At 61.3% G+C, this 56,240-nt stretch carries 51 protein-coding genes and 1 pseudogene (2 of these 52 cut by a window edge); 22 read left to right on the top strand and 30 right to left on the bottom strand.

Translation table 11 applies throughout. The annotated features are described in order from the left end of the window. The 3 genes in view from HJB82_RS28065 to HJB82_RS28055 are tightly spaced (at most 48 nt apart) and all read right to left on the bottom strand, a layout consistent with a single transcriptional unit that may run on beyond the window. Nucleotides 1-316: the 5' portion of an ABC transporter permease subunit gene (locus HJB82_RS28065; protein ID WP_207581349.1), read on the bottom strand. Its footprint begins 602 nt before the window's first position; 316 of the gene's 918 nt are visible here — the first part of the coding sequence; the start codon lies at nucleotides 314-316; its stop codon lies beyond the left edge, outside the window. Beyond that, nucleotides 313-1,236, bottom strand: coding sequence for an ABC transporter permease subunit (locus tag HJB82_RS28060; protein ID WP_207581348.1), 924 nt, complete (start codon nucleotides 1,234-1,236; stop codon nucleotides 313-315). Before HJB82_RS28060 ends, HJB82_RS28065 begins: the two co-directional genes overlap by 4 nt. A gap of 48 nt (nucleotides 1,237-1,284) precedes the next feature. Beyond that, the gene (locus tag HJB82_RS28055) at nucleotides 1,285-2,865 is read right to left on the bottom strand and encodes a peptide ABC transporter substrate-binding protein (protein WP_221142120.1); all 1,581 of its coding nucleotides are present in this window, start codon (nucleotides 2,863-2,865) and stop codon (nucleotides 1,285-1,287) included. Nucleotides 2,866-3,151: 286 nt separating this feature from the next. On the opposite strand from HJB82_RS28055, the gene HJB82_RS28050 reads away from it, so the two are divergent. Beyond that, nucleotides 3,152-4,798 carry an alpha-glucosidase family protein gene (locus tag HJB82_RS28050; RefSeq protein ID WP_221142118.1) on the top strand — a complete coding sequence of 549 codons (1,647 nt, stop codon included), beginning with the start codon at nucleotides 3,152-3,154 and terminating at the stop codon, nucleotides 4,796-4,798. 112 nt (nucleotides 4,799-4,910) lie between these two features. Here the strand turns inward: HJB82_RS28050 and ade are convergent, their stop codons facing one another. Together ade and HJB82_RS28040 are read right to left on the bottom strand one after the other, a co-directional pair. After that, nucleotides 4,911-6,608 carry an adenine deaminase gene (ade, locus tag HJB82_RS28045; RefSeq protein ID WP_221142116.1) on the bottom strand — a complete coding sequence of 566 codons (1,698 nt, stop codon included), beginning with the start codon at nucleotides 6,606-6,608 and terminating at the stop codon, nucleotides 4,911-4,913. A 117-nt stretch (nucleotides 6,609-6,725) separates the two neighbouring features. Then, nucleotides 6,726-7,829, bottom strand: a complete 1,104-nt coding sequence (locus HJB82_RS28040; RefSeq protein ID WP_207581344.1) for a branched-chain amino acid ABC transporter substrate-binding protein — start codon at nucleotides 7,827-7,829, stop codon at nucleotides 6,726-6,728. Nucleotides 7,830-8,286: 457 nt separating this feature from the next. On the opposite strand from HJB82_RS28040, the gene HJB82_RS28035 reads away from it, so the two are divergent. Beyond that, nucleotides 8,287-9,201 carry an HD-GYP domain-containing protein gene (locus HJB82_RS28035; protein WP_221142114.1) on the top strand — a complete coding sequence of 305 codons (915 nt, stop codon included), beginning with the start codon at nucleotides 8,287-8,289 and terminating at the stop codon, nucleotides 9,199-9,201. A gap of 75 nt (nucleotides 9,202-9,276) precedes the next feature. On the opposite strand, the gene HJB82_RS28030 is transcribed toward HJB82_RS28035, so the two are convergent. The 6 genes from HJB82_RS28030 to HJB82_RS28005 all read right to left on the bottom strand — a co-directional run bounded on the left by HJB82_RS28030 (nucleotide 9,277) and on the right by HJB82_RS28005 (nucleotide 15,055). Next, complete coding sequence (locus HJB82_RS28030; RefSeq protein ID WP_221142112.1) at nucleotides 9,277-10,602, bottom strand: aspartate aminotransferase family protein; 1,326 nt, start codon at nucleotides 10,600-10,602, stop codon at nucleotides 9,277-9,279. Nucleotides 10,603-10,915: 313 nt separating this feature from the next. Further along, complete coding sequence (locus tag HJB82_RS28025; RefSeq protein WP_164013673.1) at nucleotides 10,916-11,233, bottom strand: helix-turn-helix transcriptional regulator; 318 nt, start codon at nucleotides 11,231-11,233, stop codon at nucleotides 10,916-10,918. 116 nt (nucleotides 11,234-11,349) lie between these two features. Beyond that, the gene (locus tag HJB82_RS28020; protein WP_207581342.1) at nucleotides 11,350-12,099 is read right to left on the bottom strand and encodes a HugZ family protein; all 750 of its coding nucleotides are present in this window, start codon (nucleotides 12,097-12,099) and stop codon (nucleotides 11,350-11,352) included. A 31-nt stretch (nucleotides 12,100-12,130) separates the two neighbouring features. Beyond that, entirely contained in the window at nucleotides 12,131-13,183 is a 1,053-nt protein-coding gene (choV, locus tag HJB82_RS28015; protein ID WP_207581341.1) for a choline ABC transporter ATP-binding protein, read from the bottom strand. Further along, the gene (gene choW, locus HJB82_RS28010) at nucleotides 13,180-14,025 is read right to left on the bottom strand and encodes a choline ABC transporter permease subunit (protein WP_207581340.1); all 846 of its coding nucleotides are present in this window, start codon (nucleotides 14,023-14,025) and stop codon (nucleotides 13,180-13,182) included. The genes choV and choW overlap by 4 nt, the downstream gene beginning before the upstream one ends. Nucleotides 14,026-14,098: 73 nt before the next feature. Continuing rightward, nucleotides 14,099-15,055, bottom strand: coding sequence for a choline ABC transporter substrate-binding protein (locus tag HJB82_RS28005; protein WP_207581339.1), 957 nt, complete (start codon nucleotides 15,053-15,055; stop codon nucleotides 14,099-14,101). 236 nt (nucleotides 15,056-15,291) lie between these two features. Here HJB82_RS28005 and HJB82_RS28000 point away from each other — a divergent pair, with 236 nt between their 5' ends. From HJB82_RS28000 to HJB82_RS27990, 3 genes are all read left to right on the top strand, one after another. Next, entirely contained in the window at nucleotides 15,292-15,894 is a 603-nt protein-coding gene (locus tag HJB82_RS28000) for a thymidine kinase (protein WP_207581338.1), read from the top strand. A 137-nt stretch (nucleotides 15,895-16,031) separates the two neighbouring features. Next, a complete protein-coding gene (locus tag HJB82_RS27995; RefSeq protein ID WP_221142109.1) occupies nucleotides 16,032-17,105 on the top strand; it encodes a hypothetical protein in 1,074 nt (357 codons plus the stop codon). Nucleotides 17,106-17,253: 148 nt separating this feature from the next. Then, entirely contained in the window at nucleotides 17,254-18,384 is a 1,131-nt protein-coding gene (locus tag HJB82_RS27990; RefSeq protein WP_207581336.1) for a DUF2333 family protein, read from the top strand. Nucleotides 18,385-18,395: 11 nt separating this feature from the next. Here the strand turns inward: HJB82_RS27990 and HJB82_RS27985 are convergent, their stop codons facing one another. After that, nucleotides 18,396-18,857 carry a PAS domain-containing protein gene (locus tag HJB82_RS27985; protein WP_221142107.1) on the bottom strand — a complete coding sequence of 154 codons (462 nt, stop codon included), beginning with the start codon at nucleotides 18,855-18,857 and terminating at the stop codon, nucleotides 18,396-18,398. Between the two features lie 46 nt (nucleotides 18,858-18,903). Next, nucleotides 18,904-19,629 (bottom strand): LuxR family transcriptional regulator, encoded by a 726-nt coding sequence (locus HJB82_RS27980; RefSeq protein ID WP_207581334.1) that lies wholly within the window; start codon nucleotides 19,627-19,629, stop codon nucleotides 18,904-18,906. Nucleotides 19,630-19,986: 357 nt separating this feature from the next. On the opposite strand from HJB82_RS27980, the gene HJB82_RS27975 reads away from it, so the two are divergent. Further along, a complete protein-coding gene (locus HJB82_RS27975; RefSeq protein ID WP_259671351.1) occupies nucleotides 19,987-21,618 on the top strand; it encodes a hypothetical protein in 1,632 nt (543 codons plus the stop codon). Nucleotides 21,619-21,876: 258 nt separating this feature from the next. After that, the gene (locus tag HJB82_RS27970; RefSeq protein WP_221115874.1) at nucleotides 21,877-23,556 is read left to right on the top strand and encodes a formate--tetrahydrofolate ligase; all 1,680 of its coding nucleotides are present in this window, start codon (nucleotides 21,877-21,879) and stop codon (nucleotides 23,554-23,556) included. Here HJB82_RS27970 and HJB82_RS31835 read toward each other — a convergent pair. Together HJB82_RS31835 and HJB82_RS27965 are read right to left on the bottom strand one after the other, a co-directional pair. Beyond that, nucleotides 23,535-23,755, bottom strand: a pseudogene (locus HJB82_RS31835) (hypothetical protein). The gene HJB82_RS27970 and the pseudogene HJB82_RS31835 overlap by 22 nt on opposite strands. A gap of 86 nt (nucleotides 23,756-23,841) precedes the next feature. After that, nucleotides 23,842-24,825, bottom strand: coding sequence for an extensin family protein (locus HJB82_RS27965; RefSeq protein ID WP_221142105.1), 984 nt, complete (start codon nucleotides 24,823-24,825; stop codon nucleotides 23,842-23,844). 253 nt (nucleotides 24,826-25,078) lie between these two features. On the opposite strand from HJB82_RS27965, the gene HJB82_RS27960 reads away from it, so the two are divergent. The 6 genes from HJB82_RS27960 to queF all read left to right on the top strand — a co-directional run bounded on the left by HJB82_RS27960 (nucleotide 25,079) and on the right by queF (nucleotide 32,394). Continuing rightward, on the top strand, nucleotides 25,079-27,319 hold the full coding sequence (locus tag HJB82_RS27960) for a TonB-dependent hemoglobin/transferrin/lactoferrin family receptor (protein WP_207581330.1): 2,241 nt from the start codon (nucleotides 25,079-25,081) through the stop codon (nucleotides 27,317-27,319). A 262-nt stretch (nucleotides 27,320-27,581) separates the two neighbouring features. Beyond that, the gene (locus HJB82_RS27955) at nucleotides 27,582-29,771 is read left to right on the top strand and encodes an anthranilate synthase (protein WP_207581329.1); all 2,190 of its coding nucleotides are present in this window, start codon (nucleotides 27,582-27,584) and stop codon (nucleotides 29,769-29,771) included. 117 nt (nucleotides 29,772-29,888) lie between these two features. Continuing rightward, complete coding sequence (locus HJB82_RS27950) at nucleotides 29,889-30,125, top strand: hypothetical protein (RefSeq protein ID WP_037078786.1); 237 nt, start codon at nucleotides 29,889-29,891, stop codon at nucleotides 30,123-30,125. Between the two features lie 14 nt (nucleotides 30,126-30,139). After that, a complete protein-coding gene (locus HJB82_RS27945; protein WP_207581328.1) occupies nucleotides 30,140-30,811 on the top strand; it encodes a DUF2161 domain-containing phosphodiesterase in 672 nt (223 codons plus the stop codon). 204 nt (nucleotides 30,812-31,015) lie between these two features. Continuing rightward, nucleotides 31,016-31,930, top strand: a complete 915-nt coding sequence (gene emfA / locus HJB82_RS27940) for a cation diffusion facilitator family transporter (protein ID WP_207581327.1) — start codon at nucleotides 31,016-31,018, stop codon at nucleotides 31,928-31,930. After that, nucleotides 31,930-32,394: a preQ(1) synthase gene (queF, locus tag HJB82_RS27935; RefSeq protein WP_207581326.1), complete on the top strand. Its 465-nt coding sequence runs from the start codon at nucleotides 31,930-31,932 to the stop codon at nucleotides 32,392-32,394. The genes emfA and queF overlap by 1 nt, the downstream gene beginning before the upstream one ends. Before the next feature lie 136 nt (nucleotides 32,395-32,530). Here the strand turns inward: queF and HJB82_RS27930 are convergent, their stop codons facing one another. Beyond that, entirely contained in the window at nucleotides 32,531-33,313 is a 783-nt protein-coding gene (locus tag HJB82_RS27930) for a DUF2076 domain-containing protein (protein WP_207581325.1), read from the bottom strand. Nucleotides 33,314-33,595: 282 nt separating this feature from the next. On the opposite strand from HJB82_RS27930, the gene HJB82_RS27925 reads away from it, so the two are divergent. From HJB82_RS27925 to leuA, 3 genes are all read left to right on the top strand, one after another. After that, nucleotides 33,596-34,180, top strand: a complete 585-nt coding sequence (locus tag HJB82_RS27925) for an ATP-dependent Clp protease proteolytic subunit (RefSeq protein WP_207581324.1) — start codon at nucleotides 33,596-33,598, stop codon at nucleotides 34,178-34,180. Between the two features lie 194 nt (nucleotides 34,181-34,374). Beyond that, the gene (locus HJB82_RS27920; protein ID WP_405049114.1) at nucleotides 34,375-35,574 is read left to right on the top strand and encodes a benzoate/H(+) symporter BenE family transporter; all 1,200 of its coding nucleotides are present in this window, start codon (nucleotides 34,375-34,377) and stop codon (nucleotides 35,572-35,574) included. Between the two features lie 361 nt (nucleotides 35,575-35,935). Beyond that, nucleotides 35,936-37,687, top strand: coding sequence for a 2-isopropylmalate synthase (leuA, locus tag HJB82_RS27915; protein WP_221142103.1), 1,752 nt, complete (start codon nucleotides 35,936-35,938; stop codon nucleotides 37,685-37,687). A 154-nt stretch (nucleotides 37,688-37,841) separates the two neighbouring features. Here leuA and HJB82_RS27910 read toward each other — a convergent pair whose 3' ends face one another. The 4 genes from HJB82_RS27910 to HJB82_RS27895 form a co-directional block, all read right to left on the bottom strand. Then, nucleotides 37,842-38,684: an anti-sigma factor gene (locus tag HJB82_RS27910; protein WP_207581321.1), complete on the bottom strand. Its 843-nt coding sequence runs from the start codon at nucleotides 38,682-38,684 to the stop codon at nucleotides 37,842-37,844. Nucleotides 38,685-38,686: 2 nt separating this feature from the next. Continuing rightward, a complete protein-coding gene (locus HJB82_RS27905; RefSeq protein ID WP_207581320.1) occupies nucleotides 38,687-39,196 on the bottom strand; it encodes an RNA polymerase sigma factor in 510 nt (169 codons plus the stop codon). Between the two features lie 187 nt (nucleotides 39,197-39,383). After that, nucleotides 39,384-39,944 carry a M48 family metallopeptidase gene (locus HJB82_RS27900; protein ID WP_207581319.1) on the bottom strand — a complete coding sequence of 187 codons (561 nt, stop codon included), beginning with the start codon at nucleotides 39,942-39,944 and terminating at the stop codon, nucleotides 39,384-39,386. 159 nt (nucleotides 39,945-40,103) lie between these two features. Further along, complete coding sequence (locus HJB82_RS27895; RefSeq protein WP_221115866.1) at nucleotides 40,104-41,012, bottom strand: metallophosphoesterase; 909 nt, start codon at nucleotides 41,010-41,012, stop codon at nucleotides 40,104-40,106. Between the two features lie 70 nt (nucleotides 41,013-41,082). On the opposite strand from HJB82_RS27895, the gene HJB82_RS27890 reads away from it, so the two are divergent. Continuing rightward, nucleotides 41,083-41,562 carry an NUDIX domain-containing protein gene (locus tag HJB82_RS27890; RefSeq protein ID WP_207581317.1) on the top strand — a complete coding sequence of 160 codons (480 nt, stop codon included), beginning with the start codon at nucleotides 41,083-41,085 and terminating at the stop codon, nucleotides 41,560-41,562. Nucleotides 41,563-41,599: 37 nt separating this feature from the next. Here HJB82_RS27890 and HJB82_RS27885 read toward each other — a convergent pair whose 3' ends face one another. After that, nucleotides 41,600-42,610: a glutathione S-transferase family protein gene (locus HJB82_RS27885; protein ID WP_207581316.1), complete on the bottom strand. Its 1,011-nt coding sequence runs from the start codon at nucleotides 42,608-42,610 to the stop codon at nucleotides 41,600-41,602. A gap of 228 nt (nucleotides 42,611-42,838) precedes the next feature. Between HJB82_RS27885 and HJB82_RS27880 the strand changes: the two genes are divergently transcribed. Continuing rightward, a complete protein-coding gene (locus HJB82_RS27880; protein ID WP_207581315.1) occupies nucleotides 42,839-43,402 on the top strand; it encodes a GNAT family N-acetyltransferase in 564 nt (187 codons plus the stop codon). On the opposite strand, the gene HJB82_RS27875 is transcribed toward HJB82_RS27880, so the two are convergent. From HJB82_RS27875 to HJB82_RS27855, 5 genes are read right to left on the bottom strand one after another with little or no spacing between them, the layout of a single operon-like run. Beyond that, nucleotides 43,403-43,819, bottom strand: a complete 417-nt coding sequence (locus HJB82_RS27875) for a GNAT family N-acetyltransferase (protein WP_207581314.1) — start codon at nucleotides 43,817-43,819, stop codon at nucleotides 43,403-43,405. A 4-nt stretch (nucleotides 43,820-43,823) separates the two neighbouring features. After that, nucleotides 43,824-45,893, bottom strand: a complete 2,070-nt coding sequence (locus HJB82_RS27870) for a hypothetical protein (RefSeq protein ID WP_207581313.1) — start codon at nucleotides 45,891-45,893, stop codon at nucleotides 43,824-43,826. Between the two features lies 1 nt (nucleotide 45,894). Then, the gene (locus HJB82_RS27865; protein ID WP_207581312.1) at nucleotides 45,895-48,708 is read right to left on the bottom strand and encodes a DUF4159 domain-containing protein; all 2,814 of its coding nucleotides are present in this window, start codon (nucleotides 48,706-48,708) and stop codon (nucleotides 45,895-45,897) included. After that, complete coding sequence (locus HJB82_RS27860; RefSeq protein ID WP_221115861.1) at nucleotides 48,705-49,625, bottom strand: DUF58 domain-containing protein; 921 nt, start codon at nucleotides 49,623-49,625, stop codon at nucleotides 48,705-48,707. The genes HJB82_RS27865 and HJB82_RS27860 overlap by 4 nt, the downstream gene beginning before the upstream one ends. Before the next feature lie 13 nt (nucleotides 49,626-49,638). Next, nucleotides 49,639-50,649 (bottom strand): MoxR family ATPase, encoded by a 1,011-nt coding sequence (locus HJB82_RS27855; protein WP_207581310.1) that lies wholly within the window; start codon nucleotides 50,647-50,649, stop codon nucleotides 49,639-49,641. 158 nt (nucleotides 50,650-50,807) lie between these two features. Between HJB82_RS27855 and HJB82_RS27850 the strand changes: the two genes are divergently transcribed. Genes HJB82_RS27850 through HJB82_RS27840 form a run of 3 tightly spaced genes read left to right on the top strand, consistent with a single transcriptional unit; the run spans nucleotide 50,808 to nucleotide 53,352 of the window. Continuing rightward, on the top strand, nucleotides 50,808-51,431 hold the full coding sequence (locus tag HJB82_RS27850; RefSeq protein WP_207581309.1) for a DUF1285 domain-containing protein: 624 nt from the start codon (nucleotides 50,808-50,810) through the stop codon (nucleotides 51,429-51,431). After that, nucleotides 51,428-52,078, top strand: coding sequence for a CoA pyrophosphatase (locus HJB82_RS27845; RefSeq protein ID WP_207581308.1), 651 nt, complete (start codon nucleotides 51,428-51,430; stop codon nucleotides 52,076-52,078). The genes HJB82_RS27850 and HJB82_RS27845 overlap by 4 nt, the downstream gene beginning before the upstream one ends. After that, on the top strand, nucleotides 52,075-53,352 hold the full coding sequence (locus HJB82_RS27840; RefSeq protein ID WP_207581307.1) for a CCA tRNA nucleotidyltransferase: 1,278 nt from the start codon (nucleotides 52,075-52,077) through the stop codon (nucleotides 53,350-53,352). Before HJB82_RS27845 ends, HJB82_RS27840 begins: the two co-directional genes overlap by 4 nt. Here the strand turns inward: HJB82_RS27840 and HJB82_RS27835 are convergent, their stop codons facing one another. The 3 genes from HJB82_RS27835 to hemF all read right to left on the bottom strand — a co-directional run bounded on the left by HJB82_RS27835 (nucleotide 53,353) and on the right by hemF (nucleotide 54,930). Then, the gene (locus HJB82_RS27835) at nucleotides 53,353-53,538 is read right to left on the bottom strand and encodes a DUF1059 domain-containing protein (RefSeq protein ID WP_207581306.1); all 186 of its coding nucleotides are present in this window, start codon (nucleotides 53,536-53,538) and stop codon (nucleotides 53,353-53,355) included. A gap of 114 nt (nucleotides 53,539-53,652) precedes the next feature. Next, nucleotides 53,653-53,922, bottom strand: coding sequence for a hypothetical protein (locus HJB82_RS27830; protein ID WP_207581305.1), 270 nt, complete (start codon nucleotides 53,920-53,922; stop codon nucleotides 53,653-53,655). Between the two features lie 102 nt (nucleotides 53,923-54,024). Next, complete coding sequence (gene hemF, locus HJB82_RS27825; protein ID WP_221142101.1) at nucleotides 54,025-54,930, bottom strand: oxygen-dependent coproporphyrinogen oxidase; 906 nt, start codon at nucleotides 54,928-54,930, stop codon at nucleotides 54,025-54,027. A gap of 177 nt (nucleotides 54,931-55,107) precedes the next feature. Here hemF and HJB82_RS27820 point away from each other — a divergent pair, with 177 nt between their 5' ends. Beyond that, nucleotides 55,108-55,368, top strand: coding sequence for a hypothetical protein (locus tag HJB82_RS27820; RefSeq protein WP_207581303.1), 261 nt, complete (start codon nucleotides 55,108-55,110; stop codon nucleotides 55,366-55,368). Nucleotides 55,369-55,371: 3 nt separating this feature from the next. On the opposite strand, the gene HJB82_RS27815 is transcribed toward HJB82_RS27820, so the two are convergent. Then, nucleotides 55,372-56,240, bottom strand: partial view of a Na/Pi cotransporter family protein gene (locus tag HJB82_RS27815; RefSeq protein WP_207581302.1) — the 3' portion only. It continues 778 nt past the right edge of the window; 869 of the gene's 1,647 nt are visible here — the last part of the coding sequence; the start codon falls outside the window, past its right edge; it ends in the stop codon at nucleotides 55,372-55,374.

Here is a 56,240-nt window from a genome sequence, read left to right as displayed (position 1 = left end):
TGCGGGTGCCGTAAAGCACGCGAGCGAGAAGGTCGCGGCCGTTCGGGTCGGTGCCGAAATAATGGCCGGTCTCAATCGAGGGCGGGATGCGGAAGGCGGCCCAATCAGGATCCTCGTAGTTGAAAGGAATGAACCAGGGGCCGAGGAAGGCGGCGAGGATCAACAGCGCCAGGACCACGATCGATAGGACGGCCGCCTTGTTGCGCCCGAGACGGCGCAGTGCATCCTTAGTGAGCGAACGGCCTTCGGGTGCCAGGCCCTCCGCTTCCAGAAGCTCCTGGGCGAGCAGCTCGCGTTTTGCGGGGTTGAGGATCATCGGTTTCTCACTTTCGGGTCGAGCCAGGCATAGGCGATATCGACCAGAAGGTTCAGGAATACGATCAGCACCATGTAGAAAATGACCGTGCCGAGAACCATGCCGTAATCGCGGTTCAGCGCTGCGTTGACGAAGTAGCGGCCGATGCCGGGCAATCCGAAGATGCTTTCGACAACGAGCGAACCAGTGAGAAGATAGCTTGCCGCCGGCCCGAGATAGGAAACGACAGGCATCAACGCCGGTTTCAGCGCATGACGCATTACCGTCAGCCGCGGGCCGATGCCCTTGGCCTTGGCTGTTCGGATGAAGTTCTGGTTCATCACCTCGATCATCGAGCCACGGGTGATGCGCGAGATGCGGCCTGCATGCGGCAGAGCCAGAACGACGATCGGCAGGACCAGGTATTTGATCGAGCCGTCACCCCAGCCGCCGACCGGAAACCAGGCGAGATGGATGCCGAAGATAAGCTGCAGGATCGGCGCGATCAGGAAGTTCGGCAGCACGACGCCGACCAGGATGAGAGCACCGAGAATGTAATCCGGCGTCTTGTTCTGGTAGAGCGCCCCAAGACAGCCAACGGCGACGCCGATGATGATGGCGAGCACGAAGGCGGCCGTGCCGATGGTGAAGGTGTAGGGCAGACCGATCATGATCTGCTGTGCGACGGTAAAATCCTCGCTGGCGAAGGAGGGGCCGAGATCGCCCCGGAGCAGGTCACCGACATAGATCAGGTACTGCTGAATCAACGGCTTGTCGAGATTGTAGTGGATCGCGAGGTTCTTCAGGATCACCGGCGGCAATGGCCTTTCGCCATCGAACGGGCCGCCGGGGGCAAGGCGCAAAACGAAAAAGCAGGCTGTGACGGCGATCCACAGAACGGGGATCGTCGAAAGCAATCGACGGAGGGCGTATTTGATCATGGTCGTGGGCCGGTCCTTCCAGCAGTGCGCGAGAAGGACCGTTTTCCCTTACTCTTTCATCGACAGCCAACGGGTGCGGTGGATGTCCTGGATGTTGTCGACGAAGCCTTCGATCTTCGGAGAAACGACGTTCTTCGAAACGTAGTAGTAGATCGGCAGGGCGGCGGAATCATCCAGCGCCAGCTGCTCGGCCTTCTTGAAGATTTCGGCGCGCTTTTTCAGATTCGTCTCGGCGTTGCCGTCCTTGATCAACTTGTCGTACTCGGGATTGGACCAGCGGCCGTAGTTCATCTGGACGCCTGTGACCAGGAGATTCAGGAAATTGTCCGGATCGTTGTAATCGGCGAGCCAGCCAGCGCGGCCGATCTGCACCTCGCCGCGCTGCAACTGGTCATAGTGCACCTTGGTCTCGGCATTGACGAGTTCGACATTGACGCCGAGCGGCTTCCACATCGAGGCGATCGCAACGGCGATGCGTTTGTGGTTGTCGTTGGTGTTGTATTTGAGCTCGGCAGTCAGCGGATGATCCGGACCGAAACCGGCTTCCTTCAGCAGCTTCTTGGCTTCTTCGACCTTGTCCTTATAAGGAAGGTCCTTCCAGGAGACGTAGGCCGGTTCGCCGTAGTTTGCGGTACCCGGCGGAACCCAGGAATAGGCCGGCAGTTCGCCGGTGCCGAGAATCTGCGGGCCGATGACTTCGCGGTTGATCGCCATGGAGAGAGCCTGGCGCACGCGCTTGTCGGCGAAGGGCGGCTTGGTCGAATTGATTACGTAGTAGTAGAGGCCGGAGAAGGGCGCCACATGCGCCTGGCCAGGCAGGTTCTTTTTCATCCACTCGTACTGGTCGGTCGGGAAGTCGGTGAGGATATCGAATTCGCCGGCGCGGTAGCGTTTCAGCGCGGCTTCCTGGTCTTCGAGCACGAAGAACTTCGCGCCGTCGATCTTCAGGTCCTTGGCGCCGTACCACTGGTCGTTCTTGACCGTGGTGACATGCGAGCCCGGAACCCATTCGACCGGCTTATACGGACCGTTAGTAACGATGTTGCCGATCTTGACCCAATCCTGCCCCTTCGCCTCGACGACGTGCTTGGGCAGCGGATAGGCGGTGTAATGCATCAGGGCATTGAGGAAATAGGGGGTCGGATTTTCAAGGGTGATTTCGAGTGTCTTGTCATCGATCGCCTTGACGCCGAGCTCGTTGAGATCGGTGATCTCACCCTTGTTGATCTTTTCGGCATTCTTGATGGTGAACTGCAGATAGGCATAATCGGCGGCGTTCTTCGGGTCGACGAGGCGCTGGAAGGCGAAGACGAAGTCTCCCGCCGTTACCGGCTGGCCATCGGACCACTTGATGCCGTCGCGAAGTTTGAAGGTGTAAACCTTGCCATCAGGCGAAATCGTCCAGCTTTCTGCCTGGCCGGGGACCGGATTATCCTTGGCGTCCTCGGTGACCAGACCTTCGAAGATGTCGCCGGCGATACGATTTTCCCAGTCTCCGGAAAGCTTCTGCGGATCGAGCGACTGCGGGTCGCCACCATTGTGAATATTCAGTGTGGCGGCATGCGCCGAAAACGCCAGCAATGTGCCAAGCATTGCAGAGGCGAGAAATTTTTTCGTGAACTGGTTCATGGTGGGTCCACCTTTCTAGGCTTTGCGCCTTTATTAGACATCTGTTCCCGACGTTTGACCTCTTACGTGCAGGTCAGCGCGCACCTTATCGCAAAGGAATCGCGTTGCAACCCCAAATCCGGACGCTGGAAACGGGTTGTGGATAAGCCTATATGCGTCTCCTCCTTGTCGGATCGCGACGACGCGTCGCTGCCCTCCTAACCGCCTCCATTAAGGCCCCACCCTGGTTGTCTTTTGCCCCGTCCGCTTTAGTGTGGCGGCGCAGACGAGGCAGGAGATTTAGTCGATGGCATTGCAAGCAGGCGGGAATGCGGACTGGTGGCGCGGCGCGGTGATCTATCAGGTATACCCGCGCTCGTTTCAGGACACCAACAGCGACGGGCTCGGCGACCTCAAGGGGATCACCCGCCGGCTGCCGCATATTGCCAGCCTCGGCGTCGACGCGATCTGGCTTTCGCCCTTCTTCAAGTCGCCGATGGCCGACATGGGTTATGACGTTTCCGATTATTGCGATGTCGACCCGATCTTTGGGACGCTCGCCGATTTCGACGAGATGATGGCCGAGGCGCACGGGCTCGGCATCAAGGTCGTCATCGATCAGGTAATCTCGCACACGTCCGACCGGCATCCGTGGTTCGTCGAGAGCCGGACAAGCCGGACCAATCCCAGGGCGGACTGGTATGTCTGGGCCGACCCGAAGCCGGATGGCACGGCGCCGAATAACTGGCTGTCGATCTTCGGCGGGCCGGGCTGGGAGTGGGACGGCGTGCGCCGGCAATATTACCAGCACAATTTTCTGACCTCGCAGCCGGACCTGAATTTCCACAGCAAGTCCGTGCAGGATGCGGTGCTGGAGACGGTGAAGTTCTGGCTCGACCGCGGCGTCGACGGCTTCCGGCTGGATACCGTCAACTATTATTTCTGCGACAAGCAGCTCAGAAGCAATCCGCCGCATGAGCCTGATGAGGATGATGCCGGCCTCGATGCGCCCGACAGCAATCCCTATGGCATGCAAAACCACCTCTACGACAAGACGCAACCGGAAAACGTCGATTTCCTCAAACGCTTCCGGTTGCTGCTTGACCAATACGAGGATCGTACGACCGTCGGTGAAGTCGGCGACGGCGGGCGTTCGCTGAAGACGGTGGCCGCCTATACCAGCGGCGGCGATAAGCTGCATATGTGCTACACATTCGACCTCTTGGGACCGGATTTCACCGCCGAGCATATTCGCGGCTGCGTCGAGGCTTTCCAGAAGTCAGTGACCGACGGCTGGGTCTGCTGGGCTTTTTCAAACCACGACGTCATGCGCCATGTCAGCCGCTTTGCGCTGACGGCCGATGAGCGGCCCGTCATCGCCAAGCTGGCGATCTCGGTGCTTGCGGCGTTGCGCGGCTCGATCTGCCTCTACCAGGGCGAGGAGCTCGGTCTGCCGGAGGCGGAGCTCGCCTTCGAGGATCTGCGTGATCCCTACGGCATCCGCTTCTGGCCGGCCTTCAAAGGCCGCGACGGATGCCGCACACCGATGCCCTGGGAGGCCGGCAAGGCGCATGCGGGCTTCACGTCTGCAGAAAAGAGCTGGTTGCCGGTGCCTTACGAGCAGGCGGCACTTTCCGTGGATACGCAGGAGGGGAACGACAGCTCGGTGCTGCATCACTACCGCAAGACGCTCGCATTCCGAAAAAAACACCCGGCGCTGATCGACGGCGAGATGACCTTCATCGGCACCAACCAGGATCTGCTCGTCTTCACCCGCGAAAAGGACGGGGAAAAACTGCTCTTCGTTTTCAACCTGACGCGCAAGCCGGCGGAATTCCGCCTGCCTGAGGGCTTGGTGCTGGGCGAACCGCTTGAGATGCCGGGCTTTGAACCGGTGTCGGCTTCGGGGCTGGCGAAGCTTGCGGCGCTGGACGGGTTCTGTGCGCGGGTCTGATGTCCACGCTATCGCCGCGCAGGAGATCGGGCTTGAACTGACGACGAGGCATCACGCGGTTTGAGATTTGGATATCCGCTCTCACGAAATCTCGTATGCCATATCAGTTGTATCACCCGATCAGTGCGAACTTGTCCACATCAACCATGCCGCGGTCGGATATTTTCAGGTGCGGGATGACCGGCAGCGGCAGGAAGGCGAGTTGGAGGAAGGGTTCCTCCAACGTGGCGCCGAGAGCGAAGGCGGCCTTGCGCAGATGGTGCAGCGTATCGCGGACCGTTTCATAGGGCTCGAGGCTCATCAGGCCGGCGATGGGCAGGGCGATTTCGCCGGTAACCTTGCCATCTTCGACAACGACGAAGCCGCCCTTGATCTCGCCGAGGCGGTTTGCGGCATGCGCCATGTCTTCCTCGCTGACGCCGACGACGCAGATATTGTGGCTGTCATGGCCGACGGTGGAGGCGATCGCGCCTTTCTTCAGGCCAAAGCCCTGGACGAAGCCGTTGGCGTGGTTGCCGTTCTTGCCATGGCGCTCGATGACGGCGACCTTGATGATGTCGTTGGCAAGGTCGACCGCCGTCTCGTTGCCCCTGACGGGCAGGCGGTAGCGGCGATGCTCGGTGATGATCTTGCCCGGCATGACGCCGATAACTGGCGTTTCGCCCTCGGCGACCGACACGCCGAAATGGGCGGCGTTGACGGGCCGGGCCTTGACGCTGTCGAGGCCGATCGGTGCAACCGGTCTGCGTGAGGAAAAGAGCGCATCGGTGACGCGGCGGCCGGCGGAAAAGACCATGTCGGCACGACAATCTTCCAGGCTCTCGAGTATCACCAGGTCGGCGCGCCAGCCCGGCGCGACCAAGCCCCGGTCCCTGAGGCCGAAGGCGCGGGCGGCCGAGATCGAGGCGGCGCGGTAGATCGCCAAGGGCTCGACGCCGCTTGCGATCGCCGTGCGGATCATGTGATCGAGATGGCCCTGTTCGGCGATATCGAGCGGATTGCGATCGTCGGTGCAGAGCGCCAGGAAGGGTGAAAGCCGCTCGGTGATAATGGGCATCAGCGCGGCAAGATCCTTGGATACCGAGCCCTCGCGCACGAGGATATGCATGCCTTTGCGGATCTTTTCCAGCGCCTCGGTGGCGGTCGTGCATTCATGCTCGGTGCGGATGCCAGCCGAGAGGTAACCGTTGAGGTCGTTGCCGGTCAGCAGCGGCGCGTGACCGTCGATGTGGCCGCCCTGGAAGGCGTCGAGCTTGGCCATGCAGACGGGATCCTTGTGGATCACGCCGGGGAAATTCATGAATTCGGCAAGGCCGATGACCTTCGGATGGTGGCGGAAGGGCAGGAGGCGCTCGATCGGCAGATCGGCGCCGGAGGTTTCGAGATGGGTTGCCGGAACGCAGGAGGAGAGCTGGACGCGGATGTCCATTATCGTCTCGAGCGCGGATTGGAGAAAGAACTCGATGCCGGCTGCGCCGAGCACATTGGCGATTTCGTGCGGATCGCAGATCGCGGTGGTGACGCCGTAGGGCAGAACGCAGCGGTCGAATTCATGCGGTGTGACGAGCGAAGATTCGATGTGCAGATGCGTGTCGATGAAGCCGGGAACGACTGTTTTTCCCGATATGTCGATCTCGGTTTCACCCTGATAATTGCCCGAAGTGCCGACGATGCGATCGCCGCCGATGGCGATGTCCGACTCGACGAGTTCGCCGGTGACGAGATCGAAGAAGTGCCCACCCTTCAGCACGATATCGGCCGGCACGCGGCCGACGCCCTGGTCGATGAAACGCTCAAGTCTGCTGGTCATGGCATTGCTCACATTGCAACCGATTCCGAAGTTATAGCCGATCTGCGGCGACATGCGATGCCTGCAAACAAAACCGGGCGCCGTGGTGGCGCCCGGTCGCTGTCTCGATGTCGTGGCTTACTCGGCGGAAACGATCTTGCCGCCTTCCCACTTGTAGAGCGAGAAGCTTTGCGAGGTCAGGTCGCCGGTTTCGCCATAGGTGACCTTTCCGATAGCGGTCGGGATCTCCTTGCCGTCCTTCAGAGCGGCCGCGACGGCTGCACCATCCTCGGCGCTGCCGGCCTTCTCGATGCCGGCCTTCAGCACTTCGACAGCGGCATAGGCGTTGAGCGTGAAGGCTTCGGCCGGGATGTTCTTGGCAGCGAGCGCCTCGGCTGCGGCCTTGGAATCCGGGCTCTTCGTTGCGTCCGAGGCGTTGGTGAAGACCGTGCCGGCGGCGGCATCCGTGCCGATTGCCCAGAATTCGGTGTTGGAGAGGCCGTCGCCACCGATGATCGTGGCGTTGGCGGCGAGGTCATGCAGCTGGCGGGCGAGCAGGCCGCCTTCAGGGTGGTAACCGCCGAAATAGACGACGTCGGCTTTCTCCGACTTGATGCGGGTGGTGAGCGCGCTGAAGTCCTTGTCACCAGGGGTGATCGCGTCGTTGACGACTTCGGTGATGCCGCCGGCGTTCAGCGTCGCCTTGAAGGCGTCGGCGAGGCCTTTGCCGTAGGCGCCCTTGTCGTTGACGATGGCGACGCGCTTGTCCTTGAAATTCTTCAGCACGTATTTGGCGGCAACTTCGGCCTGCTGGTCGTCGCGCCCGCAGGTGCGCAGCACGTTGGTAAGACCGCGCTTGGTCAGGTCGGGGGCCGTCGCAGTCGGAGTGACCATCAGCACGCCGTTTTCAGCCAGCACGTCCGACACCGGAATGGCGACACCCGAGGTGACCGGGCCGACGACGAAGCGAATGCCGTCGGCGACGACCTTGTTGGCGGCGGAAACACCCTGCTTGGGTTCGCCGGCATCGTCGGCCAATTCGAGGATAACCTTCTGGCCGAGAATGCCGCCCTTCTTGTTGATCTCGTCGACGGCGGTCTGAGCGCCGTTCTTTACCTGGTCGCCATAGGCGGCGACGGGACCGGTCAGCGGCGCAATCAGGCCGATGGTGATATCGGCGTGAGCAAGCGGTGCAAAGGCGAGCGACGCAACGAGGGTCGCCGTCAATGTCTTGAGGGTCATAGTCTGTCTCCTTGGATGGGGTCATTGACCCGCGATGAGGTGCTACGCCGGCTTTCCGGATCGTTCAACAGCGCTAGGCTGTGCCAAGGACGATCGATTTCGGCGCGATCAATACGTCCTCCGGCCATATTTGGCTCGGATGGATGCAACGGCAAGATTTCTAAGAATTTTGGTGAGATTCCGCAAGATGATAACAAAATGAAACGAAAATCGAGGCAGCGCGGCACGGTTTCGTCGAAAATCGTTCGATCCGGCCCTGTCTTCCGCTTTTCGGAGGAGGCTCGGGGAGCCCATATAAGGGATGAGCGGATGTTCTCTCGTATCTGGAACTTCAATTTTGTTTGAGATTAACATTTGATTCTACCAATCAGAGTAGAATCATTGTTCGTGCATATATTGCTGCGATGCAAAAACGGTCGACGATAAACAGAGAGATATTTCAGGAACAGAGATCTGCATGCTCAAGCGTATCGAAGCCAGACAGGTGCGCACCGGAATGTTTGTCGAGGCGATCGAGGGTGTGTGGCAAGATCCTCTTCTGTCCAAGAGAAGATTTCTCCTGCGCCGTGAAATGGATGCCCTGACTCTTCGCAAGAGTGGCATTCCAGGCGTAGTCATCAATACCAGCAGGGGCGTCGATATTGATGGCCTGCCAACTGGCAATATCGAGATCGACACCAAGGCCGCACACGAGACGATTCAGAAATCCGTGCAGGTGCTGGAGAACGTTTTCGGTCGGTTGCAGCATGGCGATGGGATCAGCGTCGATCAGGTGGCGCCGGTGATTTCCTCGGTCTCCAAGTCGATCGATCAGAACCCGACCGTCTTCCTAAGCGTTACGCGCCTGAAATCCAGGGACGAGGTGACGTTCCTGCATTCCATTTCTGTGAGTGCGCTGATGATCCTTTTCAGCCGCCATCTCGGACTTGACGAGACAACCGTGCAGATGCTCGGCACAGCAGGATTGCTGCACGACGTCGGCAAGCTCGAAATTCCGCTCGAGGTGCTCAACAAGGAAGGACGCCTGGACGAAGACGAGATCAAGATGATCCGCGACCATCCGGAAAAGGGACACGCAATCCTGTCGCGTCAGGAAGGCATGCCGGAGATCGTTCTCGACGTTTGTCTCAACCATCATGAGCGGATCGACGGCAAGGGTTATCCCCGCAAACTTTCCGAGACGCAGGTCAGCTTCCATGCGCGCCTTGCGGCGATTTGCGACGTCTATGACGCCGTCACCTCGGTGCGACCCTACAGGGCGCCATGGACCGCCAGCCAGGCACTGAAATGGATGCTTGGTAACGAAGGGCATTTCGATCGCCGGCTTCTGAAGAAATTCGCCCTCTGCCTGTCGGTCGCCGCCGTGACCTGAGGTGGATCCATCAAAAAAGGCCTGCGTGGACTTGCGCCCGCCGCAGGCGATGATGCCGAAAGCTTGAGAACTTTCTCAGATATTGTTCTGCAGGATGGTCCGCAGCTTGCCGAAGAGTTCATCGATGTGGTGCTTCTCGATGATCAGCGGCGGAGAGAGTGCGATGATATCGCCGGTGGTGCGGATCAGCAGGCCGGTTTCATAGGCTTTCAGGAAAGCGGTGAAGGCCCGCTTGGTCGGCTCGCCAGCGATCGGATCGAGTTCGATCGCGCCGATCAGGCCGGTGTTCCTGATGTCGATGACATTGGGGCAGTCCTTCAGTGAATGCAGCGCGTCGGCCCAGTAATCGGAAAGCTCGGCGGCGCGTGTTAGCAGCCCCTCTTCCTTGTAGGTGTCGAGCGTGGCGAGGGCGGCGGCGGAGGCGATCGGGTTGCCGGAATAGGTGTAGCCGTGGAAGAACTCGATCATATGCTCCGGACCGTTCATGAAGGCATCATGGATTTCGGAGGTGACGAAGACGGCGCCCATCGGAATGACGCCATTGGTCAGTCCCTTGGCTGCGGTGATCATGTCGGGCTTGACGTCGTAATATTGCGCGGCGAAGGGCGCGCCGAGGCGGCCGAAGCCGGTGATGACCTCGTCGAAGATCAGAAGGATGCCGTGTTTGGTGCAGATCTCGCGCAGCTTCTGCAGGTAGCCCTTCGGCGGGATCAGGACGCCGGTGGACCCGGCCACCGGCTCGACGATGACGGCGGCAACGGTGGAGGCATCATGCAGGGTGACGATACGCTCGAGCTCGGTGGCGATGTCGCCGCCATGCTCGGGCTCGCCACGGGTGAAGTTGTTCTTGCCGGGCTGGTGGGTATGCGGCATGTGATCGACGCCGGTCAGCAGCGTGCCGAACATCTTGCGATTGCTGACGATGCCGCCGACGGAAATGCCGCCGAAGTTGACGCCGTGATAGCCGCGCTCGCGGCCGATCAGGCGGAAGCGAGACCCATTGCCCTTCATGCGGTGATAGGCGAGCGCCACCTTGAGCGCCGTCTCGACGGATTCGGATCCGGAATTGGTGTAGAGAACGTGGTTCAGGCCTTCGGGAGCGATGTCGACCAGGCGGTTTGCCAGTTCGAAGGCCTTAGGGTGGCCGAGCTGGAAGGCCGGGGCGTAATCGAGCTCGCCGGCCTGCTCACGGATCGCCTCGGTGATCTTCGGGCGGCAGTGGCCGGCGTTGACGCACCAGAGGCCGGCAGTGCCGTCCAGCACCTGACGGCCGTCATGGGTCGTATAATACATGTCTTTGGCGCCGACGAACATGCGCGGCTCCTTCTTGAACTGGCGATTTGCCGTGAACGGCATCCAGAAGGCGCGGAGATCGTTCGGTGCATTGAGGCGATTGGACATCTGTTCTCCTGGCCGCTGACGGCCCTTTCCGGGGCTTCACGCCCAAATTTTGACTGCCCGGTCAAATTATCAGGGCTTCCCGAGGCGTCAACGGGGAAAACGCCTGAGAGCCACTGGGGGCGGGAGGTTCGAGTTGCTCCAATCAATCTGGGAATAGCGCGGGGCCGACAGGCGAAGTTAAAAAGGCACGACCGGCAAATCGCAAGGTTTACCGGTCGTGCCATAAGGTTCAGGTGCTGAAATATCGTTGTCGCGTCTCCGGGAACATCCCCTTACGCCACGACATCGGCCGACATTCATGTCAGCGCTATCATCAAGCGGCGGATCTGTTCCGATTCTGCACGAGATAGATGTCTTCGAGCGTCGCCAGGATCTTCATCACCGGCTCGGAGGTGCTCGAATAATAAATGGTTTGTGCGTCTCGGCGGGTCTTGACCAGCTTTTGAGCGCGCAGTTTCGACAGGTGCTGGGAAAGAGCCGACTGGCTGAGGCCGACCTGCGTTGCAAGCACGCCGACGGCCACTTCGCCCTTCACGAGGCTACACAGGATCAGCAATCTCTTCGGGTTGGCCATGGCCGATAATAACGCTGCCGCCACATTGGTGTGATCGGCCAAATCCGTGGTGTCCATATTGTTATCTTCCTAATGCGAAACGTACATCATTCATGTGGGCACTGGCCGCCAGTCGGGATTTTGACCGACGCCAGAAACTAGCAACTGGGGTCGAAGATTGTATATACCTAAATTTAAGGTATCGAGTATGCTATTTTAGATATGTTTGAACAAATGTGATCGGCATCCCCAATGAGGGTTTCGAATTCGTATCGCAGCAGATAATCGCCGGAAATCATGTCAAAACCTGAGGGATCGATACCACAAATGCGCCAAGAAGCCGATTCCGGCGCCTTTAGCCTGATAGCGAGGGTCTCGGTCACATCGGGGTAGCGCGCTACTAAATCTCGCACTGCTTCTGCCGCCCCGGCGGCGACTTCTTCATTCGCGGACGACTGGATTATGAGATCGTTTGCGTCGAGCAGGTAGGCGCGGCCGAAGCCGCCATTGAAGCTGGCCCGTTTCGGCTTGAGACGGAAGAACAGGAAATCAGGAAAGTCGAGATAAAGCTTCGCCTTGGCGTGGCGAGCGAGAAAACGCGTGCGGATGCGCTCGTAGAACGCATTGCCGCGCTCGACGGGTTCAGCCAGGCATTGGGTTGTCAGGCGAGGGTGGGCGAGCGGATCGCCCTTGCCCGGCTCGCCGGTCAGGAGTGAGGCGCGCGGGTCCTTGGCAAGCGCCCTGGTATGGGCCGACAGTTTCGAAACGAGGATGACGGGGGTGCCGTCAATATCGGTCGCGACCAGCACGCGGCTGGCGAAGGGGAAGCCGGTCTCGGGGTCGAGAACGGCAATCGCCGCGTGCCGCGCGGAGCGCAGAAGCACGCGCGCAAGCTTGCGGGCATCGTCGTCGGTTTCGCGTATGGGCGAGGGTTGATCTTTCATATCCGCTTTGTGGCAAAGCGGATTGAAAACATCAAGCGTCCTGCTTGCGGCGATGGCGGGTGAGGCCGGCAACGATATCCTGGGCCGAGACGGTGCCGACGATCGTGCCGTTCTCGACGATGCCGATGCTGCCGGGCTGGCGGGCAAGGGCATCGAGGATATCGACGAGCGGGGTAGCGGCACGGGCCGTGGCGCTGACGCTCATGCCGGCGGCCGTCTGACCGAGACCGGGTTGCATCACGTCGGCCGCCGTCAGCATGCTGATCGGGTTGAGATGCTGCACGAAATCGGCGACATACTGGTCGGCGGGGTTCTTGACGATGTCGTGCGGCGTTCCGCATTGGATGATATGGCCGCCCTCCATGATGGCGATGCGGTTGCCGATGCGGAAGGCCTCGTCGAGATCGTGGCTGACGAAGAGGATGGTCTTCTTCAGCCGCCGCTGGAACTCCAGGAGCTCGTCTTGCAGGCGGGTGCGGATCAGGGGATCGAGCGCCGAGAAAGGCTCGTCCATCAGCAAGATCGGGGCGCCGGTGGCAAAGGCGCGGGCAAGACCGACGCGCTGCTGCATGCCGCCTGAGAGTTCGTTGACCTTGCGGTCGGCCCATTTCGTCAGGTTGACGAGCTCGAGCTGTTCACCGACGCGCCGCTTGCGTTCGGCCTCCGGCATGCCGGCGAGTTCGAGGCCGAAGCCGACATTCTCGGCGACGGTGCGCCAGGGCAGAAGAGCGAATTGCTGGAACACCATGGAGACGGTGTGGGTGCGCAGCTCCCGCAGCGCCTTGGCGTTGCATCTGTAAGGGTTGACCGGACCATTGGAGGTCGAGACCGAGACGTCACCGCGCACGACGGGGGCGAGGCCGTTGACGGCGCGCAGCAGCGTCGACTTGCCAGAGCCGGAAAGGCCCATCAGCACCAGGATTTCGCCTTCTTCGATGGTCAGCGAGGCATTGGCGACGCCGAGCACCAAGCCGGTGGCGGCGCCGATTTCGTCACGTGTTTTGCCCTGGTCGACCATGGCAAGCGCTGTTTCCGGCCGGTCGCCGAAGATGATGCTGACATCCTTGAAGCTTACCGCGGTCATGCGCCGCCTCCTTCACCCGCCGTGCGGAATATGCGGTCGAGAATGATCGCCAAGATGACGATACAGAAACCGGCTTCGAAGCCCTTGGCGATATTGACGGTGTTCAGCGCGCGCACGACCGGCACGCCAAGCCCGGGCGCCCCAACGAGGGCGGCGATGACCACCATCGACAGTGACAGCATGATGGTCTGGGTGAGGCCCGCCATGATCTGCGGCATGGCAAAGGGAAGTTCGATCTTGCGCAGCACCTGGATCGGCGTTGCGCCAAAAGCAACGGCGGCTTCGACGAGGGACGGCGGCGTCGAGATGATGCCGAGGCGTGTCAGCCGGATGGGGGCGGGGATGGCGAAGATGACGGTCGCGATCAGGCCCGGAACCATGCCGAGGCCGAACAGGATCAGCGCCGGAATCAGGTAGACGAATGTCGGAATGGTCTGCATCAGATCGAGCACCGGGCGCATGGCGGCATAGACCCAAGGGCGGCGGGCGGCGGCAATGCCGAAGGGAATGCCGATCACCATGCAGACAAAGGTGGCGGCGAGCACGAGGGCGAGCGTCTCCGTCGTCTCCTTCCAATAACCCTGGTTCACGATGAGCAGGAGCCCAAGACAGGTGAACAGCGTGACTGCGATCGACCGGCGCAGCCAGAAGGCAAGGGCGGTGATGGCAGCGATGACGATCAGCGGGTGGGGCTTCTGCAGCACGAAGAGCAGGCCGTCTATGGCGCTCGACAGCAGGAAGGCGAGCTGGTTGAAGAACCACTCGCCGTTCGATGTCAGCCAGTCCACGAAGGATTTGGCCCATGAGCCAATGGGAATCTTAGCCTCGGTGATCCAATTCAAGGGGCGCGCCTATCCAAAAAAATCAACAATCGGACAAAAATGAAACGGGGCGGCGAGCCGCCCCGTCATATCATCAAAGGCCGAGGCCGGTCTTGGCAGCCGCCAGAGCGTCGCCCTTGCCGTCGCGAGTCTTGACGCCTGCAAGCCAGGGGTCGAGGGCTGAGGGGTTGGCCTTCAGCCATTCGGTCGCCGCAGCTTCCGGCTCCTTGCCGTCGTCGAGGATCTTGCCCATGATCTTATTCTCCATATCGAGGGAGAATGTCAGGTTCTTCAGCATCGCGCCGACATTCGGGCATTCGCCGAGATAGCCGGCGCGAACATTGGTGTAGACCTTGGCGCCGCCGAAGTCCGGACCGAAGACGTCGTCACCGCCTGTGAGGTAGGTCAGCTTGAAATTGGTGTTCATCGGATGGGGTTCCCAGCCGAGGAAGACGACGGGCTTGCCTGCTTTTTCGGCGCGAGCGACTTGCGCCAGCATACCCTGTTCCGAGGATTCGACGACTTCCAGATCCTTCATGCCGAAGGTGTTCTTTTCGATCAGATCCATGACGAGGCGGTTGCCGTCATTGCCGGGCTCGATGCCGTAGATCTTGCCGTCGAGATCGTCCTTGTGGGCGGCGATATCCTTGAAGTCCTTGATGCCGAGTTCCGCACCCTTGGCGTTGGTGGCGAGCGTGTACTTGGCGCCGACGAGGTTGGGGCCGAAGGATTCGACCGACTTGTCGTCGAGATAGGGGCGGACGTCCTTTTCTTGCGTCGGCATCCAGTTGCCGAGGAAGATGTCGATGTCCTTGTTCTTCAGCGAGGTATAGGTGACCGGTACCGAGAGGACCTTGATGTCGGTCTGATAGCCGATGCTCTTCAGGACGACGGAGGCAGTAGCGGTGGTGGCGGTAATGTCAGTCCAGCCGACGTCCGAGAAATGTACGGTGGAGCAGCTGTCGGGATCCGCGGCGAAGGCAGCGGTCGCAACGGAGAGTGTGGCGATGGCAGTGGCAGTGACGAATTTGAACGTGCTTGTTGTTTTCATTTTAGACTCCCAGTCTTTAAGTTCCCAAGCCAACCACCAATAGCCGAGTTTGACAAGCGACCTCAGTGCGTTTGCGTCGTATCGACCCATGCGATTGCGACGTCGGGCAGATTTTTGGAACTATATTGTTTTTGGGGCTTTCAGCAGTTTTTGAGCGGGATTCCTGTGATTATCACTGTTGCAGGGCTTTTCTTTGCCATTGTGAGCTTTCAATAAGCCGATCAAGGAGAGATCGGATGGCAAAACTCTATTTCAACTACTCGACTATGAATGCCGGCAAGTCGACGATGCTGCTGCAGGCCTCCTACAATTATCAGGAGCGCGGTATGCGCACGGTGCAGCTGATCGCTGCCTTCGACGAGCGCACCGGCCGGGGCGTCATCGGCTCGCGGATCGGGCTGGAGGCGAGCGCCATTCCCTTCGAACCGCACGAGGACCTGTTCCGGCTGATCGGGACGCTGAGCGGTGAAGGCGCGCCGATTGCCTGCATCTTCGTCGACGAGGCGCATTTCATGACGCCTGTCCAGGTCTGGCAGCTTGCCCGCGTCGTCGACAGGCTCGGCATTCCTGTGATGGTCTACGGGCTGAGAACCGATTTCCAGGGCAAGTTGTTTCCGGCCTCGCAGGAACTGTTGGCGATCGCCGACGAAATGCGCGAGGTGCGCACGATCTGCCATTGCGGGCGCAAGGCGACGATGGTGGTGCGGCTCGACGCGGAGGGGAAGGTGTTGCACGAAGGCGCGCAGATCGAAGTCGGCGGCAATGAGAAATATGTCTCGCTCTGTCGCAGGCATTGGGATGAAGCGATGAACGGGGCTTGGATCGCCGAGCCGGTCTGAAGCCGCGATGCGGCCTGCTTTCTTTGGCGCCGCAAGCAACATGCTTTCGATTTTAAGCAATTCCGGACGGAAAACCGCTCACACTTTTCGGCACCATGCTCTAGCTTGAGAAGCACGAGATTCCCTGGAGAGGCCTGGTGCGTAAACCTCCGCCATTCGACAGCCAATACGAAGCTGCAGGCATCCTTGCCGAGAGGATTGCGGCCGACGGAGACTATTGCGTGGCCGCAATCAGCGCCTTCAGCGCCGATGAGGCACGTTCGGCCGACGAGGTCTTCCTCGAACAGAATTCTCGTTTCCAGGCCCATATCGCCGATGCTTCCGCGCTTGACGCCCTGCAGGCGGAGCTGGTCTTTTCCCTCGACCGGCTGACGGCGGAGGTTTCGGCCGATCTCGACAGTTTTCGGGGGCTGACGCTGCGCGAAAAGATGGCCGGCTGGACGTCGCGCCAGCGGATGTGGCGCATGTATACCGAACGTGTGCGCGAGGCCCCCGTCATCGAACGGTTGCTCGAACTTCTGACGAAATCGGACGCGCTCGCCAGACTGATTGCCGGCCAGCGCGCTTCGATCATCGAACGGCACAGGGCCGCCGAACGCGGTCTCATCGACATCGTCGAGCAACGGCGCCGACTGGTCGATTCCATCGATATTGCCCGCCTGAAGATGAAGGAACTCAATGCCAAGGCGCTGACGACGCAGGGCCGTATCGGCGTCTACGGCAGCAGGGCGCATTGGGAGCAGATGGAGGCGGAGCGGCGGGCGCTGAAGGCGGAGGCCAAGCAGATTTCCGCCGGGGAGCACGAGATGCGCGACGACAGCCAGCGGCGCGAGCGTTTCATCGGCCTGTTCCAGACCTTTGTCGATTCGCTGAATGGCCGGATCGCCGCTTGTAGCGTGCTGCTGCGCAAGCTGATGATCGACGTCGAGGAGCGGCTGATCATCTATCAGGCGCAGGTCGATACCGACCGGCCCGGCATGAAGATGCGGATCAGGCCGGAACTCTTTCCTGATATCGCCGCGCCAATCAGGCTGTTCGAAAAGGGCATGCTGGTCGCCCAGGATCTGGAGCGGCGCAAGAGCCGCGCCGATCTGGAATTTACCGGCAGGTTTCCGACCTATGCCGAGCCGGCGCCGGACAAATCGGGAGCCCCTCTGATCGATACGGCGCGCAGGTCCTTCCGGTTCAGCCTGCCTTTCCTGCGTTCCTGAGCCGCAAGACGTCGTCAGCACCTCTTTTCCGCAAGGCCCCCTTGCGAAAAATCGGAGGGCTCGTGTTGTGCTCGGCCCATCGAGCGCATATGTGGATGCGACGGGGCCGCAATGTCCTGATGTTCGCCTCGCCTGACAGGAGACGACGATGCTTGACCGGATAGCCGGTTTTTTCAGGCTGATCGGCCAGACGATCGGTCGCTGGGTCCGCCTGTTTTTCGCCTGGGCCTTCTGGCCCATTCTTGCCGCGCATGGCTGGTATCAGCGCCGGAGTTGGATGATCCGGCTGCCGGTGATCGCGTTCGTGGCGCTCTTCGTCGTGCTCTACGGCTATTTCTTCTGGCAGACGCAGGCCTGGTCGAATTTCAACACCGCCTTCGTCGACCAATACCGGCTTGCCGAACGCAAGGTTGCCGCGGGACAGGAAATGCCGGTCGCCGAGGGAAGCAACGCCACGGCAGCCAAGACCTGCCAGCGTTCGGCGATCATCGACGTCACGGCCGACCTGACCGACTTCAACGTCAACCAGAACGCATGGATCTCCTCCATGCTGCTCTACAAAATGGGCTTTTTCGGAATCGACTGGGATCACACGCCTTTCCTCGACAACAAGGCGTCGTTCCAGCGGGGCATCAATCAGGCGGTTCGGCGGACATCGGCAGAGCTCGTCGATACGCTCGGGCGCGTGCGCGGCACGTCGGGCATCAACAACGACCTGCAGAGCGCCCGCGGCAATCTGCAATTCGACGAATACAGCTGGTATTTCGGGCTCAATCCCTTCGGGCCGAAGACGCCGACGCCCTCCTATTACCGTTCGGCGATCGGCAGCCTGCGCAAATTCAACACCGATCTTTCCACGTGCAGCGTCATTTTCGACGGCCGCGCCGACAACCTCATGCAGTTCATCGACCGCATTGCCAACGATCTCGGCGGCACGTCCGACATGCTCGCCGAGCGCTCGGAAAACCACAATCGCGGCTGGTTCGATACCCGCGCCGACGACCGGTTCTGGTTCGCCTACGGCCAGCTCTACGCCTATTACGCCATCCTTGCCGCCGCGCAGGCGGATTTCTCGCAAGTGGTGCAGGAGCGCAATCTCGGAGCGGTCTGGGGCAGCACGATGCGGCAGTTCCAAGCGGCGTTGCGCATTCAGCCGGCGATCATTTCGAACGGGCGCGAGGACGGCTGGATCATGCCGAGCCATCTCGCCACCATGGGCTTTTATATTCTCCGGGTGCGCTCGAACCTAGTCGAAATCCGTTCGGTGCTCGACCGGTAAACCCCGTGGAGTCAGCGGGGTCTCGCATCGTCCTCGAAACCGACGACGCGCCGCCGCTCGACGCATTCATAGGTGACGCCGACGATGCCGCCGCCGCTTTCATCGTCACGAAAGCGGCCGACGCTGCGCACCAGCTTGTAACCGCCAAGCCGGCTGTCGACGCGGTATACGAAATGGAAGCCGACGCCATGACGGCTCGCCTCTTCGAATGTCTGGGCGATCAGGCTGCGGTCCTCCTCATGGATGCGCGACATCAGCTCGGTCAGATTGACGGGGCCGTTGCTGTAGGGGAGGTCGAAGATCTCGTGTACATCCTCGCTCGCAAAGAAATGTCCGGTCTCGATGTTGATGCGCCAGAAGCCAAAAAGGCGATAGGCAGCAAGCATCTGAAGGATTTCCGCATCGGTGATGCCGAAGTGGGCGCGGGATTGCTCGGTCTTGTCGATGATGGGCTGTTCGAAACGAAGAGACACGATTCCCCCAGATCACTGGACGACGTGCCGACTCTCTTCCGATTCCTCAGTTGATCAGCTTCAATCGAATTGCCTTAGCTACCAACTGGGTGCGGTTGACGCAATCGAGTTTTTTGATCGCGTTCGTCATATAGGCATTCACCGTGTGGTCCGACAAAGTCAGGATCTGGCCGATTTCGATCGAGGTCTTGCCCTGGGCAGTCCAGCGCACAACCTCTAGTTCGCGGGTCGACAGCGCGTTATACGCGCATTCCTCGTTGCGCTTGACTGCATTGTATGCATCGAGTGCATGCAGAGTGATCATTGCCAGCTCATTGACCTCGCTCTGGCCAAGTGCGGCGCGCTCGCCGCAGAACCAGAAAACCAGGCGCTGGCCGTCGGCCGCAATGGTCGGCATGGCAACGCCTGCCGGTATGGCATGGCGCAGCATCAGGGCATGCAGTTCGGCGGGGAAGGCCTGACCGTTGAAAGCGTCGTTGAGGTGCCAGACCGGAGGGACGGCGGATTCCCTCAGCCGTAAGCCGAAAGGGCAGCCGCGCATCATGTGGGCGCGGTCGAATTCCCTGATATAGGCGGCCGGCAGCGAACTCTCGATCAGCAGGGGTTTCAACAGGAGGTCTTCCGGGGAGGGAGCGTGCATCAGCGTTGCATGCGACAATCCGAAGGCTGCGGAAACCCGGCCCAGCGCCTGCGCAAACAGACTGCGCGTTCGTGCAATGGCAAGCTCTGCAGAAAGCAATGACTGTCTTTCAGAGGTAGTCATGTAAGACATTTGTACGCCCCCGGCAGCCCTAATGTTACCGCTATCAAACACAGAAAACCCGCTTGATGCTAGTCCCAATTGATTTGGTGTAAGTCGATTAACTCAAATTGTGAATAATTTGCCACGGTTGTTCGCGCATTGGTTGAGTGCTGAGGTGGAAATGTAGCGCTGCGGCATCTTCTACTTGCTTGATGTGTACCTGCAAGCTGCAAGTCGCCGTCTGAGAGAATCACTTCTGCAGAAGTCGGTACGGGAACTGGCGTAGGAATCTCGCTTGCTGCCCTTCAATGCAATTGATAAGCCTAAACCATGTATAACTGAGGCGATTTAATCGTGCGCTTTGCAATTGCCGTCATCCTGAAGTTTATGTTTTCATTGGTAATACTTGGTTTTCTTCTATTGAGCTTGTCGATCGGTGCCGCAACCTCGCAGGCTGCCGAGCAGAAGAAACAGAAAGGTCAGCCGCCGATGCGGTTCATCCTCGTGCGCAGCCTCCTGTGCATGGATGACTGTCCGGAATGGATATCGGCAGAAGGACGCATAACCTCCGATACGCCCGCGCAACTCAAAAAAATTCTGAAGACAATCGGCAACCGAAAAATGCCGATCGTCTTTCTTTCAGAAGGTGGTGAAGTAGACGCCGCTTATGCGATGGGCAGGATGATCCGCAAGGCCGGCCTTGAAACGGCTGTGGGCGGCACACGGCTGAAGGATTGTCCAGAAGATGATATGCGTTGCGATGCCGCTATCGCAAAGAATGAACCCACGCTTGGTGATACCTATTCCTATGGCGCATACTGCTTTTCCGCTTGTCCGCTGGTGTTTGCCGGCGGAACCTCGCGGGTCGCGTCGCAATGGGCATTCATCGGCGTTCACCAGATCACGACAATCTACAGCAAAGTGCGTGTTTCCTACCGCATCGAATACAAGATGGTGAACGGCAAGAAGACCGAAATCTCCCGCAAGGAGATGGGCCGAAAGTCAGCGGGGAGCAGCAGTTCCACCAAGCTAGGCAAGAAGGCCACTGCTGCTCTTACGGCCTATCTGAAGGAAATGGGCGTTAGCGCCGATTTGATTGGACTGATGATGAGCGCCACCCCTGACCGCATCAACATCGTGCCGGCCGCAGACGCACTTGAAATCGGTCTCACGACGGACATGTTGGCTTATAACGAATGGCCTGGCATGCCGCTCTGTGCTCCGGATGCAGCGGCCGAGGCCGTTTGTCATCGCCGTGCGGCGGCGGAGACGCCTGTATCCAAGGCCTCTGTGCAGGCTGCGGTCGCAGTCACAAACGAGACTCTGCCGAAAACCCGGCCGATGGACTTTCTGCTGATGTATCATGGCAATTGCCAGGACGAGTGCACGCAGTGGATTTCCGGGGATGGAGACATCACGCCGGATACGCCGGCTCGGCTGGAGGCGATCTTGAAAGCGCTCGGCGGAAGAAAATTGCCGGTCGTCCTTCAGTCCTATGGCGGAGACATGGATGCGGCTTTCGCGATGGGGCGTATTATCCGGGCTGCAGGTCTGGAGACCTCGATTGGCAGAACGCGGTTGCCCAACTGCCCGACGCTGGATCCGCGTTGCAAGGCGAGCATTGCCAAAAGCGGGGCGACCGAGGGCGAGGTTTCTGCTGGCGGTGCATACTGCCTTTCGACCTGTACGCTAGTCTTGATTAGCGGAACGCCGCGGCTTGTCGGATATTCCGATATCGGTCTCGTCAGACCCGCGAAGGCTGAATATCCAAAATTCTTCGCCTATTTCGACGAGATGGGCGTCAATGCCGAGCCTTACAAGACGATGATGCTCGCGACCTCGATTGAGCAAAAGACTATACCTCGTTCTCAGGCGCTCGAACTTGGCATTGTCAATGGTATCATCCCTTATGGTGACGAACCCGGTTCTCGCCTGTGTGGACCCGATGCCAAGGAAAGTCTTCGATGCCCCAGAAAAGCTGAGGCAGAGATCGTTCCTGCGGCTGCTTCGTTAAATTGATCTCCGCCTTGTCGAGGGCGAAGACACCCGAGGCGATCCTCAGGAGCTTGTAGCCGAAGGAAACGGCATAGACGGCGAGCGCCGCTACCAGGCCGATATAGAAGGCGACGAGGATCGCGATCGTTGACCGCCACTCAAACGCCCCAGCGTGGTGGCCGCAAGGCGCAGCGCTATTCACACCCCGCCGATATTTCGCTATCCCGATAAAGAGAGAACAAGTACCTCCGCGTCTGCGGAAGGCCGGGACGGGGAACATCCATGCCATCAATCAAATCCGATATCGAAATCGCGCGTGCTGCGGCCAAAAAGCCGATATTCGAGATCGGGGCGAAACTCGGCATTCCGGTCGAACAGCTCGTTCCCTACGGTCACGACAAGGCAAAGGTCAGCGCCGAGTTCATCGCCGGGCAGGCGGGCAAGAAGGACGGCAGGCTGATCCTCGTCACCGCGATCAATCCGACACCGGCGGGCGAGGGCAAGACGACGACCACCGTCGGGCTCGGCGACGGGCTGAACCGGATCGGCAAGAAAGCCATCGTCTGCATCCGCGAGGCTTCTCTCGGCCCCTGCTTCGGCGTCAAGGGCGGAGCGGCCGGCGGCGGTTACGCGCAGGTCGTGCCGATGGAAGACATCAACCTGCATTTCACCGGCGATTTCCATGCGATCACCTCGGCGCACAATCTGCTGGCGGCGATGATCGACAATCACATCTACTGGGGCAACGAAGAGAATATCGATATCCGCCGCATCACCTGGCGGCGCGTCATGGACATGAACGACCGGGCGCTCAGAAGCGTGGTCTCCTCACTCGGCGGCGTTGCCAATGGTTTCCCGCGCCAAGGCGGGTTCGACATCACCGTCGCCTCCGAAGTGATGGCGATCCTCTGCCTCGCCACCGACCTCAAGGATCTGGAGAGGCGGCTCGGCGACATCATCATCGGCTATCGCTTCGACAGGACGCCGGTGCATGCGCGCGACCTGAAAGCCGACGGGGCCATGGCGGTGCTCCTGAAGGATGCGATGCAGCCGAACCTGGTGCAAACGCTCGAGAATAATCCGGCCTTCGTACATGGCGGGCCTTTCGCCAATATCGCCCATGGCTGCAATTCGGTGACGGCGACGAAGACGGCGCTGAAACTCGGAGACTATGTGGTGACGGAAGCGGGCTTCGGGGCCGATCTCGGCGCCGAGAAATTTTTCGACATCAAGTGCCGCAAGGCCGGGCTGAAACCGGATGCGGCGGTCATCGTCGCCACCGTCAGGGCGCTGAAGATGAATGGCGGTGTGAAGAAAGAGGATCTCGGCACGGAGGATATCGCGGCGGTGAAGAAGGGTTGCGCCAATCTCGGCCGGCACGTCGCCAATGTCCGCCGGTTCGGCGTTCCGGTCGTCGTGGCGATCAACCATTTCGTCTCCGATACCGGCGCCGAGATCGCGGCAGTGAAGGAATTTGTTTCGAGGCTCGGCGCCGAGGCGATCCTTTGCCGCCACTGGGCGCTGGGTTCAGCCGGCATCGAGGAACTGGCGCACAAGGTGGTGGAACTGGCCGAATCCGGACAGGCGAAATTCCAACCGCTCTACGGCGACGACATTTCGCTGTTCGAGAAGATCGAGATCGTCGCTTCGAAGATCTACCATGCCGGCGAGGTGACGGCCGACAAGGCAGTGCGCGACCAGTTGCAGACCTGGGAGGAGCAGGGCTACGGCAAGCTGCCGGTCTGCATGGCGAAGACGCAATATTCCTTCTCTACCGATCCGAGCCTGCGCGGCGCGCCGGAAGGCCACATCGTCACAGTGCGGGAGGTGCGGCTTTCGGCGGGAGCCGGCTTCGTCGTCGCCATCACCGGCGAGATCATGACAATGCCCGGCCTGCCGAAATCGCCGTCGGCGGAGCGGATTTTCCTGAACGAGCAGGGTTATATCGAGGGGTTGTTCTGATCCGGTGACGGTTTGCCGAAGCGCTCGAGCAGACGGCGCTCGCGGCGCTTTTCCAAGTCCGGATCGATAAACAGCCAGATGAAAAGGCTTTGCAGCGCCCCGACGAACAGCATTCCGATGGCAAATGCAATTCACCAGTAAAGATGAAGCCAATAGCGACGATCAGGAGAACCAGGATGACGTTCGCTATGATCTTCAATTGCCGCTGACCCCTCCACCTATTTTGCAGCTTCTATTTGGTTATTTCGCTGCACGATTCAAGCGAGGATCGCAGCCACCAAATGGTCAGTGGCAATAGCGATAGGCGCCCTTTCTTTCGATCACGTCGAGATGAAAATGGGTCTCGTGGGCGGCGTCGCTTTCGGGGTCGAGGACGGTGGTGAAATAGAGGCAACCGGCGGCGCTGACGGTGCGCTGGAAGGCGCCGGTCAATGTCGGGTCCTCGCGGCGGGAGCGGACGGCGACATCTTCGCCCTTTTCGAAATGGAAGCTTGCAATGTCGATGGCGTTGCCACGGGCATGTTCGGAAATCTTGCCGGTTTCGGCGCTGTTGCGCAGGCGGCAGATATAGGCCGATGCCTGATTGACTGTCGTCAGGCGGCCCTGCTCCGGCAGAGCGGCGGAGGCGGCCGGGATGACGCTTTCCTTCATCCAGCGGGCAAGGGCGAGTGCGGCCGGGCAGCGGATCGTCGCCTCCGGCTTCAAACTGATGCCGGGCAAAGCATCTGAGACGATGATCGGCTTGTCGATGCCGCAGCCGTTGCCGTCGTCGATGCGCGGTGCATCCTTGAATACGACGCCCAAGGCCTTAAGCGCAGCGGTGCATTCGGCGTGCTCGGCATCGCTTTCGGATTCGATCGTCAGGTGCTGCTCTTCGAGTGTCTGTTCGGCCGGCGGTTTATTCTCCTCCGCCGGAGCCTGCGGGCCTTCGAGCCTGCCAGGCGGGAGCGGCGGACCTTGCATCGGTTCTCCCGGTGCGGGCTTTGCGGGTTCGGTGTTTCCTGGTTCGGTTTGGGGCGCCGCCGGCTGGTCTGGCGCCGGTACTGCCGGCTCCTTCATATCAGGCTTTGGCTGAGGCGCGGGCACATCGTCCGGTGCGGGCGGTTCAGCCTTGTCAGGAAGCGGGGTAGGGGTGGTTGCAGCACCGGTGTCCGGTCGAGGTTGGGGTAAAGGGCCGTGCGGGGGCAGGCGGGCGCCGGCAAGAAAGGCGGTTGCGGCGAGAAGGATCGCCAGTATCGAAAGTTTTCTCAACGCATCCGGTTCCGTCATGTCGATCGCGTAGGTGATAACGCATTATCGCGGTTTTCGTTGCAATTACGCAACGTCAGGAAAGATCGTTAAAACTTGATAGAATAATTCAACATAAAGTGTCGCTTTATGTTGACAAAATATCTCATGTTTTTTATGCGGCGAAAAGAAGGCGAAATTCAGCATCGCTTTCATCCGCAAAAGCCCAGCCAGCCCCTCGAGCGTTCGACGCGCCGCGACCAGCCAGCCCGGTAATCATCATGAGAGGTAGGTTATGATCGTCCGGTATTGGCGCTCGGTTCTATTGGTCTGCACGGCAGCCGCAGTTGTTCTTCCTGTTTCGCAGTCTTTCGCGCAAAGCGCTTCGGCCACCACGCCGCAAGCAACGGCCGACGACAGCACCGTCCTGCAGAAGATCGTCGTCAAGGGCAAACGCCTGGCGCCGGGCAGTGTCGCCGACACGCCGCTTGCAACCGAGATCACCGACAAGCAGCTGGACGAGAAACAGGTCACTAATCTCGAAGACCTCGGACGCAGCGTCGATCCCGGCGTGAATTTCTCGCGCGGCGATGCCGGCGTCAATCTGCGCGGCCTCTCCGGCGCACGCATCCTGACTGTTGTCGACGGCATTCCGATTCCCTATCTCTCGAACAGCTCGCGCCAAGGTGCCTTCGCGCCTGCCAACGCCAATGGCGGCGGCGATACGTTCGATTTCAACTCGCTCTCGTCGCTTGATATTGTGCGCGGGGCGGATTCGAGCAAGGGCGGCTCGGGCATGCTCGGCGGCGCGATCGTCGTCAATACGCTGGAGCCGGAGGATATCATTCCCGAAGGCCGCGACTGGGGCGCGATCGTCAAGTCCACCTATGACAGCGAAGACAGCAGCCTTTCCGGTTCGGCCGCCGCCGCCAAGAAGATCGGCGGCACGTCGATGCTCTTTCAGGGCGGCTACCGCAAAGGGCATGAACGCGACAATATGGGCGACAGCGACAGTTACGGTCGTTTGCGGACCGAGGCGGATCCCGCCGATTTCGACCAGCACAACCTGCTCTTCAAGCTCCGCCAGGAGCTGGAAGGCGGTCATCGCATCGGCCTGACGGCGGAGCGGTTTCGCCGCGATCTCCAAACCGACCTGAGAGAGCTACAGGGAACCGGGCGCACCTACATGATCGACAATTATGATGGCCGCGAACTGCGCGACCGCGATCGTGTATCGCTCGACTATGACTATGAAGCGCAGTCCTCAGATGCATTCTTCACCAACGCCCGGGCCACGCTCTATTGGCAGGATCTGAAGAAGGAGTCGGGCAGCCATGGACGCACAGCGGCCAATGTCGCCTACGGCCGAAACAATGAGATCGAAAATAAGACCTGGGGCTTCAACGGCACGGTCACCAAGGATTTCGAATATTCGAACGTCCGCCATTCGGTAAAAGCAACGCTCGACGCGACGACGTCGGCCTGGAACCAGTACAGCTCCGCGCTTTGCCCGACGCCGACCACGTGCCCTTCGCTCAACAATCAGTCGGAAGTGCCGGACGTAGACAGCAAGACGATCGGCCTGTCGATCGAAGACAAAATCGAGTTCGGCGATACGAATTTTGCGCTGACGCCGGGCATTCGTTTCGACTGGTTCAGCTATGATCCGTCGACGGGTGGCGGTTTTGCCAGCAATCCCGCGCTTGCAAAATTCGGTACGCTGTCCGATCGCAGCGATCAACATGCTTCGCCGAAGGTGCTCGCCACCTACGAACTGACACCCGATGTACAGCTCTACACCCAGCTGTCGTCAGCCTTCCGCGCCCCGACTGTCGACGAGCTCTATAGCCGCTTCTACAATGCGGGCGGCAATTATGCCCAGCTCGGCAATCCCGACCTGAAGCCCGAGACCGGCTATGGTGTCGAAATGGGCGCCAATTTCGACACGGGCGATTTTAACGGTCGCTTGGCGCTCTTCCACAACCGATATCACAACTTCATTGAAACGGTGACGAGCGTCAACGCCTCCACCGGCATCACGGAGTTCAACTATACCAATGTCAGCAGTGTGACGATCTCGGGTGTCGAAGCGAGCGCCAACAAGAGGTTCAACAACGGCATCAATCTGCATGCAGCGCTTGCCTATGCCTACGGCAGGAACGAGGAAACTGCCCAGCGCCTGCGCTCGGTCGCGCCCTTCAAGGCGATCGTCGGCGTCGGTTGGAGCAACGAGAATTTCGGCTTCGATCTTTCCTCGACGCTTTCGGCAGGCATGCTCACAGACCATCTCAGCACGACCGCCGATACGACCTTCGATGCGCCCGGCTATGCAATCGTCGACCTGACCGGCTGGTGGACGCCGGAACAGGTGCCGGGCCTGCGGGTGCAGGCGGGCGTCTACAACATTTTCGACCAGGAATATTTTAATGCGCTCGCCCTGCGCGACGTCAACCCGAACTCAGCCGCATCGCAGCCGCAAGATTGGTATTCCGAGCCCGGCCGCACTTTCAAGGTCTCGCTGACGAAAACTTTCTGATCGGGTCAGAGCAGGACATCAGATCGGGCGGCTTTCGGGCTGCCCTTTTTCATTACGCAATCGCCTCTTGCGTGGCGGCCGATCTCAGGCTAACAATTTTCCCATGATCAAGTCCTTGAACATTGCTGTTTGGTGGTGGGCTCGCTAAGGCGGCCTCGACCAATCGTGTCCAAAGACGACGAGTGAGCCGCCCGAAACTTCGAGGCGGCTTTTTTTGTTTTATGGTCGCCTGTCGTCCGGGCCCCGATAACGGAGTGGAACAATGGTAACGATCCTGCGGGATGATGGTGCGGAAATCTACGAGACCAAGGGCGGCATATCAGTCACGCGACAGCGGCGGGCAATCCCCTACGGCGATGCGGTCTCTTCCTATATCGACAAGCTCGACGAGCGCCGCGGCGCGGTGTTCTCGTCGAACTACGAATATCCGGGACGTTATACGCGCTGGGATACTGCCGTCGTCGATCCGCCGCTCGGCATTTCTTCCTTCGGGCGGGAGGTCTGGATCGAAGCCTACAACGAACGCGGCGAAGTGCTTCTCGGCTTCGTGATCGAGCGGCTAAAGACTGTGTCCGACCTCGTGCTCGGCGCTTCCTCCGCTCGGCGTCTCGACCTCTCGGTCAAGACGCCGGACCGGGTATTCACCGAGGAAGAGCGCTCGAAGATGCCGACGGTCTTCACTGTGCTGCGCGCCGTGACCGATCTGTTCTATTCGCAGGCGGATGCGAGCCTCGGGCTCTACGGCGCCTTCGGCTACGACATCGCCTTCCAGTTCGACGCGATCGATCTGAAGCTGACGCGGCCCTCCGACCAGCGCGACATGGTGCTCTACCTGCCTGACGAGATTCTCGTCGTCGACAATTACGCCGCCAAAGCCTGGATCGACCGTTATGATTTCGAAAAAGGCGGCGTGTCGACCGAGGGCAAAGCCGGCGATATCGCGCCCGAACCCTTTAAGCACACGGATTCCATCCCGCCGAAGAGCGATCATCGGCCCGGTGAATATGCCGAGCTCGTGACCAAGGCGAAGGAAAGTTTCCGCAAGGGCGACCTCTTCGAAGTCGTGCCCGGACAGAAATTCATGGAGCGCTGCGAAAGCAAGCCTTCCGACATCTCCAAGCGGCTGAAGGCGATCAATCCGTCGCCCTATTCCTTCTTCATCAATCTCGGCCATCAGGAATATCTGGTCGGCGCCTCACCGGAAATGTTCGTGCGCGTTTCGGGCCGCCGGATCGAGACCTGCCCGATCTCGGGCACGATCAAGCGCGGTGACGACCCGATCGCCGACAGCGAGCAGATCCTGAAGCTTCTGAATTCGAAGAAGGACGAATCCGAACTGACCATGTGCTCCGACGTCGACCGCAACGACAAGAGCCGTGTGTGCGAGCCCGGCTCGGTCAAGGTGATCGGCCGCCGGCAGATCGAGATGTATTCGCGCCTCATCCACACGGTCGATCATATCGAGGGACGGCTGCGCGACGACATGGACGCCTTCGACGGTTTTCTCAGTCACGCCTGGGCGGTCACCGTCACCGGCGCCCCGAAGCTCTGGGCGATGCGCTTCATCGAGAGCCGTGAAAAGAGCCCGCGCGCATGGTATGGTGGTGCGATCGGCATGGTCGGCTTCAACGGCGACATGAACACCGGCCTGACGTTGCGCACCGTGCGCATCAAAGACGGTATCGCCGAGGTGCGCGCCGGTGCGACGCTGCTCAACGATTCCATCCCTGAGGAAGAAGAAGCCGAAACAGAACTGAAGGCCTCTGCCATGCTTTCCGCCATCCGCGACGCCAAGACCGGCAATTCCGGCAAGACTCAGCGCGACGTCGCAAGCGTCGGCAAGGGAGTCAGCATCCTGCTCGTCGACCATGAAGACAGCTTCGTCCACACGCTTGCCAATTATTTCCGCCAGACGGGGGCGACCGTTTCGACCGTGCGCACGCCGGTGCCGGAGGAAATCTTCGACCGGCTGAACCCGGACCTCGTCGTGCTGTCACCGGGGCCTGGAACGCCTAAAGATTTCGACTGCAAGGCGACGATCAAGAAGGCGCGGGCGCGCAACCTGCCCATCTTCGGCGTCTGCCTGGGGCTGCAGGCGCTCGCCGAAGCCTATGGCGGAGAACTGCGCCATCTGGCACTGCCGATGCACGGCAAGCCCTCGCGCATCCGCGTGCTGGAACCGGGCATCGTCTTCTCCGGCCTTTCGAAGGAAGTGACGGTCGGCCGCTACCACTCTATCTTTGCCGATCCCTCGACGCTGCCGCGCGAGTTCATCATCACGGCGGAGAGCGAGGACGGCACGATCATGGGCATCGAACACGCCAAGGAGCCGATCGCCGCGGTACAGTTCCATCCGGAATCGATCATGACGCTCGGCGGTGACGCCGGGATGCGGATGATCGAAAACGTCGTGGCGCATCTGGCACGCAAGGTGAAGACGAAGGCTGCCTGAGCGTAATTCCCTCGCCCTTCCCGTGTTGCGGGAAGGGCGGGCTTCCACCGAAGAGTTCGGTTGACTTTCTCAAGCAAATCAGAACATTTCAGGAACGATCAATCGGAACCCGTTGCCGTGGCCAGTGAAAAATTCATCGTTCTCCCTTACCGCAAGAACCGCGGCAACCTCGTACCCGGCGAAATGCGCCAGGCATCCAACTCCGTCAGCGCGGAAAAGATCGCTTCGGCGATGGCTGAGCGTTTCGTCGGCGTGGCGGCCTATGCCGTAATTGTCGACGAGGAAACCGGCGACATGTCCTCGCCGCGGCTGCTCGCGCGATATGGCGAGATTGCCGATCTCAACGCCGCCTGAAGCATCTTTCTGCCATGGAGACATCGCTTTACCTGCCCGTCAAAGCCTTCCTGGAGGCGGCCGGTTATGTCGTGAAGGGCGAGGTCGGAAAGTGCGATCTCGTTGGCTTGAGCGATGGCGAGCCGCCGGTCGTGGTGGTCTGCGAACTGAAACTCTCCTTCAACCTCGAACTGCTTCTGCAGGCGGTCGACCGCGCGGCGATGAGCGATGAAGTCTGGATCGCGGCGCGTGTTTCCGCCAAGGGCCGCGGGCGGGAGGCCGACAGGCGTTACCGCGACCTCTGCCGGCGGCTCGGTATCGGCATGCTCGGCGTCTCCGATGGCGGCGAGGTCAGCATTATCGTCGGTTCCATTTCACCGATGCCGCGGACCAACCCAAAAAGGCGCTCGCGCCTCGTCAGCGAGCACAAGCGCCGCCGTGGGGATCCTGCGGTCGGTGGTGGTTCGCGAGCGCCGATCATGACCGCTTATCGCCAGCAGGCACTGCTCTGCGCCTCAGCACTCGAACGTGGTCTGGTACGACCGCGGGAGATGAGGGCGCTTGCGGCGAATGCCGGCCCGATCCTGCGCGACAACGTCTACGGATGGTTCGAGCGTATAGAGAAGGGTATCTACGCCCTGACGCCCGCAGGGCAGGCCGCGCTCTTGCGCTGGCCGCAACCTGTCCTTTCCGACCCGGCCCCTTGAACCGCCCGGCACCCGCCATCGGAGGTTACGCAGCTCTCAATCGGGGAGGCACCGCCTGTGAACGACGTTTCATTCCCTTTGACAAACCCTCCTTCATCGCCCATATCACCCTCAATCTGAACCGCCTTCGCGATCGTCGCGTGGGCGGTTTTGCGTTTCAACGGCTTGAGAGCTGCAATTCATTCGCAACCGCAGGGGGACGATATGAGTGACAACGGCGACCTTACGGTTCGGACGCTGGCGATGTGGGGGATACCGCTGTCGCTTGGCGTCATGGGCCTAAAGATGGTGGCGTGGTGGGTCACCGGGTCGGTGGCGCTGCTGTCGGACGGCCTCGAATCGACGGTCAACGTCGTTGCCGCCTTCATCGCCTTTTTCGTCATTCGCTATGCGCAGAAGCCGGCCGATCACGACCATCCCTTCGGCCATCACAAGGCGGAATATCTGTCGGCCGTTACCGAGGGCGTGCTGATCGTCGTCGCCGCACTGTTGATCGTCAACGAGGCGGTCGGTTACCTCGCCGAGCCGCGCATGCTCGACGCACCTGTGCTCGGCCTTGCGATCAATGTCGCGGCCGGCGTCATCAATGCGGTCTGGGCGCGGCTGTTGATCCGGACCGGGCGCAGGTATCGCTCGGCCGCACTTGCCGCAGACGGGCAGCATATCATGTCCGATGTGGTGACCTCAGTCGGCGTGCTCGTCGGCCTGCTGCTGGCGCTGGCGACGGGTTATGCGATCTTCGATCCGGTGCTTGCCATTCTCGTCGCCGTCAACATCCTTTATCAAGGCTGGAAGGTGATCTCACAATCGATCGGCGGGCTGATGGATCAGGCGGTCGAGCCGCAGGAGGAGGAGGCGATCAAGCAGGCGATCGCTACCCACGCGGCGGGTTCGATCGGCGTGCACGACCTGAAGACGAGGCGGGCGGGTACCGTGACCTTCATCGATTTTCATATGGTGGTGCCAGGCGGCATGTCGGTACGCCAGGCGCATGATATCTGCGACCGCCTTGAGGATGCCATCAGGGCGGTGCACGAGGGCGCCACCATTGCAATTCATGTGGAGCCGGAGGGCGAAAAGGCTCACGGCATCCGCGTCAAGGTCGTCAAGGAGGCATGATGCCGAATACCGATACCTCCAGCCTGTCGATGCTGGGCCAGCAAACCGAAACCGCGCGGTCGCCGGAGGCGGCGGTGCTTGAAAAAGTGCCGTCCAACCATGCCGGCACCGATTACGTGGTGCGCTTCACCGCGCCGGAATTCACCTCGCTCTGCCCGATGACCGGGCAGCCGGATTTCGCCCATATCGTCATCGACTACATTCCCGGCGAATGGCTGGTGGAATCGAAGTCGCTGAAGCTCTTCTTGCATTCCTTCCGCAATCACGGCGCTTTTCATGAGGATTGCTCGATCTACATTGCCAAGCGCATCGTCGAGCTGCTCGATCCCAGGTGGTTGAGGATCGGCGCCTACTGGTATCCGCGCGGCGGCATTCCAATCGACGTGTTCTGGCAGACGGGCACGCCGCCGGAAGGGGTGTGGCTGCCGGAGCAGGGCGTCGCCACCTATCGCGGGCGCGGGTGAGCTGCGGTCGGGCGAAGCCCGAGCAATCGATCCAGTGAATCGATTGCAGCAGCGAACGCCCTGAGCTTAAAGCGAAGGGCCGGGCAACAGTGCGGCAATGCGAAACCAACTGCCGCCCATTTCTGCCTAATAAACCTCACACGTCCGTGACGTCGCCACCGGATGAGTCGTCGGCAGAATCGTCGCCGCCGTCGTAATCGGCCTGCTGCACATTGGCATTGTCGTTGTCATCGGCAGCGTTGTCCGAGGCCTGGCTTGTGTCGTCATTGCCGTAATAGTTGTTGATGACGGTTTCCTCGGTGGGAGCACTGGCATTGCCGAAGGGGTTTGCGCCGAAGGGCGAGCCCCAGCCGAGCGAGGACATGTGATTGCCGAAGATGCCGCTCAGTGAATTGGCAAGCAGCATGCCGCCGGCAACGCCCGCTGCCGTGCCGAGCGCGCCGCGCAGGAAGCCGCCGCCGGCCGAAGGCGCAGAGGCCTGCTGGGTCCAGGGGCCAGTCGGCTGCTGCTGCGGCTGGCGGGCATCGCGGTCGTAGCCGCGGGGTTCGTCATAGGCGCGTGATTGCTGGCCCCAGGGACCAGAAGCGCCAGGGCTGGACGGAATGGGTGCTGGCTGCTGCGTCTGGGTGTTGCCGAAGATCGAGCTCAGGAAGCCGCCGCCCTGTTCGGCCTGGCGGTGATCGTTCGCGCCGGCTTCCAGCTGGCGGACATGCTCCTCGAGCTCCTTGATATGGTTGGCCGCCGCCTCCAGCCCCTTTTCCTGAACGATGACGGCCTGGGCAAGATAATAGGTGGCCGAGGGCTGCTCGCGCGTCGCCTGGTCGATCAGGGCCTCGGCGTCGCGGTCGCGCGGCTGGGCGGCCGCGGTGCGCACACGATCGAAGAGGGCAGTCAGCAATTGGCGTTCTTCGGGTGACATGTCCTGTCTCCTGTTGCTCCAGAGCGCTCCCGTGTCCGACCGGACGTATTAAGAACGCTCGATGATTTTTTCGGTGCAGCTTTCGCTGCGTGAGGTTGAGGTAGGAACCGATTTAGGCTTTTCAAAGCCTTTGCCCGTTACAATTCAGTAAGGCTTGCAGAACGACGCGCGGCTTCTTAAGGATATCTCCATCGCTTCGGTGCCTTGTGTTTTTCCCACATTGTTTTAGGCATTGAGTCGCACTATGTGCGGGGAAGCCGAATTCATCTCCAAGAGGTTCGAATGAACGACGAAGACCAGGACGACAAGACGAAGGAACTGCCGCTCGGCAAGGAAACGGAGGCGAATCTTTTCAAGTCGCGTTCGATCTTCATCTACGGACCGATCAATCAGGAATTGGCGCAGAAGGTCTGCTCGCAGCTCGTGGCGCTTGCTGCGGCCAGCGACGAAGACATCCGCATCTATGTCAATTCGCCCGGCGGCCACGTCGAATCCGGCGATTCCATCCATGACATGGTCAAGTTCATCAAGCCGAAGGTCTGGATGATCGGCACCGGCTGGGTCGCCTCGGCCGGCGCGCTGATCTATGTCGCCACTCCGAAGGAGCGGCGCCTGTGCCTGCCGAACACCCGCTTCCTGCTGCATCAGCCCTCCGGCGGCACGCGCGGCATGGCATCCGATATCGAGATCCAGGCGCGCGAGATCATCAAGATGAACGACCGCCTGAACAGGATCATGGCTGAGGCCACCGGTCAGCCGCTCGACAAGATCGCCAGGGATACCGATCGCGACTACTGGCTTTCGGCCGAAGAGGCGAAGGATTATGGCCTCGTCTCGCGGATCGTGACGTCGCAGGCCGATATCTGAGTTCTCTCATTCAAAGCTGCTAAGAACCCGCCCTTGCCTGCAGATCTCAGGTGAGGGCGGTTTGCTTTCAGCAGTGCTTGAGTGGAGATAGCACTCCTATCGGCGAGGACTGAACGGAAAGGCCTGAATCCGGACTTGCGCCTGCGGCAACCATCATGCTCCATGCGCCGTTCTTACAGTCCAAGAGTCCCGCCATGCACAAAGATTTTTCCGTCCAGGCCCTGTTCATGGGGCTGCTGACCGCCTTCGTCGGTTCTGCCAGCTCGTTTGCCGTCGTGCTGCACGGGCTCGAAGCGGTCGGTGCGACGGATGCGCAAGCGGCTTCGGGGCTGATGGCGTTGTCGATCTCCATGGGCGTTTGCGCGATCGTGCTCTGTGCCTTGACGCGATTGCCGATCAGTATCGCCTGGTCGACGCCCGGCGCCGCGCTGCTGGCAAGCACCGGGGCAATCGACGGCGGCTTCAATGCGGCGGTCGGCGCATTTCTGATCTGTGCTGCGTTGATTGTCGTCGCCGGACTTTTCAAGCCGCTCGGCCGGGCGGTTGCCGCCATTCCTGCGCCGCTCGCCAATGCGATGCTATCAGGCGTGCTGATCGGCCTCTGCTTCGCGCCGGTGAAGGCGATCGGCTTCAACCCGCTCCTCGGCCTGCCGATCGTCGTCGCCTGGATCGTCGTCGGCGCCTTCAAGCGGCTGTGGGCGGTACCGGCAGCGCTCGCTGCCTTCGTGCTGGTGTTGGTCTTTGGCGTCGATATTCCCGACGGTGCACTGAGTTCGCTCGAACGGTCGCTGGTGCCGACGGCGGAGATCATCTGGCCGGTGTTCAATCTTGCCGGCCTTGTCTCGATCGCGCTGCCGCTGTTCATCGTCACCATGGCCTCGCAGAATATTCCGGGTATCGCGGTCCTGAAGGTCAATCACTACGATCCGAAACCCGGTCCGCTCTTTGCCGTCACCGGCTTTTTCTCCCTGCTGTCGGCGCCGTTCGGCGGCCATGCTGTTAATCTGGCGGCAATCACCGCGGCGATGTGTGCCGGACAGGATGCCCACGCCGATCCGAAGAGGCGCTATTGGGCGTCACTGATCGCCGGCGTCGGCTATGTCATCCTCGGGCTGCTCGCTGGCGCGGTGACTGCCTTCGTCGCCCTTGCGCCTCCCGTCCTGATCGAGGCGGTGGCAGGGCTGGCACTGGTCGGCGCCTTCTCCTCCTCGGCGATGTCGGCCTTCCAGGCCCCGGAGTCGCGCGAGGCGGCGGCGATCACCTTCCTGGTCACCGCCTCAGGCGTTTCCTTCGGCGGCATTTCCGGCGCTTTCTGGGGCCTGATCGCGGGCGGGCTGATGCTGGCGCTGGCGCGGCTGGTGAGTGTTTGGAAAGATCGAAGCCAGCCGCGATAGCGGAATGTCATTGCGCCATCGGCCGCCAAAAGCCTGGCAAGGGCTTGCCAGTTCCACCGCCCGAGGTTATAAGCGCGGCCATGAAGACCACTGGCGCCAGAATTTCTGACACGATTGCACGCGGCCGCATCGCCCTGCGTGACAATACGCGCGCCCTGACCTCGCTTCTTCTCCTCGGCCTTACGCGCGGTTGCCGGGTCCTTTGAGGAGCGCCCGGCGGCCGAAGGCCCGCCCGGCCATCGCTCCTCGCGACTCACTTTCAAAATTGAACTAATGACCGACAAAGGTCCGCATTTGTATATCGCCAAGCCTGATACGATCGGCTAAGAGCGGGCAAATGCCGGGACGAGGAGACGATACGATGGACGCGAAGACGCAATCCTCACTGAAGGCCGCCCCCGCAAAAGGCATGTCCGACGCTGCAAAAGGCATGCCCGACGCTGCGGTGAAATACCGGGCGTATCCGCAGGTGAACATTCCCGACCGCACCTGGCCGACGAAAACCATCACCAAGGCGCCGGTCTGGTGCTCGGTCGACCTGCGCGACGGCAACCAGGCACTGGTCGACCCGATGGGCCACGATCGCAAGGCGCGGATGTTCCAGCTGCTGCTGGAGATGGGCTTCAAGGAAATCGAGATCGGTTTCCCCTCGGCCTCGCAGACCGACTTCGATTTCGCCCGCTGGTGTGTCGAAGAGAGCAACGTGCCCGCCGACGTCTCCCTGCAGGTGTTGGTGCAGTGCCGCCCGGAACTCATCACCCGCACCTTCGAGGCGCTGGAAGGCGCAAACCGGCCGATCGTGCATTTCTATAACTCGACCAGCGAGCTGCAGCGCCGCGTCGTCTTCGCCAAGGATGTGCAGGGCATCAAGCAGATCGCCGTCGATGCCGCCAAGATGATCACCGACATGGCCGCCAAGGCGGGCGGTGGTTATCGTCTCGAATATTCGCCGGAGAGCTTCACCGGCACTGAGCTCGAGGTGGCTTTGGAAATCTGCAATGCCGTCATCGAGGTCGTCAAGCCGACGCCAGATAACAAGCTGATCATCAACCTGCCGTCCACCGTCGAGATGGCGACGCCGAACGTCTATGCCGACCAGATCGAATGGATGTGCCGCAACCTCGACAATCGTGACAACCTGATCGTTTCGCTGCATCCGCATAACGACCGCGGCACAGGGATCGCCGCCGCCGAACTGGCCTTGCTGGCAGGCGCCGACCGCGTCGAAGGCACGCTCTTCGGCAATGGCGAGCGCACCGGCAATGTCGACATGGTGACGATGGCGCTGAACATGTTCACGCAAGGCGTCGATCCCGAAATCGACTGCTCGAACATCGGGCGCATCAAGGAAGTGTTCGAATATTCGAACCAGATGGCGATTTCCGAGCGTCATCCTTACGTCGGCGAGCTGGTCTATACGGCCTTCTCAGGCTCGCATCAGGATGCGATCAATAAGGGCATGAAGGCGGCGCAGGTCGCCAACCATCCCGTCTGGGAAGTCCCATACCTGCCGATTGATCCGCGCGATGTCGGCCGTTCCTATGAGGCGATCATCCGCATCAACTCGCAGTCCGGCAAGGGCGGCATCGCCTATATTCTGCAGCAGGATTACGGGCTGAACCTGCCGCGCAACCTGCAGGTCGAGTTCCGCGAGGATATCCAGCGTATTACCGACGTAGAGGGCAAGGAGCTTCCTTCGAAGCGGATCTACGACCGTTTTATCGAGCGCTACGTGACGCAGCCGGGCGCGCGCCTCAAATTCGTTGACCACCACACCTATCCCGATACCGAGCACAGGGGTCAGCGGATCGTGGCGGCTGAGATCACCGACAATGGCGAGATCAAGCGCATCGAAGGACGCGGCAACGGCCCGATCGACGGCTTCATCAACGCGCTGTCGCATTATCTCGGCATCGAGATGTCGGTCGAGGACTATTCCGAACATTCGCTGCAGCACGGCTCGAACGCGGCAGCGATCTCCTATGTCGAGACTTCCTATCCCGGCGGCAAGCTGTTCGGAGCCGGCGTCAATACCAACATCGTCGCGGCATCGCTGGAAGCGATCGTCTCGGCGGCAAACCGCGTGCTCGAGGTGAAGGCCGGCAAGGCCTGATCTTAAGAACTCAGGCCGCGATCGATGCGGCTTGAAATGAATTGGAGCTAAAGCGCGTCGCATCAAACTTGATTCATGCGACGCGCTTTAGCTCTTTGTTTTTGTATGTCGTTATCCCGCTGCGCAATTCCGGGCGAGATGCATCAGGGCGCCGTCAGATCGCGGTAGCGATTTTCATTGCGAGCTGGCCGAGCGTCGCTTCGGCGGAGGGGCCGGCAAGCACGTAGGACGTGCCGGCATTGTGCCAGGTCACGAGGCCGATCTCGTCCTTGATCGTTTCCTTGAAGTCGTCGGTCTCCGGTGGCTGCGCGTCCTTGCGGAAGCAGATGGAGATTACGTCGCCGTCGGCGTTGGAATAGACGAGCTGGCCGACAGGGCGGCTGTCGCCGAGGATGACGCGGGCGCCCTGGAAGGTCCAGGCTTCGCCGCTGAGATCCGGCACGCGGAAGGGCACGCCGATCGCGGTCGTCAGCCAGCTGGAGATTTCCTCGGCCTGCGAGGCGGGCACTTCGACGAGATGACGAGGCTGGCGGATCAGCAGGCGCTGATAGGCTGTGACGTCGCCCAGCCAGTCGCTGGTATTGGCCGGTGCGGTGGCGGAGGTTGTGGTGGCTATTTCGTCGGCATCCGGGGCGGTGCCGACGAAATAGCCGATACCGCAACCGACGGCGAAGAGGATGAGAGCGGCGGCCAGTGCCTGCGGGCCGCTCGGCGCCAGTTTCACATGCGGGCGCGTGGCGCGCTGGGCGATCGGCGTTTTTGGCGGCTGCGTGCTTTTGATCGCGCGGACGAGGGCGAGCGGCACGGGCTCCTTCAGGATATCGTCGAAGCGGTGGCGGCCGAAATCGGCGCCGTGGCGCAGCTTCTCGTGCAGCCGGCGCGTGCTCTCGTCGGTTGCCAGGCGCTGCTCCAGTTCGTGCCGCTGTTCGGGCGAGACCTCGCCATCGAGAAGGGCGGTGAGCTGGGCTTCGAGCGGCAATTTCCTGAGATCGAGCAAATTCAGTACCTGTGGATCGGGTGGGTGCCGGCAAGCCCGGCAAAATGCAGCCTTGCGGTCGCGAGTTGGGAGACGACATTTGCCACCGGCGTGCCCATGATGTCGGCCGCCTGTTGGTAGCTGTGGCCTTCGACGTCGACGAGCAGGAACATGCTGGAAAGACCGTCCGGCATATCGGCGATCATGTGATGGATGCCGTCCGGATCGGCTCCAGCCGAGCGTTCGCGCGCGGCCTCGCGTATATCGGTGACGTTGCCGCGGACGGAAGCCTTCGGCTTGCGCTTGCGGCTGTCGTCGGTCCATTGCTGGCGGGCAAGCGTGTAGATCCAGCTTTCCAACCGGCCTTCACCGCTCCATTGATTGCCCTTGGTGATGGCGCGCTGACAGACGGCCTGAACGAGTTCGTCGGCCACGGCAGCCTCACCCGCGAGCGTGATCGCGAAGCGGCGAAGGCGGGGCAGAAGGCCGACGAGATCACGCCGGAGATCGATGGTCGTTGCGGGTTGACGCATTGTCTATCCAAGAAGCATTCACAATGGTTTCGCGGACGAAGGGTTCGCCGTCGAACGCGAAGCCGGCCTTATCGACGCCGACGATGCCAGTGCTTTATGAAACAAATCTGCTGCACTTCGCAAGCATCCGGCCGTCTTCATCCCCTTTTCTCAAGGGATTTTCGCATTGTTGCCCACAAACCTTGCGTCAATATGTCTTGTAGCCGTTCAAGCTTTGCAGCAGAGCCCGATAGGCCCATGTGCCTTCGCCGCCGCGATCGCGGATTTCGACAAGCTGGACGCGGGCTCCCTGGATATCTCCCTGTTCCACCATCGCCATGCCCATATAGGAGCGGGCGAGGATGTAGTTCTCATCCGCCTGTAGCGCCCTACGATAGTAGGACATGCCGAGCTCCATGCGACCGGCCTTGCGGTTGGCGTAGCCGAGATAGTTCAGGATGCGCGGGTCGTTCTGATTGCGGGCGAGATTGAGCACGGTGATGGCATTGTCATACTGATCGGCATAGGCAAACTCGCGGGCGAACTTATAGAGATCGTCGTCATTGAAGCTGCTCTTCTTCGGATTGACGCATTCCTTCTTGGCCTTGTCCCAGACCTTGCCGCCGGTGCAGGTCTTGGTCGTCTGGGTCTTCGGCGGCGGATTGGTGTCATCGTTGTTGTCGCCGACCGCGAAAGCAGCCGTGGCGATGCCGAAGGCAAAGCCGGCGGCGAGCGAAATTATGGACAGGTGACGGAAAGAAGACGTCATAAGTGTGCTCCGTTCTCAGGCGATGCAATCGCCGGGATTGTACGCTTACCGCTAAAAATACCAAGAGGTTAAGCGGCCGCCATGGTGATTGTTGCGACGATGGCCTGACGTCCTCTCAGATCGGTTCAAGTGCTGGATAAAAGGAGTCCGGAACCGGCGCTAACGCGTGAAAATATCTGCGCTTTCCGACATCACCGCGTCGCCGGCCCTGTTGAGGCTGAAGCGCTCGCCGCTGAGCTCCCAGGCGCCGGGCGAGCCGTCGATGGAGAAGAGGTTGTAGGCGGCAGGCGGCCTGATGCTGCCCGGGCCCTGCGAGGCTGACGCGATGCCGACGACAGGCACTGGCTGCACCTGGCCGCGCAGCCAGTGCAGCGTGTTCAGGTGCGTATGGCCATGCAGCACGAGTTCGGCGCCGCCCGTCGAAATCACGGCGGCGAAGCGGCGGATGCCGATCATTCGTTTGTAAAAGGCCGTGGCGCCGCGGATCGGCGGATGATGGATCATGACAACGCGGAAGAGACCGGCTTCGCCGGCCGCGCGCAGCACGTTGACTGTATCGCGGGCCTGTCGCGCGCCGAAAAAGCCGGAGGCGGCAAAGGGAGGGGTGGCGACCGCTGTCGAGCAGCCGACGATCGCGACTTTGTCGCGGATGCGCAGATAAGGGAAGATATGGCGATCCTCCTGCCATTGCGGCGGGGCGAGATCGCCGCGGACATAATCGTACCAGGCGCGCATCGACTTCTCGTAGGCGCCGGGCACATAGGCGTCATGATTGCCGGGAACGACTGACGTGTTCGCGGGATCGCCGAGCGCGCGCAGCCAGGCAGCGGCGGCGCGAATCTCAATGCCGCTCGCCAGGTTGACGAGGTCGCCGGTGACTGCCAGGTGATCTGCCTGATGGGCGCGGATGTCGTCGAGCAGCAGATCCAGCGTGCTGCCGAAAAGGTGCTTGCGTCGATTTCGATGCCAGTTCACAAAGCCTGTTATGCGTTTTGAAAACAGCTCTTGAATGGAAAGACTGGGCAACGGCCCGAGGTGGACGTCGGAAATATGCGCGAGCTTAAACATGCTACGAGACATAGACCAGCTTATTGACAAATCAAACACATCCGGCGCGATGAAGAGCTGAAACGGAGCGATGGTGGATAAAGAGAAGCGGCCCCCTCACATCAGGCTGGCCTTGCGCCTCCTGCATGTCTATTTCTCCTTCGCCCGCGGCATGACGATGGGTGTCAGGGCTGCGTGCTTCGATGCGGACGGTCGGATTTTCCTCGTGCGCCACAGCTATGTCGGCGGTTGGCATATGCCGGGCGGCGGACTGGAGCGCAACGAGACGGTCGAAGAAGCGCTTGCGAAAGAGCTGCGCGAGGAGGGCAACCTCAGGATCATCGGCAAGCCGCAGCTGGTGCAGGTCTATTTCAACACCACCAACACCCGCCGGGACCATGTCGTGTTCTACCGGGCGAGCGTCGAGCAGACGGCGCCACGCCCACCGGACTGGGAGATCTCCGACAGCGGCTTCTTTTCGCTCGACAGTCTGCCCGAGGGCACGACCGAGGCGACACATCGCCGCCTCGCCGAGCTTCGAGGTGAGCAGGAGCCCGACCACCGCTGGTAAGAGTCCCTCAGGCCGCGGTATGCAGCAATTCTAGATGTTAGAGCGTCCTTTGCGCGTCTGAAAAGACGCGCGGCGCAGTAGCGCGGCCATGCGGGCTGTCGAGATCAAGCGCCGGGCCGACGGGAACGATGCCGGTCGGGTTGATCGTCTTGTGGCTGCGGTAATAGTGTTCTTTGATGTGCTTCAGGTTCACCGTTTCGGCAATGCCGGCCGTCTGGTAGAGATCGCGCAGGTAGCCCGACAGATTGCGGTAATCGGCGATCCGGCGGATGTTGCATTTGAAATGGCCGACATAAACGGGGTCGAAGCGCACCAGGGTCGTAAACAGGCGCCAGTCGGCCTCGGTCTGCCTGTTGCCGAACAGGTAGCGGCTGTTGCCAAGGCGGTCGTCGAGCATGTCGAGGGTTTCGAACAGCTTGCCGACGTTTTCCTCATAGGCTTCCTGAGTGGTGGCAAAGCCCGCCTTGTAGACGCCATTGTTGACGGTGTCGTAGACAGTGGCGTTCAGCGCATCGATTTCGGCGCGGAGGTCGTCCGGATAAAAATCGGCCTTCGAGCCTGTCAGTCCGTCGAAGGCGCTGTTGAACATGCGGATGATCTCGGCCGATTCGTTGTTGACGATCGTGGCGGTCGTCTTGTCCCAAAGCACGGGAACGGTGACGCGGCCGGAATAGTGGGGATCGGCCTTGAGGTAGATCTGCCAGAGGGTGTCGGCGCCGAAGAGCTGGTCGCCGGTGGCGCCGTCGCCGATCTTGAATTCCCAGCCGTTCTCGAGCATCAGCGGATCGACGACGGAGACTGAAATCAGCTCCTCCAGCTTCTTTAGCTTGCGGAAGATCAGCGTGCGGTGCGCCCAGGGACAGGCAAGCGAGACATAGAGATTGTAACGCCCGGCTTCGGCCTTGAAGCCGCCGCTGCCGGAAGGGCCGGCCTCACCGTCCGATGTCACCCAGTTGCGGAACTGCGAGGGCTGCCGCTTGAATTGGCCCTTGCTTTCCTTCGTGTCGTACCAGATGTCATGCCAGACGCCGTCCACCAGCATTCCCATGATCTTCATTTCCTTTGGTTGCGTGTCGGGGCCGAAGTTAGCTGAGATAGCGGGGCTTTGCAGGCGGTAAAGGTTGAACAGTGTGTCACGCGGTTTGGGCACTGCATAGTTCCGAGCGCAGAAGCGTGCATTTTGCGTTGGACGGCGGAAATTTTTCCTGCTATCGGCCACTTCACGATTTTAGGATCTTTGCCTGATGTTCATTTCCAGAAACCCGCGACGACGCTGATGCTCCCGAACGCCCAAGGCGTGTTCGAGACCCATCAATCTGTCCATCCGGTTTCTGTCATCATGTACCAGCACGATCTCGTCTACCTCACCGAAGACGCGTCCCATGACGCCGCCATCGAACACATCAATGAGGAAGCTTTCGGTCCGGGCCGCTTCACGCGCGCTGCCGCGCGCATCCGTGAGCAGGGGCCGCATGATCTGTCGCTCTCCTTCATCTGCACCGACAATGGCGAGACGATCGCCTCGGTGCGCATGACGCCGGTGCTGGCCGGCACGGTGAAGGGTCACCTTCTCGGCCCGCTTGCCGTCCGTCCCTCCCATAAGAACCAGGGCATCGGTCGCGAACTGGTGCGGATCGCGGTGGAGGCGGCAAGACGCAAGGGCTCGGAAGCCGTGATCCTCGTCGGCGATCCGCCCTATTACGGCCCGCTCGGCTTCGAGAAGGTCACATATAATGCACTTTCCTTTCCAGGACCCGTCGATCCCGGCCGTGTGCTCGTCGTTCCGATGGCTGAGGGCGTACACGAACGGCTGAAGGGCGCAATTGCCTGGCATGGATGATCAGAGGGTTTTCCGGAGGAAGCTGCGGTTACGACCTTCCGGGAAATCCTCGAGCTCGCCGAAGACTTCATAACCCTGACGCAAATAGGCACTGAGAGCCAGCGGGCTGAAGGTGTCGATCCAGGCGCCGCGGCAGCCGCGCGCCTTGGCCTCTTCTTCCGCCTTTGCAAGGATCTTGCCGGCGAGACCGGTGCCGCGCAGCGTGTCGGGAATATAGAGCATCTGGGTGAAGAGCCAGCCCCAGGCGGTGAAGCCCGACAGGCCGCCGGTCACCTTGCCGTCGGTATCACGGATGAGAACGGTGAGCGGCCGGCGATCGGAGGGGCCGACATCGCTGGTGTTGAAGGCCGAGAGCGCATCGGTGATCGCAGCCAGTTCCTCCGGCGAGGGTGAAGCGGTCAGCTCGAATTCCGGCATGCGATTATCGCCCTTCGCGCCACCACATGGTTCCGAAGGCTAGCAGCAGGATGCCGACGCCGGCGAAACCGGCAAAGAGCGGCAGCGTGTTGATGCCCTTCAAGACCGTTTCGCTGGTCATGCGGATCACCATGCGATCGTTGTCGGCGAGGCGGACTTGGCCGCGCACCGGCAGGATCGGCGGGACGGTGATCCTGCCATTTTCGTTAGCGACGCGGGTGACGAGACCCTTGCTTCTGTCGGCGGCCGGCTTCAGCACATCGGTCGTCGAGATCATCGCCTTGAATTCAGGTGCGTCGACGGCGCCGATATGAACGAGCGTCGACAGCCTGCCGTTGCGGATTTCGAAGAGGCCGATTTCGTCCATCCTCTTCTCGGCCTTGTAGAGCCCCGGTTCGGATTGGGTGAGCGGCAGGGTTTCAGTCTTGCCTGAGGGATAACGCACGGTGGCGTTGCCCGGATTGTCGCCGATCGTCTGGCGGGTGACTTCAAGTGTCCGGCCGGAGGCGCGCGCCGTCAGCGCTTCTTCCTCGAGCGCCGGCTCCTTCATCAGCCAATGGGCGATACGGCGATAGAGCGAAACGTTCGGCCCGCCGCCTTCGAAGCCGCGTGCCCAAAGCCAGCCCTGATCGGAAAGCAGCATGGCGACGCGACCCTGTCCGGCGCGGTTCAGCACCAGCAGCGGGTGGTTGTCGGCACCCAGCATGATCGTCTCCCCCTGCGGCCGGTCGACATCGACGCTACGGAACCAGCGACCCCAATGCGGCGGATCCTCGCCCGAGCCGTCCAGGCCGCGGGTGACGGGATGCTTGCGGCCTTCCTCGGAGAGGCGGGGATAGAAGGCCTTCTCGATCATCTCTCCGGTGGGCGTCGCGGGCAGGACCGAGGAAAGGGGCGTCAGTGCAATGGAATCCGGGCCGGCATGCTCGGGACCGGCTGCGATCAGCAGCGCGCCGCCGTTTTCGACATATTGCGCGATGTAATCGTAATAGAGCAGCGGCAGCACGCCGCGGTGCTGGTAGCGATCGAAGATGATCAGGTCGAAATCCTTGATCTTGTCGACGAAGAGTTCGCGCGTCGGAAAGGCGATCAGCGATAGCTCGTTGATCGGCGTGCCGTCCTGCTTTTCCGGCGGGCGCAGAATGGTGAAGTGGACGAGGTCGACGGAGGCATCGGATTTCAGCAGGTTACGCCAGGCGCGCTCGCCGGCATGCGGCTCGCCGGAAACGAGAAGGACGCGAAGATTCTGGCGGATGCCGTCGATGACGTGAACGGCGCGGTTGTTGGCGGTGGTGACCTCGCCGGGGAGCGCTGCAACGGCGAATTCAAGCACGTTGCTGCCGCCGGCGGGCACCTTGAAGGAAAAGGGCGTATCCTGGCCGGGCGTCGCCTGCAGGGTGGCGATCTCGTCACCATTCAGCTTCACCGTGACATTGGCCGTGCCACCGGGGCTTGGGCCGTCGTCGAAGACGCGCAGAACGACCTGCTGCTCCTCGTTGACGATGCCGAAGCGCGGCCCCTTGATGACTTCGATGCGGCGATCGAATTCGTTGGCCTTGCCGGTCACGAGGCCATGGATAGGCGCATCGAAACCGAGCGCCTGATTGGCGGCCGGAACATCATGGACTTCACCGTCGGTCAGCATGATAGCGCCGCCAATGCGGGCAGGCGGAACATCGGCGATGTTTGCCGACAGCGCGTCGAACAGGCGCGTCGACGGTACGTCGGAATTGACGTCGCCTTCGACGTCGACGAAGCGGGGCTCTATCTGGGGGAAGCGGGCGAGCTGTCCCTTCAAGGCCGCAAGCGCATCGTCGGTCATCTTGACGCGATCGGGTGTCTGCTGGCTCTGGCTTCGATCAACGAGAACCGGGACGATCGTCGACAGTTGATCCCTATCCTCCTGCAGCAGCACAGGATTGGCAAGGGCGGCCAGCATGGCGAGAGCTGCCAGTGTTCTGATCCAGGCGCCGCGAATGCCGCGCCAGATCGCGAAGGCAGCGATGATGGCGCTGACGGCGGCCAGTGCGGCTAGAATCGGCCAAGGCAGGAAGGGCGAAAAGTCGAAGGTCATCTCATTGTCCTAACCGTTCGAGAAGGTCGGGAACATGGACCTGGTCGGTCTTGTAGTTGCCGGTCAGCATGTACATCATGATGTTGACGCCGGCACGGTAGGCATATTCGCGCTGCGCTTCATCGGACGGCACGGTCGGCAGCATCGGCACGCCGCTGTCGTCGATTGCCCAGGCGCCGGCGAAATCATTGCCGGTGATCAGGATCGGCGAAACGCCGTCGGCCGTCGCAGCAGATTTTTCGGTCGCTTCGCGGCCGCCCTGCCGAGCCTCGATCCAAAGCGGGCTGCCGGCGTAACGACCGGGAAAGCTCGACAAAAGATAGAAGGACTTCGTCAGCACGTGATCGGAGGGCACCGGTTCCAGCGGCGGAATGTCGAGATTGGCGAGGATTGCCTGCAGCCTCTGGCCGTTGGCGCTGACATTGCCGCCATTGTCCAATGCGCTGATCTGATCGCGGGTATCGAAAAGCACGGTGCCGCCGTTGCGCATATAGGCATCGATACGGCTGATCGCCGCCGTCGACGGCATCGGCGCCGTTGCCGAAACCGGCCAGTAGATGATCGGATAGAAGGCGAGCTCGTCTTTGGTGAGGTCGATGCCCACGGGCGGCGCCGGCTCCAGCGTCGTGCGGAAAGTCAGGAACTGGGTGAGGCCCTCGAGACCGCGCTCGGATATATCGTCCACGTCCTGTTCACCGGTGACGACATAGGCGAGGTGCGTGTTGTCGAGCCTTTGCAGGATGAGGTCGTCGCCGGGCTGGGAGTCGTTGGCATGAAGCGTGCCGGGCTGGATGAGAAAGACGGCACTGAGCGCAATGGCGATCATCGCCGCTGTGCGGGTAGCCGGGCGTAGTCGCGAGAAGGCGCCATTCATGAACAGGACGACCAGGCTATCGGCCAGCAGCAGCAGAAAGGCTGCGAGAAAAAACGCGGGCTTTGCCGACCAGCTTTCGCCGCCGATCAGGCCTTCGCGCACGGCACTGGTTCCCGTTGTGTCGAGTGGCGTCAGTTCGGCGTTCTCGGGCAGGACGTTCAGCGAGGTGAAACCATCTTCCGAACCATAGAGCCCGGGCGGATTGTCGAAATTCGCCGTCGATTCGGCTCCGGCCTGTGGAATGAGCGGCCGCGCCGAACCCGTCTCGGAGACGAGCGTGCCCTTGGCCGTCAGCATACGGAATGGCGGCAGGGTTTCAGCGACACGCGCATTGCCGCGCGCCTCCGACGTCACGCCGCCCGAGCGCGATATCTGCAGGAGGTGGCGCAGCATGTCGACGAAAGTGCCCGAGATCGGCAGATCGGACCAAGTCGCTTCCGCAGTGACGTGAAACAGAACGATCTGTCCGGAGGCGAGCTGCTTCATCGTGACGAGGGGCGTGCCGTCAGCCAGGCTCGCCCAGGTGCGTTCGGCAAGATCGGGCGTCGGTTCGGCAAGGACCTGCCGCTTAACGACGACATCGGCGGGACGCGCGATGCCTGCGAAAGGCCCGAAATTCGGAAATTCGGCAAGTGACTGCGGCTCGCTCCAGGACAATGTGCCGCCCAGCGCCCGTTCTCCCTGGCGCAGGATGACGGGGATCAGCGGATCGTCCGCAGGGGCTGCGGCCATGCGCGGGCCAGCGAAACGCAGGAGCATACCGCCATTCGAAATCCAACGCGTCAGAGGTTCGTAGGTGTCCTCGGGCAGCCGGCCGATATCGGCCATGATGATGATGGAGGGGTTGCTGGCGAGAAGTTTCGGAATGGCGATCGAAAGATCGGAATCGGCCGGTTGGATCAGATCCGCGTAAGGCTGCAGCGCCCGCTGGATATAATAGAGCGGCGAGAGCAGCGGTTGAAATTCATCCCCACCTCCACCGGACAGCAAAACGACGCGGCGGCGCCTGAATGCGTCGTCGAGAAGGTGGACGGCGCCTGCTGTCGCGGCGTTATCGACGCTGACGCGGGCGAAATCGTTGCGCATCTCGAAGGGTGCAGTGATCGAACTCGTCGCGACACTCTGGCCTGGGGCGAAATCCACCCTGCCGTTGGCGATCGAGCGGCCCTGGGTATCGACGGCGTTCAGCGCCACGGATGCGGCATGCGAGCTGTTGAGCCGTGTGACCTTGACGGTCATGGCATCAGCCGCATTGTTTGCCGCGGTAATCGCGACCGTTCGTGCAGCATCGCCTTCGATCAGGCGGAGATCGGCGGGCTGGAGTTCGGCGAGCCTGCGCACCGTCGCGTCGTCGGCCCTGGCGGCGGCGCCGTCGGCCAGGAAGGCGAGGGTGCCGGGCTTGATGCCGTTCAGCGCTGCGCGCAACGCCTGGAAGGCGCGCTCGCGGTCCGGCACGAGCGGTCGCGGCTCGGCAGCGCCCAGCTTGTCGCGGGCGGCAGCGGCGCTACCTGGTACGGCGTCGTTGGTCGGATCGGCGGTGAAGGCGATCGATACGGGTGTGCCGGCGGATTCGGCGTCGTCTATCAGCGCGTCAGCCGTCTGGATGCGGCGCTCCCAGTCGGGCGCCGCCGCCCAGCTGTTGTCGACGAAGAGGACGAGCGGGCCACCGGATGCGAGCGAACTGGTGCGCGGATTGAAAACCGGATCGGCGATCGCAAGGATGATGGTGGCGGCGAGCAGCATGCGCAGCAGCGTCAGCCACCACGGGCTCTGCGCCGGAGTCTCCTCGCGCTTCAACACGGAGGCGAGGATCTTCAGCGGCGGGAAGACCTCGGTCTTCGGACGTGGGGGCGTCAACCGCAGCAGCCACCAGATGACGGGCAGGGCGACGAGTGCGCCGAGAATGGCGGGAAAGGCGAAAGCGAAGGGAAGGGCGGTCATAGCTGCCCTCCATGCGTTGCCTTGGCCGGCATGCCGGACAGATACATGTGCACCGCAACCAGCGCCTCCGACGCCAGATGATCGGTGCGGTGGGTCGCAAAAGTCCATCCGAGATGGCGCAGCGACTGGCCGAGGCTGTCCCTGCGGGCGAGGTAGGCGTTGCGATAGGCATCGCGGATGTGTTCGGCGCGGCCGGAGATAAGCTTGGCGCCGCTCTCCGGGTCGGTGAATTCGGTGCGGCCGCTATAAGGGAATATCTCCTCGGCGGGATCTGCTATCTCGACCACGTGGCCGCGCAGGCCGCGGCGGGCAAGTGGGCCGAGGCGTTCCATGATCGCCGGCGCATCATCGAGGAAATCGCCGATGAGGACGAGGTCACTCCAGCCGCGGATCATCGCCGTTTCCGGCAGGCCGCCGGTCAGCGGCGTATGCATGAGCGCAGCCGCAAGGCGCTCGGCGGCGTTGCGGGCGGAGGCGGGTTCCATGATGCCGGGGCAGCCGATGCGCTCGCCGGAGCGGGCAAGGATTTCAGCCAGCGCCAGCATGACGACCAGCGCGCGGCTTTCCTTGGAGACGCTGCCATAGCTCGACTTGTACATCATCGAGGGCGACATGTCGCACCAGAGCCAGATGGTGTGGGCCGCCTCCCATTCGCGCTCGCGCACATAGGTATGGTCGTCGCGGGCGGAGCGGCGCCAATCGATGCGCGACAGGCTTTCGCCCTCGGCATAGGGACGGAACTGCCAGAAATTCTCGCCGATGCCGCGTTTGCGACGGCCATGCCAGCCGGCGATCACCGTGTTGGCGATGCGCTTGGCTTCCACCAGGCAGTCCGGCACCAGGGCGGCCCGCTGCCTGGCGCGGGAAAGGGCATCGCTGCCGGGTGTCGGGTTGACGATCTGTCCGATAGATGCCACGCGTCCGGCTTCCTTATCCCTTTGCCTGCTTGACCAGTCCGGCGATGACGTCGCGCACCGACATGCCTTCGGCGCGGGCAGCGAAAGTCAACGCCATGCGGTGCTGGAGAATTGGTTCGGCGAGCGCAAAGATATCGTCGAGCGAGGGCGCGAGACGACCTTCGTAGAGCGCCCGGGCGCGGGCGCAGAGCATCATCGCCTGGCCGGCGCGAGGGCCCGGACCCCAGGCGACGTTCTTGTCGGTCGAGGCATTGCCCTGTCCGGGACGGGCAGAACGCACCAGCGCCAGGATGGCATCGACGACCGTGTCGCTTACCGGCATCTGACGCACCAGGGCCTGAATTTCGATCAGCCGCTGCGCGTTAATGACGGCTTCCGGCCGGGTTTCTCCTAAGCCCGTCGTCTCGAGCAGGATCTGGCGCTCGGCGGCGAGTTCGGGATAGTTGACGTCGACCTGCAGCAGGAAGCGGTCGAGCTGGGCTTCGGGCAGGGGATAGGTGCCTTCCTGCTCGAGCGGGTTCTGGGTGGCGAGCACATGGAAGGGGGCCGGCAGGTCATATCGCTGGCCGGCGATGGTGATGTGATATTCCTGCATCGATTGCAGAAGGGCCGACTGGGTCCGCGGCGAGGCGCGGTTGATCTCGTCGGCCATCAGCAGCTGAGCGAAAACAGGGCCCTTGACGAAGCGGAAAGAGCGGCGTCCACTGTCGTCCTGGTCCATCACCTCGGATCCGAGAATATCCGAGGGCATCAGGTCCGGGGTGAACTGAATGCGATTGGCGGCGAGGCCGAGCACTTCGCCGAGCGTCGTTACCAGTCTGGTCTTGGCAAGGCCGGGAACGCCGACGAGCAGAGCATGACCGCCGGACAGCACGGCGAGAATGGTGTTCTCGACGACGCTTTCTTGACCGAAGATCACCTTCGAGACTTCTCCGCGGATGGCGGCGATATCGGAGAGCGCCTTTTCGGCAGCGGCGACGATCGCCTTTTCATCGAGGCTGGCTTCGGTCTTCATCATACTCATGGGCATCTCCAACGGCTGAAATCATTCGGCAGCGAATCGGCGGACTTATACATGTGCCTCATACCCGATAGAGTTATGGAGATGTGACGGGCTGACAAGTTCGTTGCGAATGACTATCTCGTGACATCACTTCGTTAAGGACAAACCGGGACGGAAGAATGGCAGCCGAGGAAATCAGCGGACAGGCGGATGCGGCGGGACTTGCTGCGCTAATTTCGCGCGCGTCTGATGAAAGCGGCGGAAAAAAACGTGGGTTACCGCCAGTCGAGCGGTGGAATCCGCCTTTCTGCGGTGACATCGATATGGAGATCAGGGCCGATGGCACCTGGTTCTACATGGGCACGCCGATCGGCCGGCCAGCGCTGGTGCGGCTGTTTTCGACGGTTTTGAGGAAGGATGACGACCAGAAGACCTATCTCGTAACTCCTGTGGAAAAGGTCGGGATAAGGGTCGTCGACGCTCCGTTCATCGCCGTTGAGATGAGCGTGACGGAGGAGCAAGGCCGACAGGTGCTGACCTTCCGCACCAATGTCGGCGATGTCGTGGAGGCGGGAGGAGAGCATCGGCTGCGCTTTGCCATTGCGGGCGAGAATGCCGAACTAAAACCCTATCTGCATGTGCGCGGGCGGCTGGAGGCGCTGGTGTCGCGTGCGGTGATGTATGAACTGGTCGCGCTGGGCGAGATTTTCGACGCGGAGGGGCGGGCGATGTTTGCGATCCGCTCCGGCGGCGAGGTCTTCCCGGTCATGCCGGCCGACGAACTGGATGCTCTTTGCCGATGAATGATGCGATCACCCACCGTTATCCGCTGTTCTCAGCGGCCGAATTCCGCCGCCGCGCGCTCAACCAGAATGGCGGGCCGGTCGATCATGCCTGGCGTGATCACGGGGACCACATCCTCAATCCCGATATCGTGGCCGAGGTCGAGACCTTCAAGCTGCGCGACGCCGCCGTGCTCGTGCCCGTCGTCGACGACGGTGAGGAGGCGCAGGTGATCTTCACCAAGCGCACGGCGACGCTGCGCAAGCATTCCGGGCAGATCGCCTTTCCCGGCGGCTCGATCGATCCTGCCGATATCTCACCGGAAATGGCGGCGATCCGCGAGACGGAGGAGGAGATCGGCCTCCCCGGCTCCTTCGTCGAGACCGTCGGGCGGCTGCCGAATTATCTTGCCTCGACAGGCTTCCGCATCACGCCGGTGCTCGGCGTCGTCACGCCTGGCTTCGCGCTGACGTTGAACCCAACCGAGGTGGACGACGTGTTCGAGGTGCCGCTTTCCTTCCTGATGGACCCGGCCAATCATACCCGCGACCGGCGTGTCATCGACGGCATCGACCGGCATTTCTACCGCGTGCCCTATGAAACCAGAATGATCTGGGGCATCACAGCCGGCATCGTCCGCACGCTTTACGAAAGGCTTTATGCATGACCGGTCTTGCCGACCAAGCATGGTTCCGCGACCCGGCTCTCGGCCGGATCCTGGCACTTCTCAACGGCGACGGTGGGGCCGACGGTGGGGCCGACGACGGCGAAGCGCGGATCGTCGGCGGCGCCGTGCGCAACAGCCTGATGGATCTGCCGGTCAGCGATATCGACATCGCCACGACACTCAGGCCGGAGGCGGTGATGGAGCGGGCGGCCGAGGCCGGCATCAAGGCGGTGCCGACGGGCCTGCAGCACGGAACGGTGACGCTCGTCATCGACGGCAAGCCCTTCGAGGTGACGACGCTTCGCACCGACGTCGAGACCGACGGGCGCCATGCCGAGGTTGCCTTCAGCACCGACTGGAAGGCAGATGCCGAACGGCGGGATCTGACGATCAACGCGCTTTATGCCGATGCTAGGGGCGAGGTGGTGGATCTGGTCGGCGGGCTTGCCGATATCGAGAGGCGCAACATCCGCTTCATCGGCGATGCGGCAAAGCGTATTGCCGAGGATCATCTGCGCATCCTGCGGTTCTTCCGCTTCTTTGCCTATTACGGCTCCGGACGGCCGGATGCCGAGGGGCTGAAGGCGTGTGCGGCGGCGCGGTCGAAACTGAAGACGCTTTCGGCAGAACGCGTCTGGTCGGAACTGCGGAAGCTGCTCGGTGCTGCCGATCCAGGCAGAGCGCTGCTCTGGATGCGGCAGGTGGCAGTGCTGACGGAAATCCTGCCGGAATCGGAACTATGGGGGATCGATGCCATCCCTTCGCTGGTCGCCACCGAAAAGGCGCTCGGCTGGACGCCCGATCCGCTGCTACGGCTTGCGGCGATCGTGCCGCCCGATGCGGCGCGGCTCGAGGCGCTGGCAGTCCGGCTTAAGCTCTCGAATGCGGAAGCTGCTACCCTCAAGGCCTGGGCAATGGCCGCGCCCGCCAATGACGGCATGTCGTCGGCCGCCTTCGAACGGCTGCTTTACCGCAACGGAGCCGACGGCATCATGACGCGGCTCAAGCTGGCGCTCGGCGTTGCGCGCGGCAAGGCTGAAGGGGATTTCGATGAAATGGCGCGGTCGGCGCGGCTCATCAAGCTCTTGGATCAGGCCGCGAACTGGAAGAAGCCGCAATTTCCGCTGAACGGCGGCGACGTGATGTCGGTCGGCATCGCGTCCGGCCCGCGCGTCGGCGAGTTGCTTGCCGGCCTGGAAAACCAGTGGGTGGAGGAAAACTTCGTTTCCGACCGGGCGGCGCTGCTCGCCCGGCTACTGGAACAGGTGCAATAATCAGGCTGCATTCACCTCATCACGAATGCGAACCTTGATATTGTCCACCATGTTCTCGCGGATCGTGGTTTCGCCGTGAGCGTTTTTCAGGTGCTCGACGGCGCGGCGGACCACCTCGGCGTCGCTGTCTGCCCGTGTATGCCAGGCGCAGCCCGGGACGAGAGTGCCGCATTCGAAAAGTCGCATGGTCTTCTCCTCTGTTCAAAACACAAAGACGATCGCGATCTCACGCGATTTATGAATGTGCGGGGGGAGGGAAGGTTCCGGCCGGCATAGATATGCCGGCCGGTAAAGGCAATGTCAGTCGGGCATCGCCCAGGCTTTGTAGGTATCCGAAAGCTGGCCGGGCAGGTTGCTGTTGGCGGCGGCTGCTTCGTTCTGCAGCTGTTCCGGCGACTTCCCGCCAGCCAATTGCAGCTTGACCTGCTCGATGAAGCAGGACAGCGGCAGATCTGAGCCGCTCTTGGTCCGCAATTTCTCGGCGATGCGCGTCAGAAACTCGGACGTGTCGATCGTGCGGGATGTTTCCTGGACATCCGTGGACGCAGGCGAGCCACTTTGTATCGTCATGACAATCCTCCTCCGATTGTTACGCACATACATATAAAGTTAGGACACGCTTAATTTTCGTGAAGGCCCATCACCTCGAATTTATCGATGAGTATCACAGTGTCATGGCCAACGGACGACGGGGGGCAACGATGAGAGAATGGATTCAACGTTGCCGCCGGTCTTCAGGCCGAAGATCGTGCCGCGATCATACAGCAGATTGAATTCGACGTAGCGGCCCCGGCGGATCAATTGTTCGTCGCGGTCAGCCTCCGTCCACAATTTATTGAAGTTGGTGCGGACGATCTTCGGATAGACCATGGCGAAGGCCCGGCCGATATCGCGCGTGAAGGCGAAATCGGCGTCCCAGCCGCCAGCGTCCTCGCTCGAATGCAGCCAGTCGTAGAAGATGCCGCCAATGCCGCGGGCCTCGCTGCGGTGTTTCAGGAAGAAATATTCGTCGCACCAGGCCTTATAGGCATCGTAATCGGCGACGGCATGATTGCGGCAGGCGATCTCCATGGCCTTGTGGAAGAGCTGGCTATCCTCGTCCTCCTGGGTGCGGCGGCGCGACAGCACCGGCGTCAGATCGGCGCCACCGCCGAACCAGCGGCTGGTGGTGACCACCATGCGGGTGTTCATATGCACGGCCGGGACGTTGGGATTGACGGGATGGGCAATCAGCGAAATGCCCGAGGCCCAGAAACGCGGATCGTCCTTGGCGCCAGGTATCTGCGCCCGGAAGTCCGGAGAGAACTCGCCGTGGACGGTGGAGGTGTGAATGCCGACCTTCTCGAAGACACGGCCCTCCATCATCGACATGCGGCCGCCGCCGCCGTTTTCGCGCCACCAATCCTTGGCGACGAAGCGGCCGGGCTCCTGATCGGAGAGCGGACCTTCCAACTCGTCTTCAAGGGTTTCGAAGGAGGCGCAGATCGTATCGCGCAGTCCTTCGAACCAGTTGCGGGCGGCCGCCTTCTTCTCTTCGATATCTTCAGGCAAGCCGATCGGCAGTTCCGGTCTTTCCATTCGCGCCTCCGGCGGTCGGCATCTCCATAGGAAGCGACTCGCTTATTCTCGATTACCCGCCCCGTTTAGCAGGTGGCGCCGCATCTCGCCAAGCCAAGCAAGGACCGCCAAGCGCTTCTAAGATTCGACTCGCAAATCCCGAATTTCGATACTACCTTTTCTGAAGAGGTAGGTTTGATGAAAAAAGTTCCAGGACCTCCGTCCTTCGACGGCCTGAAGCGCAGGATAGCGAGACATCGGGCGGAAACTTCTTCCCGCAGGAAAGACCACTTCGTGCGTGAGACATATTGCCTCGCCCTGATCGACGCACGCGCCAAGGCGCGGGAATGGTTCGACGAATATCCGAAAGCCGCCTACTGGACAGAGGTGGAGAGCTGGCGCCAGCTCGACGGCGACCAGATCGAATTCACCATGCGCCGCCTGCCTTCGGCAGACTGATCCTCACTCCGCGGCGGGCCGCACACGGCTTTCAATCAGCAGGCCACTCTCGTCCATGATCGGATGCGCCACAGAGACAATGTGGGCGTTGACCCGCTTCAGGTCGCGCAGCATGTCGAGATGCAGCGAGCTGGTCTGCAGGCTGTCGGCGCGGCCGTCGCGCAGGCGTTCGAGATGGCGCTCGGCCGACTGCTTCTCCATCCGGCGCACCTCAACCTTTATCTCCATCATCTGCCGCGCGAGATTGAAATCGCGGGTGACGAAGATCGTCTGGGCGACCCGCAGATTGTCGATCGTCAGGTCGAACAGCTTGCGCAGTTCCTGATGACCGTCATCGGAGAATTTCAGGCCAAGCGAGATCTTCTTCGCCACCTGCTCCCGCAAGCCCTTCTCGATGATGTCGCCCATATGTTCGAGATTGATCGCATAATCGATGACGACGATCGAACGGCGGGCGTTCTCGTCGGTGAGTCCGTCGCGGCCGAGCTTCGAGAGATAGATCTTCACTTCCTGCTGCAGCCGGTCGACGCGCTCTTCGAGAGCCGGGATTTCGGCAAGTTTGCTGGCATCATTCTGCTCGAAGGCTTCGGAGACCCTAACCAGCATGCGCTCGATGATGTCGCCGACGCCGAGCACTTCGCGGGTGGCGCTCGCAAGGGCAATGACGGGTGTCGAAAGCTCCTGCGCATCGAGATATTTCGGTGCGTTGTCAGGCTCCGGCTGATCCGGCACCAGCCGGGCCATCAGGGTGGCGAGCGGCCGGGAGAACGGCCAGGCGAGTGCTGCGAGCAGAAGGTTGAAGGCGAGATGCGCGTCGACCGGCAGCTTGGCCGGACCGAAGGGCAGCATCTGGATGAGTTCGGCGCCATAGC

Source organism: Rhizobium sp. NZLR10 (assembly GCF_019685125.1).
Lineage (GTDB): Bacteria > Pseudomonadota > Alphaproteobacteria > Rhizobiales > Rhizobiaceae > Rhizobium.
Note: the sequence above shows the minus strand (reverse complement) of the source record. Positions and strands in the feature narration are given on the sequence as shown.

What these genes read in the sequence shown, in the direction of transcription:
- HJB82_RS27960 (WP_207581330.1), top strand. Translation starts at nt 25,079, where the DNA reads ATGATCGTCCGGTATTGGCGCTCGGTTCTATTGGTCTGCACGGCAGCC.
- HJB82_RS28040 (WP_207581344.1), bottom strand. Translation starts at nt 7,829, where the DNA reads ATGACCCTCAAGACATTGACGGCGACCCTCGTTGCGTCGCTCGCCTTT.
- HJB82_RS27900 (WP_207581319.1), bottom strand. Translation starts at nt 39,944, where the DNA reads ATGACGTCTTCTTTCCGTCACCTGTCCATAATTTCGCTCGCCGCCGGC.
- leuA (WP_221142103.1), top strand. Translation starts at nt 35,936, where the DNA reads ATGGACGCGAAGACGCAATCCTCACTGAAGGCCGCCCCCGCAAAAGGC.
- HJB82_RS28050 (WP_221142118.1), top strand. Translation starts at nt 3,152, where the DNA reads ATGGCATTGCAAGCAGGCGGGAATGCGGACTGGTGGCGCGGCGCGGTG.
- choV (WP_207581341.1), bottom strand. Translation starts at nt 13,183, where the DNA reads ATGACCGCGGTAAGCTTCAAGGATGTCAGCATCATCTTCGGCGACCGG.
- HJB82_RS27845 (WP_207581308.1), top strand. Translation starts at nt 51,428, where the DNA reads ATGAATGATGCGATCACCCACCGTTATCCGCTGTTCTCAGCGGCCGAA.
- HJB82_RS27850 (WP_207581309.1), top strand. Translation starts at nt 50,808, where the DNA reads ATGGCAGCCGAGGAAATCAGCGGACAGGCGGATGCGGCGGGACTTGCT.
- queF (WP_207581326.1), top strand. Translation starts at nt 31,930, where the DNA reads ATGCCGAATACCGATACCTCCAGCCTGTCGATGCTGGGCCAGCAAACC.
- HJB82_RS27835 (WP_207581306.1), bottom strand. Translation starts at nt 53,538, where the DNA reads ATGCGACTTTTCGAATGCGGCACTCTCGTCCCGGGCTGCGCCTGGCAT.
- HJB82_RS27840 (WP_207581307.1), top strand. Translation starts at nt 52,075, where the DNA reads ATGACCGGTCTTGCCGACCAAGCATGGTTCCGCGACCCGGCTCTCGGC.
- HJB82_RS27920 (WP_405049114.1), top strand. Translation starts at nt 34,375, where the DNA reads ATGCACAAAGATTTTTCCGTCCAGGCCCTGTTCATGGGGCTGCTGACC.
- HJB82_RS27905 (WP_207581320.1), bottom strand. Translation starts at nt 39,196, where the DNA reads ATGCGTCAACCCGCAACGACCATCGATCTCCGGCGTGATCTCGTCGGC.
- HJB82_RS27890 (WP_207581317.1), top strand. Translation starts at nt 41,083, where the DNA reads ATGGTGGATAAAGAGAAGCGGCCCCCTCACATCAGGCTGGCCTTGCGC.
- HJB82_RS27880 (WP_207581315.1), top strand. Translation starts at nt 42,839, where the DNA reads ATGCTCCCGAACGCCCAAGGCGTGTTCGAGACCCATCAATCTGTCCAT.
- HJB82_RS27975 (WP_259671351.1), top strand. Translation starts at nt 19,987, where the DNA reads ATGTTTTCATTGGTAATACTTGGTTTTCTTCTATTGAGCTTGTCGATC.
- HJB82_RS28030 (WP_221142112.1), bottom strand. Translation starts at nt 10,602, where the DNA reads ATGTCCAATCGCCTCAATGCACCGAACGATCTCCGCGCCTTCTGGATG.
- HJB82_RS27970 (WP_221115874.1), top strand. Translation starts at nt 21,877, where the DNA reads ATGCCATCAATCAAATCCGATATCGAAATCGCGCGTGCTGCGGCCAAA.
- HJB82_RS27875 (WP_207581314.1), bottom strand. Translation starts at nt 43,819, where the DNA reads ATGCCGGAATTCGAGCTGACCGCTTCACCCTCGCCGGAGGAACTGGCT.
- HJB82_RS27830 (WP_207581305.1), bottom strand. Translation starts at nt 53,922, where the DNA reads ATGACGATACAAAGTGGCTCGCCTGCGTCCACGGATGTCCAGGAAACA.
- HJB82_RS28060 (WP_207581348.1), bottom strand. Translation starts at nt 1,236, where the DNA reads ATGATCAAATACGCCCTCCGTCGATTGCTTTCGACGATCCCCGTTCTG.
- HJB82_RS27930 (WP_207581325.1), bottom strand. Translation starts at nt 33,313, where the DNA reads ATGTCACCCGAAGAACGCCAATTGCTGACTGCCCTCTTCGATCGTGTG.
- HJB82_RS27855 (WP_207581310.1), bottom strand. Translation starts at nt 50,649, where the DNA reads ATGAGTATGATGAAGACCGAAGCCAGCCTCGATGAAAAGGCGATCGTC.
- HJB82_RS27925 (WP_207581324.1), top strand. Translation starts at nt 33,596, where the DNA reads ATGAACGACGAAGACCAGGACGACAAGACGAAGGAACTGCCGCTCGGC.
- HJB82_RS27965 (WP_221142105.1), bottom strand. Translation starts at nt 24,825, where the DNA reads ATGACGGAACCGGATGCGTTGAGAAAACTTTCGATACTGGCGATCCTT.
- HJB82_RS27885 (WP_207581316.1), bottom strand. Translation starts at nt 42,610, where the DNA reads ATGGGAATGCTGGTGGACGGCGTCTGGCATGACATCTGGTACGACACG.
- HJB82_RS27945 (WP_207581328.1), top strand. Translation starts at nt 30,140, where the DNA reads ATGGAGACATCGCTTTACCTGCCCGTCAAAGCCTTCCTGGAGGCGGCC.
- HJB82_RS28035 (WP_221142114.1), top strand. Translation starts at nt 8,287, where the DNA reads ATGCTCAAGCGTATCGAAGCCAGACAGGTGCGCACCGGAATGTTTGTC.
- ade (WP_221142116.1), bottom strand. Translation starts at nt 6,608, where the DNA reads ATGACCAGCAGACTTGAGCGTTTCATCGACCAGGGCGTCGGCCGCGTG.
- HJB82_RS27820 (WP_207581303.1), top strand. Translation starts at nt 55,108, where the DNA reads ATGAAAAAAGTTCCAGGACCTCCGTCCTTCGACGGCCTGAAGCGCAGG.
- HJB82_RS27955 (WP_207581329.1), top strand. Translation starts at nt 27,582, where the DNA reads ATGGTAACGATCCTGCGGGATGATGGTGCGGAAATCTACGAGACCAAG.
- HJB82_RS28025 (WP_164013673.1), bottom strand. Translation starts at nt 11,233, where the DNA reads ATGGACACCACGGATTTGGCCGATCACACCAATGTGGCGGCAGCGTTA.
- emfA (WP_207581327.1), top strand. Translation starts at nt 31,016, where the DNA reads ATGAGTGACAACGGCGACCTTACGGTTCGGACGCTGGCGATGTGGGGG.
- hemF (WP_221142101.1), bottom strand. Translation starts at nt 54,930, where the DNA reads ATGGAAAGACCGGAACTGCCGATCGGCTTGCCTGAAGATATCGAAGAG.
- HJB82_RS28020 (WP_207581342.1), bottom strand. Translation starts at nt 12,099, where the DNA reads ATGAAAGATCAACCCTCGCCCATACGCGAAACCGACGACGATGCCCGC.
- HJB82_RS28055 (WP_221142120.1), bottom strand. Translation starts at nt 2,865, where the DNA reads ATGAACCAGTTCACGAAAAAATTTCTCGCCTCTGCAATGCTTGGCACA.
- HJB82_RS27980 (WP_207581334.1), bottom strand. Translation starts at nt 19,629, where the DNA reads ATGTCTTACATGACTACCTCTGAAAGACAGTCATTGCTTTCTGCAGAG.
- HJB82_RS27870 (WP_207581313.1), bottom strand. Translation starts at nt 45,893, where the DNA reads ATGACCTTCGACTTTTCGCCCTTCCTGCCTTGGCCGATTCTAGCCGCA.
- HJB82_RS27895 (WP_221115866.1), bottom strand. Translation starts at nt 41,012, where the DNA reads ATGTTTAAGCTCGCGCATATTTCCGACGTCCACCTCGGGCCGTTGCCC.
- HJB82_RS27865 (WP_207581312.1), bottom strand. Translation starts at nt 48,708, where the DNA reads ATGACCGCCCTTCCCTTCGCTTTCGCCTTTCCCGCCATTCTCGGCGCA.
- HJB82_RS28000 (WP_207581338.1), top strand. Translation starts at nt 15,292, where the DNA reads ATGGCAAAACTCTATTTCAACTACTCGACTATGAATGCCGGCAAGTCG.
- HJB82_RS27990 (WP_207581336.1), top strand. Translation starts at nt 17,254, where the DNA reads ATGCTTGACCGGATAGCCGGTTTTTTCAGGCTGATCGGCCAGACGATC.
- HJB82_RS28005 (WP_207581339.1), bottom strand. Translation starts at nt 15,055, where the DNA reads ATGAAAACAACAAGCACGTTCAAATTCGTCACTGCCACTGCCATCGCC.